We start from the raw sequence: 51,562 nt of genomic DNA on the forward strand, positions 1-51,562 counted from the left end.
GGGTGCCGACCAGGGCGTTGGAGTTGCCCGCGCCGCCGGTCGCGGCGGCCGTCGGGGTCCACAGGGCGCGGTCGTAGCGCTCCCCCGCCTCGGCGATGGCGATCAGCCGCTGCGAGCCGGTGTTTTGCGGCTGGGCGAGTCCGTTGTGGCGCTTGGTGATCGCCTCGCCCCGCTCCTTGCGGGCCTTGATCGCGCCGACCGTGCGGTGGGCCTTCTCCCAGGCCAGTTCCTCGGTCGGGGCGATGATCGGGCGGAAGGCCACCTGGATGCGCGGCAGGTCGGTGCGGCCCGCCGCCTTCGCCGCCGCCTTCACCGTCTCGATCTGCTCCGCGGTCTTGGCCAGGGGCTCGCCCCAGAGGCAGTAGACGTCGGCCTCTGCTCCGCCGGCGGCGTACGCGGCGGGTGACGAGCCGCCGAAGGACACGTTCGGGCGCGGCTGCTGGACCGGGAAGACGTCACTGACAAAGTCGTGGAAGCGGTAGTGCTCGCCCTCGTGGTCGAAGGGCTCGTGCGTGGTCCAGATCTTCTTGACGATCCGGATGTACTCGCGGGTGCGTGCGTAGCGCTCGTCCTTGGTGAGGGTGTCGCCCTCGCGACCCTGTTCGTGGTCGTTGCCGCCCGTGATGAAGTGCACGGTCAGCCGGCCCTCGCTGATCTGGTCGAGGGTGGCGAAGGTCTTCGCGGCGAAGGTCGGGTACGAGACGTTGGGCCGGTGCGCGAGAAGGATCTGGAGCCGGTCCAGCCTGCTCGCGATGTAGGCGGCGGCCGGCGCCGGGTCCGGCGATCCGGAGCCGTAGGCGAACAGCACCCGGTCCCAGTCGTGGTCCTCGTGCGCGCGGGCGAGCCGGAGCGTGTACTCCTTGTCGAAGGCGGCGCCGGAGCGCGGGGTGGTTTCGGAACCGTCGTGGGTGGCGGCGATGCCGAGAAACTCCACGGGCATGGGTATGGCCTTTCTCAAGTCCTCTGATGACACGCCGAGTTCGGACGGAGACACGGCGGGGCACGCCCTCGGGGCGGCCGGGTGTGACGGCGCCTCAGGGCGTGGGGAACCAGGTGGTGATCAGGTGTGATGACGCCGGGGTACAGGCCCCGGGCGGAGCGATGCGACGGCAGCGCGTGTCAGGAGAGAGACTCGGCCCGCGACGGGGGCACCGAGGGAGGGAAGGGCCGGTCAGACGGCCCGCTGCCGTGTCAGGCGCAACACGCCGCGGACCACACTCGACCGAAGTCGATGTGGACCCGGCTGACCAGGCGCTGTCCGGCATTCATGCGACTACTTGAGCAGGACATCTCGCTGTTCGTCAACCACGGCTCGGATGCCGGACGGGAGTTGCGCGGTCCCGGTACGTGGTTGACACCCGCGTGTGTCGGACCCTTACGATCGGGCGCACCGCGTTGAGGGACGCGGCGAGCGTGATGACGCCCGACCGGGACTCCGGTTCCGTACCCATGCCGCGCCTCCCTCCCTGGAGATCCCTCCGATGGTCTCGCCGCCTGATCTCACCGACTCCGCACCCGCCGCGTCCGCGGGGCGTCCGACAGCATCGTCCGGCCGGATTCCGGGCCGAGGACCCGACGACGATCTCCCGCGGATCGTGCCGCGCCGGCGTGTCGGCCGCCTGCTGTCCGCGGCCGTCGCGCTGCTGCTCTTCGCGATGGCGGTCAACTCCGTCGTCCGCAACCGCGCCTTCCAGTGGGAGGTGGTCGGCCAGTACTTCACGAGTACCGCCGTGCTCGACGGGCTGCTCCTCACGCTGTGGCTGACCGGTGTGGTGATGGTGCTCGGCTTCCTGCTGGGCATTCCGCTGGCCGTGATGCGGTTGTCCGACAACCCCGTGCTGGCCACGCTGAGTTGGGGCTTCGTGTGGATCTTCCGGTCCACTCCGCTGCTGGTGCAGCTGCTGTTCTGGTTCAACATCGGCGCCCTCTACCCGACGCTCGGACTCGGTATCCCGTTCGGCCCGCAGTTCGTCACCGTCAAAACGGTGAACCTGCTCGGACCGGCCCTCACCGCCGTCATCGGGCTGACGCTGCACGAGGCCGCCTACGCCGCGGAGGTGGTGCGCGGCGGCATCCTCTCGGTCGACTCCGGCCAGACGGAGGCGGCCCAGGCCCTCGGCATCGGCAGGGCACGCACCCTGCGCCGGATCGTGGTGCCGCAGGCGATGCGCTCCATCGTGCCGACCGCCGGCAACATGCTGATCGGCACCCTGAAGGGCACGAGCATCGTCAGTGTGCTGGCCGTGCACGACCTGCTGTACTCGGCGCAGTTGGTCTACAACCAGACGTACCAGGTCATCCCGCTGCTGATGGTCGCCACGCTCTGGTACATCGCCGTCACCACCGTGCTCAGCGTGGGGCAGTTCTATGTCGAGCGCCACTACGCGCGGGGCGCGGCGCGGGCTCTGCCGCCGACGCCCGTGCAGAGGCTGAGGGCCCGGCTGGCCGCATATCGCCGTCCACGTTCCCTACATTCCCTATAGAATTACTAGGAAAGTGTTGACGGTGCCTCGGGCCGCTGCGCAGGATGACGCATGCCCCACACATGTTGAGGAGATCTCTGCCATGGGCCCAGCCCCTGCGCCGACCGGGCCCGGACGTACGCACTGGCTGCACGTGGCCCGTGAGACGGCGGATGATCTGGCCACGGACGCGGTGGCCAGGGACCAGGCGGGCAAGCCCCCGTTCGACGAGGTGTCCCGGCTGCGCGAGTCGGGCCTGCTGACGCTCCTGATACCGGACGGGCTCGGGGGCGGCGGCGAGGACTGGCCCACGGCGTACACCGTGGTCCGGGAGATCGCAGCGGCCGACGGCGCCATCGGCCAACTGCTCGGCTGCCACTACTTCATGTCGTGGAGCGCCCGGTTCTTCACCGAGCCCGCTCTCGCCGCCCGGCTGGAGCGGCGCTCCGCGGCGGAGCAGTGGTGTTGGGGCGGTGGTCTGGCGCGTCAGGAACCGGTTCTGTCACTCGTCAGGAACGCACGGGGGTATGCGCTGAACGGCCGGCAGAGCTACGCCGCCGGCGTGTTGGTCGCCGACCGGCTCGCCGTGCGGGCGGTACGGGCCGACACCGGCGAGCCGCTCGCCGTCGTGGTCGATCCCGGCCTCCCGGGCGTGGTGATCGACGGCGACGCCGACCCCTTCGGGCAGCGGCTCGCGGCGGGCGGGAGCGTGGAGTTCGACGCCGTACCGGTCTCCGCCGACGATGTGCTGGGCTCCCTGGCCGCGGACGAGGACGTCCTCTCGCCCCTGACCGCTCTGGTGTCACCGGTCGGGCGTCTCCTGTCGGTGCAGCTCCGTCTCGGCATGGCCGAGGGCGTTCTCGCCGAAGCCCGTGAGTACAGCAGGACCGGCCACTCCCACTGGCACCCGGACTGGCCGGTCGGCTCGCCCCAGGACCCGCAGGTGCTGACCGCGTACGGGGAACTCACCGTGCTCACCCGCTCGGCGTCCGCACTCGCCGACCAGGCGCGGGATGCCGTGCACGACGGGCTGGCACGCGGCGAGGACCTCGGCTACGAGGAGTACGCGGAGATCTCCGTCCTCGTGGCCATGGCCGAAGCCGCCGCGTCCAAGGCCGTGCAGGAGTCCACCGCCCGCGCCCTCGACATCATCGGCGTCCGCTCCGCGTCCGCACGGCTGGGCTTCGACCGCTTCTGGCGCAATGCGCGCACGCACACCCTGTACGAGCCCGTCGCCCACCGGCTCCGGGATGTCGGGGACTACTTCCTCAACGGTGCGCACCCTCCCTTCGTCCTCCCTGTCTGACCAGGGCCGGGCCGTCTCGACGGTGATGCCGAACGTTCCCCGGGCGGCCGGCGTCATAGCGGTAGCCGTCTTCGAAGGGACCTCCGATATGACTGCCGCGCCTCTCGCTGCCCGTGCCGTACTGATCGGAGGGGTGGTCTGCGCGGCCGCCGCCTGCGGCACCGGCACACCGGCGAGCACGCAGGCGCCGAGCCACGCCCCCTGGCAGGAGCCCTCCGCATACACCTCCACACTCAAGTCCAGCGAAGGAGAGAGCGCCGCCGAGGCGGAGTACGCCGCCGACGGTCGCCCGGTGCGGATCTCCCTGGACCGGGAGAAGAACGCGATCGACGACGAGGCCCGCTACGTCATCAGTGCCTACGAGCGGACCGACGCCTGACCCGAACCAGGGGCGGCAACGGCGGAGGCCGTCACAGCCTCACCGAAAAGCGGCGACGTGCTGTCGAGCCCACGCCGCGAAGGTGCGGGGCGCGCGGCCGAGGACCCGTTCGACGTCGGGGCTGATCCGCTGCTCGGCGGGCGTGGGCTCGCCGAGGATGGCCAGCGTCGTCTCGATCACGGCCTCGGGCATGAACCGGAGCATCTGAGCCCGGGCCTCGTCACGGGTCTGCTCGATGAAGCGGACCGGTTCGCCGAGCGCGTCCGCGATCGATTCGGCTCGTTGCCTCGGCGTGCCGAGCGCGGGCCCGGTCAGCTCGTAGATCCGGCCGGCGTGTCCGCTCTGGCGCAGCGTCACGGCGGCCGACTCGGCGATGTCGCCCGGGTCGACCGTGGGCAGGCCGACATCGGCGAACGGCGCGGCGACGGTCCTGTCGGTGCACACCGACTCGGCCCAGGCGAACATGTTGGAGTGGAAACCGCCGGGGCGCAGGACGGTCCAGTCCAGGCCCGACTGCCGCACGGCGTCCTCGATGGCGCGTGCCACTCCACCGTGCGAGGCCGACTCCGGCCGCGTGGCGACTCCTTGCGAGGACAGCAGCACGACGCGCTCGACTCCGCCGGCCTTGGCGACGTCCAGGATGTGCCGGGGGTTCAGCAGGTGGGCGCTGGGCCCGCCGTTCTGCAGGAACAGCGCGTCGGCGCCGTCGAGAAGCGGGCGAAGGCTCTCGGCGTCGGTCAGGTCCGCCCTGCGATGCCGGACGCCCTCCGGAACGTCCGCGTCGGTGATGCTCCGGGACGTCGCGGTCACCCGCTCACCGGCCGCCGCGAGCGTCCGTACGAGTGAACTGCCGACGTTGCCGGTCGCTCCCGTCACTACGATCATGAGTAACTCCCCCTGTTTTGCTTGTGGTTGGCGCCGCCCGATGGCCGGGCGAGACAGGGGGACGCTAACACCGGAAGTAAAGTAGGTACCTACAGGAAAGTGACTGTCCGAGAGGGAAGCGCATGGCCGACGACGCCGCACCGACCGCAGCCGACAGCACGACCGAACTGGTGCTCGCCTGCCCGATCTCGCCGGTCGTCGACATCGTCTTCAGCCGGTGGACCACACCCGTCCTGTGGACCCTGCACGCCCACGGCCGGCAGCGCTTCGTGGAACTGCAACGGCGCATCGCCCGCATCACTCCGAAGGTGCTGACCCAGCGACTGCGCCAACTGGAACGCGACGGGCTGGTCGTGCGCACGTACCACCCGGAGGTCCCCCCTCGCGTCGAGTACGAGATCAGCGAACTCGGCCGCAGCCTCGCCCCGCTCTTCGCGCATCTCTCCGAGTGGGCGGCCGGCAACCTGGACAAGGTCGACCGGGCCCGCCGCGAGTACGACGGCGACCCGGCTCGCTAGTACGCGGCGCTACTGCCCCGAGAGCCCCCGGGTGGCCAACCCGAGTGCGTCGGCGAGGCGGTCGCGATGCCCCTCCAGCGCTTCCGGGGTGATGCCTCGGCCGGCTGTCTCACGGGCGAAATCGTCGGCCGCGGCCTTGAGCACGGCGCTCATCACGGCGGCCTGTACCCGGACGTCGAACGTATGGGGTCGCATGCCCATGCGTTCGGCGAGCACCTCGGTGAACGTCTCTTCCGCACGCTCCCGGAGCACCAGATAGGCGGCGCGCAGCGCGGGTTCGTCGTGGGTCAGCCGGACCACCGCGAGCACCGCCTCGACATCCGCGCCGGACGACGAGTCGATGACGGGCTGGTAGGCCGCGCGCAGGTGCTCGATCAGGCCGAGTTCGGGCGGCCAGGCGTGCAGCACCGTCCGGAAGGCGTCGATCATCCGCGTGAGCAGCGGCTCGACGCAGCTCTCCTTGGTGGAGAAGTAGCGCCACAGCGTGCGTTCGGAGACGCCGGCGGCTTTCGCGATCTGCTCGCCGGACGTGGCGGCCACGCCCTGCTCGGCGAACAGCCGGACGGCGTGACGGGAGATGTCGAGACGCTGCCGCCCTCGTTGCTCATCGCTCACCGGCGGCCGCCCCCGGCGGGGCACGCGCCCGCTGTCCGCCACGAAGTCCTCCATCAGGCGATCTAAACATGCCCGCGACATGGGATGACTGTCCGAAACTTTAATGACAGTTACTGCCAACAAACTGCTACGGTCGGGGCGGCTCGAAGATCGAATTCTGAGATCACAGGAGGAGCGCCATGAGCGTGACCGCCGAGCGTCAGCAACTGCCCTTCCCGAGGCCGAACGTGCTCGACCTCGCGCCTCTGTACGACGTGCTGCGCCGGGAGGCGCCCGTCACGCCGGTCACCACACCGGCCGGGGACCCCGCCTGGCTGGTCACCCGCTTCGAGGAGGTCCGCGACCTGCTCAGCGACAAACGGCTGGGCCGCTCCCACCCCGAACCGGAACGTGCCTCACGCCTGACGTCCGCCGCCGTACTGGACGGACCCACCGGCAACTACGACACCGAGGAGGCCGACCACACGCGGATGCGCCGGCTGCTGACCCCGGCGTTCTCGGCCAAGCGGATGCGGATGCTCACCGACCATGTCCAGCAGCTGGTCGACGACTGCGTCGACCAGCTGCTCACCGAGCATGCCGCCGCCGGCGACGGTGTCGTCGATCTGCAGGCCGGGCTGGCCTTCCCGCTGCCGGTCGCGGTCATCTGCCGGCTGCTCGGGGTGCCCGAGAGCGACCGCGAGCGCTTCGCGTCACTGTCGGAGCGCATGTCCAACTACGCCATCGGCGACGCGGCGCACCGGGCGCGGGACGAGTTCAACGAGTACATGACGGGACTCGCCGAGACGAAACGCGCGCGGCCGGGCGAGGACGTGATCTCCGACCTCGTCCACGCGCAGAGCACCGACGCGGACTACGACTACGCCGACATGATCCAGCTCTGCGTCGGGCTGCTGTTCGCCGGGCACGAGACCACGGTCAACCGCATCGGCCTGGGCACGCTCTTCCTGCTCACCCGTCCCGACCAGTGGCAGACCCTGACCGCCGACCCCGACGCCCGGGTCAACGCCACCGTCGAGGAGATCATGCGCCTGGGCGCGCCCGGCGACCTCGGCCTGCTGCGCTACGCCCACACCGATGTCGACGTCGCCGGCGTCACCATCCGGCGCGGCGACGCCGTGGTCCTGTCGATCAACGCCGCCAACCGCGACTCCTCCGTCTATTCCGACGCCGAGACCTTCGATCCCGACCGCTCCGAACGCAACCACCTGGGTTTCGGCCACGGCGTGCACTTCTGCATCGGCGCGAGCCTGGCCCGTGTGGAACTGCGCATCGTGTTCGCCACCCTGGCGCGCAGGCTGCCCGGTCTGCGGCTCGCCAAGGAGCTGGACGAGCTGGAGGTCCGTACCACCCTCACCGGCGGTGTCACCGAGTTGCCCGTGACCTGGTGATGCCCTGAGGTGACCCGGTGTCAGTGCGACTCGCGGGTCACCTCGGAGCCGCTGGAGCCCACGAGGAAGTCGAGGTCGGCGCCGGTGTCGGCCTGGAGGACGTGGTCGACGTAGAGGCGTTCCCAGCCGCGCCGGGGGTTGGCGAAGCCGGTGACGGTGGCCTTGCCCGGGCTTCTGCGGGCGAGTTCGTCGGCGGGGACGTCGACGTCGATCCGGCGGGCCTCGACGTCGAGGGTGATGAAGTCACCGGTCCGTACGAGGGCGAGCGGGCCGCCGGCCGCGGCCTCGGGGGCCACGTGCAGGACGACCGTGCCGTACGCCGTGCCGCTCATCCGGCCGTCGCAGACCCGGACCATGTCACGCACCCCCTGTTCCAGCAGCTTCTTCGGCAGGGGCATGTTCGACACCTCGGGCATGCCCGGGTAGCCCTTGGGCCCGCAGCCGCGCAGAACGAGGACGGAGTCGGCGTCCACGTCGAGTTCAGGGTCGTCGATACGGGCGTGGAAGTCCTCGACGGAGTCGAAGACGACGGCCCGGCCGCGGTGCCGGAGCAGATGCGGGGAGGCGGCGGCCGGTTTGACGAGCGCGCCGTCGGGGGCGAGATTGCCGCGCAGGACGGCGATGCCGCCCTCGGCGAACAGCGGTTCGGCACGGGTACGGATGACCTCGCCGTCCCAGATCCCGGCGTCGTCGAGGAAGTCGGCCAACGGCCTGCCGGTGACGGTCAGCGCGTCGGGATCCAGCAGGTCGCGCACCTCGCGCAGGACGGCGAGCAGCCCGCCGGCACGGTGGAAGTCCTCCATGAGGAAACGCCCGGCCGGCTGGAGGTCCACCAGGACCGGTACCCGGGAGCCGATGCGGTCGAAGTCGTCGAGGGTCAGGTCGATGCCCAACCGGCCCGCGATGGCCAGGAGATGGACGACGGCGTTGGTCGAGCCGCCGATCGCGGCCAGCGCGACGATCGCGTTCCGGAAGGACGCCTCGGTCAGGAACGTCCCCGGTCGCCGGTCGGCGCCCACCATGTCCACCGCCAGTCGACCGGTGTGGTGCGCGGCCTCCAGCAGACGGCTGTCGGGGGCGGGGATGCCCGCGGTACCCGGCACGACGGTGCCCAGCGCCTCCGCCACCAGCGCCATCGTCGAGGCCGTGCCCATGGTGTTGCAGTGGCCGCGGCTGCGGATCATCGCCGACTCGGAGCGGGTGAACTGTTCCTGGGAGAGCGTGCCCGCCCGGACCTCCTCCGACAGCTTCCACACACCGGTGCCGCAGCCCAGCAGGCCGCCGCGGAAAGTGCCGTTGAGCATGGGCCCGCCGGGAACCACGACCGCGGGCAGGTCCACCGAGGCCGCCGCCATGAGCAGCGACGGGATCGTCTTGTCACAGCCGCCGAGCAGGACCACGCCGTCGATGGGGTTGGCCCTGAGCATCTCCTCCGTGGCCATCGCCGCCATGTTCCGCCACAGCATGGCGGTGGGCCGCACCTGCGTCTCCCCCAGCGACACCACGGGCAGGTCGAGCGGAATGCCACCCGCCTCGTACACGCCGTTGCGGACCGAGGCCGCGACCTCGTTCAGGTGCGCGTTGCAAGGAGTCAGATCCGAGGCGGTGTTGGCGATCGCGATCTGGGGCCGGCCGGTGAAGGCGTCGCCCGGTACTCCGCGTCGCATCCAGGCCCGGTGTATGTAGGCGTTTCGGTCCTGTCCCTCGTACCACTGCGCGCTGCGGAGCCTCTCCATGGAGCCCTTCCGGTCGACGGTACGGAGGTCTGAGTTCCGGAACGTCATGAAGCATAGGCAGCCGGCCGACGGATCGACAGACCCCGCCGAGCGCGTCGGAAACCCGTCAATATTCGCCCGCGCGGCGCCAGAACCCCGTAGGCGGTGGTCACAGCGCCCGTACGGCCGCCTACTTTCGGAGACATGGAACGGAGCTCACCGACGGCCCCGGTCGGCGACCGCCACTGGCGTGACGGTGCGCGGCTCGCGGTGGGCTGGGCCCTGGTGTTCTACGCCATGTTCCTTCTGGTCGACTGGGACGGCGGAAGCCTGACGCTCCTCCGCGCCCTGCTCTGGGGCGTCTTATCGGCCACGGTGCTGGCCGTCCTGCTGCCGCCTCAGGTCAGCGCGGGCCCCGGCTGGCTGGCCGTACGCACGCCCCGGCGGCGCCTCGTCGTCCGCACGGACGCACTGACCTCCGTACGCCAGTACGACGGCATCTCCTCCCACCTGGTCCTGCGCGACGTCCACGGCCACCGCCTGGAACTCGACCCCCGCATCCTCACGGCCAACCCCCTGCTCTGGCACGAACTCGACACGGGCGTCCGCCGCTCCCTGGAGCGCGGCACACTTCGCCACGGTACGGAGGTCCTGGAACGGCTCGGCCACCGCATCGACGACGAGACGGTGCACGCGGTGTTCCGGGCATCGGGACTCTCCTGACTGACGCCGTCGGCAGCGTGCTTCGGGCTTGCGGCGGGCGCCGGTGCGCCTCCACGCGCGCGGCAGGTGCGGGTCTCTCATCCCTCGGCGAGGCGGACGGTCGCGCCGTCGGCGACCCCCCGGACACCGCCGCCTGCCGGACGCTGCTCACCGTGGAGGCGTCGCACGGCGGGAGAGGTCGGCTCGGGAGTGGCGTCGCCATTCGCTGGGGCTGGTGCCGTAGGTCTCGCGGAAGCGGCGGGAGAAGTGGGCGGGATGGGCGAAGCCCCAGGAGCGGGCGATGGCTTCCACGGTGCGATGAGCCTGTTCCGCAGCGGCCAGGTCCTCACGGGCGCCTTCGAGCCGACGGCGGATGATCCATTTTTCGAGGCTCAGTCCCCCTTCCTCGCACAGCCGGTAGAGGGTGCGCACGGAGATGCCGTGCACCCGGGCGACACGCTGCGGCGTGAGATCCGGCTCGGTGAGATGGGCGCGGAGGTAGGCCAGGATGCGTGTGAACAGGGTCTCCTGCGCCACGTTCCGGCGTGTGGGGTCGTCTCCGGCGGCCGAGACGATCAGAGCCCGGGTGAGTTGCACGGTCGCGGCGGCGAGGGCTTCCGCCTCGGGGCCGCCGCTGAACCGGTCCGCGTGCCGGCGCAGTCCGCGGATGTGCTGCACCAGCAGCGATTCGACGGGGCTGTGGTGCAGCAGAGGGACGGCGGCCCGCACCGTGTCGACGGGCAGGGCGAGATGGGCGATGTCGACCGAGAAGGCCACCGAGCGGCCGGTGCCCGACCATCCGTACTCGTGTGACGCGACCATGTGGGGCGTCAGGCCGACGCCGTCCGGCCCCAGGCGCCGTTGGAATCCGTCGCAGCCGAAGGCGCCCGTGCCGAACCCTTCGGCCTGCGTCATGACCGAGACGGTGTCCACCAGTTCGCGTCGGGCCTTGCGGTAGGAACGCACGAAGCGCGCGCCCGTGCCCCGGGTGTCGAACAGGGTGAGCGGCCCGATGTGCCAGATCTCGAGCCTCTTCCACATCGTCGCCGCCGGCTCGTTCTCCTCGACCGCGTCGACTCCGCCCTCCCGGGCGACCACGTTGCGCAGAGCCTCGTAGCGGTCGGCGACGGGTAAGCCGTCGGTGTCGAGAACCAGCACGGCGCCTCCCAGGCTGCGGTAGCGGCCTGTCGCCGCTGCTTCCCCGAGGAGCAGTTTGCGGCGTAGGGGCCACGCGCGACAAAGCTGTGTTCATCGGGCACCTGACTCGACGGCTCCGGTACGCGGTCCAACCTCGGGTGCGATGCCCGAGAGCGTCGTGGCACGTCGTGGCACAGAGGGACAAGGCTCCGGCACACAGAGCACAGCCGATGGCCGGCGCCCGTGCCATGCTCCCCTTCACCCAAGCTTCACGTTCCGCAGAGCCACTGATCAATGAGCCGGAAGATCCCCTGCCACCGGGAGTGTTCCCATGCCATTCGTCACCGCAGCCGACGGAGCGCGGATCCACTACAAGGACTGGGGCGAGGGACGCCCGGTCGTGCTCAGCCACGGCTGGCCGCTCAACGCCGACAGCTGGGAGGCCCAGCAACTGCTCCTGGCCACCCATGGATTCCGCGCGATCGCGCACGACCGACGTGGACACGGACGTTCCGAGCAGACCTGGAACGGCAACGAGATGGACACCTACGCCGACGACCTGGCCGCACTCATCGACACCCTCGACCTGCGCGACGTCACCCTGGTCGGGTTCTCGACGGGCGGCGGCGAGGTCGCCCGCTACGTCGGCCGGCACGGCACCGCGCGCGTCGCACAGGTCGTCCTGGTCTCCGCCGTACCGCCGCTGATGCTCAGGACCGACGACAACCCGGGCGGCGTGCCGGTCGAGGTGTTCGACGCCATCCGAGCCGGCTCGCTGGCCGACCGGTCACAGCTGTACCGCGATCTGGCCGACGGGCCGTTCTTCGGCAACAACCGCCCCGGCGCCGACGTCTCCCAGGGCATCCGCGACGCGTTCTGGCGCCAGGGCCTGCAGTCCGGGCACAGGAACGCCCACGAGTGCGTCGCCGCCTTCTCCGCCACCGACTTCCGCCGGGACCTGGACGCCATCGACGTCCCCACCCTCGTCATCCACGGCGACGACGACCAGGTGGTGCCGTTCGAGGTGGGCGGCAAGGCGTCGGCGGCGCGCATCAAGAACGCGACGCTCAAGGTCTACCCGGGCGCTCCGCACGGCATCACGGACACGCACAAGGAGCGGCTCGGCGCCGACCTGCTCGACTTCCTCGACTCCTGACTCCGGAAGGAACCACTCGATGATTCCCGAAGGCCGGTCCCGCCGCAGCATGCTCGGCGGGCTGATCGCGGCGGGCGGCGCCCTGACGCTCGGAGCCGCGGCCACCCCCGCCGCGGCCGGTACCCGTGCCCATGCCGACCGGTTGGGCTCCAAGGCGACCGTCGTCCTCGTCCACGGCGTCTTCGCCGACGCCTCCGGCTGGAACGCCGTCACTCCCCGGCTGCTCAAGGCCGGTCACCAGGTCCTCGCCCCGGCCAACCCCTTGCGCGACCCGGCCGGTGACGCCACCTACCTCTCCGGCATCATCGCCGCCCTCTCCGGTCCGGTGATCCTCGTCGGCCACTCCTACGGCGGCGAGGTCATCACCAACGCCGCCCGGGGCCACGACCACGTCAAGGCGCTCGTCTACGTCGCCGCCTTCGCGCCCGACGAGGGCGAGAGCGCGTTGCAGCTGGCCGGCATGTTCCCCGGCAGCATGCTGGAGGACGCGCTGGTGCTCCGTCCGCTGCCGGACGGCACCGACGCCGAAGGCTCCATCGATCCGGCGAAGTTCCACGACGTCTTCGCCCAGGACCTGCCACGCGCCACCACCAGGGTGATGGCGGTCTCCCAGCGCCCCGGCAGCGTGGGCGGACTGTCCGGTCCCAGCGGCGTACCGGCGTGGAAGAGCCTGCCGTCCTGGTACGTCGTCGCCGGGGCCGATCGTGTCATTCCGCCCGCCCTTCAGCGGTTCATGGCCGGTCGGGCCGGCAGCAGGACCGTAGAAGTGAAGGGTGCCTCGCACGTCGTGATGATGTCCCGGCCGGATGCCGTCGTGCGGCAGATCGAGGCCGCGTACCGCGCCACCCGCTGAGACCTCCGGAAGGAACGACAAGCCATGAGCACCCCGGACACCATCGTCCTCATCCACGGCTTCTGGGTGACCCCCCGCAGCTGGGAGCACTGGATCGACCATTACAAGAAGCGCGGCTACCGGGTCCTCGCGCCCGCCTACCCCGGTTTCGAGGCGGAGGTCGAGTCCCTCAACGCCGACACCACGCCCATCGAGAAGGTCACCGTAGAGGAGATCATCGGGAGCCTGGAGCTGGAGGTCCGGGCTCTGGACAAGCCGCCCGTCCTGATCGGCCACTCCGCCGGCGGCGTGTTCGTCCAGCTGTTGCTCGACCGCGGCCTTGGTGCGGCCGGGGTGGCCATGTGCTCCGCGCCCACGGAGGGCGTCGCCGTCGTGCCGCTGACGCAGATCAAGGCGGCCTTCCCGGTGCTGAAGAACCCGGCCAACCGGCATCGCGCGGTCGGCCTGACCGCCGAGCAGTGGCACTACGCCTTCACCAACACCTTCTCCGAGGAGGAGTCGAAGGCGCTGTACGAGCGGTACGCGATCCCCGCCTCCGGCGCCATCTTCTGGGACAGCGCCCTGGCCACCCTGCGCCCCGGTCACCAGAGCACATACGTCGACTACCACAACGACGCCCGTGCGCCGCTGCTGTTCATCTCGGGCGAGAAGGACCACCTGATGCCGCCCAAGGTGCAGCAGTCCAACGCCCGGCACTACAAGTCGAACACGGTCACCGAGGTGAGGGAGTACCCGGGGATGCCGCACCTGCTGCCCGCGGCGCCCGGCTGGGAGGAGGTCGCCGACCAGGCCCTCGACTGGGCGCTTGCGCACGCCGGGTAGACCGCAGGTCTGGCAGATCACAGCTCCGGTGGACCGTGGGTCCGGTGGACCGTGGGTCCGGTGGACGACACGTCCGGGGCGGCGACCGGCCGCCCGGACTCCTGGTCCCCAGCCCCCGCCGCCTCCGGCCTCCAGAAGCAGGGAAGGACTCCGCCCATGAGCGAGGCCCGCATCACCCACATCGGCGGCCCGACCACGCTGATCGAGGCGGCGGGATGGCGCCTGCCGACGGACCCGACCTTCGACCCTCCCGGCCACCGCTACTCCTTCGGCTGGAGCACCTCCTCGCGCAAGATGTCGGGCCCGGCGGTCGAGCCGTCCGAACTCCCGCCGCTGGACGCGGTACTGCTGACCCACGACCACCACGCCGACAACCTGGACACCGCCGGGCGGGCCCTGCTGCCCGGGGCTCGCGTCGTACTGACCACGCCGTCCGGGGCACGCCGCCTGGGCGGCAACGCCCACGGTCTCGCCCCCTGGCAGACCTGGCGCCTGGAACGCCCCGGCCTCCCCACGATCGAGGTCACCGCCACTCCCGCCCGCCACGGCCCGCCCCTGTCCCGTCCCCTCGTCGGCGACGTGACCGGATTCGCCCTGCGCTGGGAGGGCCAGCGACACGGTGCGCTGTGGATCTCCGGGGACACCGTTCTCCACGCCGGTGTACGCGAGCTGGCGCACCGCCTGACCGTCGGTACGGCAGTGCTCCACCTGGGCGGCGTGCGCTTCCCCGTGACGGGACCCGTCCGCTACACGATGACGGCGTCGCAGGCGAGGGAAGTGTGCCGCCTGCTGCGCCCGCACACCGCACTGCCCGTCCACTACGAGGGGTGGGCACACTTCCACGAAGGCCGGCGCGCCGTCGAGACGGAACTCGCACGGGCCCCCGCCGACCTCCGCGCACGGTTCCGCTGGCTACCTGTCGGCACCGCACTGGAACTGACGGTGTGACGGGCATCGCCGTGCACGGCAGGACGTCGGGGTCGCGGAGCAGCCCGGCTGAAGGCTGAGGCGGCCGGACAGCGCGAACGCCCGCACCGGGTTCGCGGGCGGGCGTTCGGCTGTGAGTCCGACGGGTGGTGCGGCAGGCTTCAGTCCACGATCACCTCGCCACGTGCCGCCGGGGCCGGCCCGACGAGCGCGCCGCCGAAGTTCCCTTCGACCTCTGACTTCTCCGCCGCGTTCGGATAGGGGTTCGTGCACGCGGTGCCCGCGGTGGAGCCGGACATCAGGCTCGAGCACGGCCCGGGCTTGCGATCGGGCAGGCCCAGGATGTGTCCGAGTTCGTGGGCGGAGATACGAATCGTGTTGTAGCCCTGGTCCACGGCCTGCCGCCCGATGTAGACGGTTCCGTTGCCCAAGGTGGTGGGCAGTGCACGCGGCCAGCCGTTGTCCGCGAGGACCCGTATGTTCGCGCGTTGCCCGGCGGTGGCCGGCCGCAGCTCGACGGCGTCGACACTCTCGTTCCAGATCGCCGCGCCCCGGTCGACCGCGCTCCTGAACTCAGCGGAGCCACTGGCGTCGTAGGTGAGAACACGGGCGGCGAGTGAAGAGCTCTCCGCATCGGGGGAAGCGGCCACAGCCTGGCCACCGGCCAGGGCGAAGGACACCACCAGGGCAGCGGCCAGGCCACCGGTCAGCGTACGGACGTGCATGATCGACCTCCTTGTGGGGGAAGGCAGTCGTGCTCATGACATTCTCTGGCCCACTGCCCAGTGGGGGTGGAGATGAATCCGTCAATCCGAGCCGACGCCCGGCGTGGACCACGTCGCGGCCGGCTGCCGACTGGTGGGCGTCATCGCAACCCGGCGGCCCAAGCCCTCAGCACGGCGAAGTCGCCGTCGGCGAGGCCGCGTCGGGGATCGACCCAGTGCAACAGCGCGGGACCGTCGTGGTGCTCCTTCACCCAGACGCGATCCGCCTCCGTGATCTCGTCGTCGACCCAGGCGAACGCCCGGCCTCGCGCCCACGCGACGATCTCCGGTGTCTTCCAGAACACACCGCCACCGGGCCCGCCCCGCGCCGACGACCAGGCGATGAAGGGCAGTTCGGGCAATCCGAGTACCGGTGCGACGAACCCATTCGCTTCTTCCTCCCACGTCGTCGCCCACACCAGGTCGAAGGGAAGCGCGTCCAAGGCCGGACCGTGACTCGGGTTGAGCCACACGCGGAGCGGTTTCACCGGCTTGTCGGGGAGCCCCCACTCAGTCAGTCGACGCCGCTCGGCGGCCTCCCAACGAGGTGTCAGCAGCCGGTGCGTCTCGTATCCCTCAGGCCGTCGGTGCGGCTTCGCGGCATACGGATTCAGCGGTCCGTCCACGTCCAACAACAACACCGGACGCACCAGCTCACCCCCCTCTGCCCTGCCTCCCACGATGCGTCCTGCGCGCGAGGCTTGTCAGTTCCAGCGGGCGGAAAAAAGCAAAGGCAAGGAGAACTCTCTCCTTGCCTCTCTCAACGTATAGCGCACCGGGGGGCTTGCGGCAAGGCCCGGGTGGTGGCACAGAATCGTCCGCCGAGGCCACAACCTGCGGATATGGGGAGCACGGTGCGCGTGAGAAGTCGATGTACGGGGGACGCGGTGATTCGGTCGGCGAGTGCAGCGGAACGGGACACGACCGCCTCGGAGGTATCGCGATGATCGAGCAGTACGTGTGGGACCTTCAGGAGATTGACGAGGCGCAGGTCGCGGTCGTCGGCGGCAAGGGCGCGCACCTGGGCAGGCTGTCGCGGATCGACGGCATCCGCGTTCCGGCCGGCTTCTGCGTGACGACGGACGCCTTCCGCCGGATCATGGCGGACGCGCCGTCCATCGACGATCGGCTCGACCAGTTGTCGCGCCTGAACCCCGACGACCGGGAGGCGATCCGCACACTCAGCGCGGAGATTCGCCGGACCATCGAAGGGATCGCCATCCCGGACGAGCTCACGGCGGCGATCACCGGCGCACTCGCCCAGCTCGGCGAGCAGTCCGCCTGCGCCGTCCGATCCAGCGCGACGGCGGAGGATCTGCCGACGGCCTCGTTCGCCGGCCAGCAGGACACGTACCTCAACGTCGTCGGGCCGACGGCGATCCTCCAGCACATCAGCCGGTGCTGGGCCTCGCTGTTCACCGAGCGAGCCGTGACCTACCGGCAGCGGAACGGCATCGACCACCGCACGGTCCACATGGCCGTGGTCGTGCAGCGGATGGTCTTCCCGCATGCGTCCGGCATCCTGTTCACGGCCGACCCCGTCACGGGCAACCGGAAGGTCGCCACCGTGGACGCCGGTTTCGGCCTCGGTGAGGCCCTGGTCTCCGGCCTGGTGAACCCGGACGTCTTCAAGGTGCGGGACGGCGAAGTCGTCGGCAAGACCATCGCCGCCAAGGAGCGTGCCATTCAGGCCCTGGCGGCCGGCGGTACGCAGGAAGTGGCGGTCGACGCGCGGCGGCAGGAGCAGCCGGCGCTGACGGATGCGCAGGTCGTGCGGCTCGTGCGGCTCGGGCGGTCGATCGAAGCGCACTTCGGGCGCCCGCAGGACATCGAATGGTGCCTGGTCGACGATGACTTCCAGATCGTGCAGAGCCGGCCGATCACGACGCTGTTCCCCGTCCCCGAGACCGGCGACGAGGAGAATCACGTCTATGTCTCCGTCGGTCATCAGCAGATGATGACCGACCCCATGAAGCCCCTGGGGCTCTCCATGTGGCAGCTGATGGCGATGGTGCCGATGCAGGAGGCCGCCGGGAGGCTGTTCGTCGACGTCACGCGGCGCCTGGCCTCGCCCGCGAGCCGTACCGGCCTTCTGGACGTCATCGGGAAAGGCGATCCGCTCACCAGGGACGCTCTGGAGACCGTACTCGACCGCGACGGCTTCGTCCCGTCGCTCCCGGACGCGGGTCCCGGCGGGCCGCCGGCCGGCGGCACGTCCGCCCCGATCGAGACCGATCCGGCCGTCGTCACCGAGCTGATCGAGCGCAGCCGGGCGTCCGTCGCCGCGCTGGAGCGGGACATCCGGACGCAGAGCGGACCGGCGCTGTTCGACTTCCTGCTGGAGGCCTTCGAGGAACACAGGCGAGTCCTCAGTGATCCGCTGAGCATGCAGGTGATCATGGCGGGGATGGAGGCCACCTGGTGGCTCAACGACAAGCTGCAGGAGTGGCTGGGCGAGAAGAACGTGGCCGACACGCTCACGCTGTCCGCCCCCGACAACGTCACGTCGGAGATGGGACTGGCGCTGCTCGACGTCGCGGACGTGATCCGCCCGTATCCGGAACTGGTGGCGTTTCTGCAGGGCGTCGAGGACGAGGGCTTCCTGGACGAACTGCCGAAGCTCGCGGGCGGGACCGAGGCGCGCGACGCCATCGAGGCCTACCTCGACCGGTACGGCATGCGCTGCGTCGGCGAGATCGACATCACGAGGCCGCGCTGGCGCGAGCGTCCCACCACGATCGTGCCCGTGATCCTGGACAACGTCAGGAACTTCGAGCCGGGCGCCGCCGAGCGGCGTTTCGAGGAAGGCCGGCAGAAGGCGTCGAGGAAGGAACAGGACGTGCTGTCGCGCTTGCGGGCCCTGCCGGACGGGGAGCGGAAGGCCGAAGAGGCGAAGCGGATGATCGACCGGGTCAGAACCTTCATCGGGTACCGGGAGTACCCGAAGTACGGCATCGTCAGCCGCTCCTTCGTCTACAAGCGGGCCCTGCTGGCGGAGGCCGAGCGCCTCGTGCGGGCCGACGTACTTCCTGAGCAGGAGGACGTCTTCTACCTCACGTTCCAGGAGTTCCACGACGCGGTGCGCTCGAACCGGGTGGACGGCAGGCTCATCGAGCAGCGCAAGGAGGCGTTCCGGTCGTACCAGGCGCTCACCCCGCCCCGGGTGCTCACCTCGGACGGTGAGGCCCTCACCGGGGCGTACCGGCGCGACGACGTGCCGGACGGCGCCCTGATCGGCCTGCCGGTCTCCGCCGGGACCATCGAAGGAAGGGCCCGCGTCATCCTCGACATGGCGGACGCCGACCTCGAGGCGGGCGACATCCTGGTCACGGCCTTCACGGACCCCAGCTGGTCGCCGCTGTTCGTCGGAATCGCGGGCCTGGTGACGGAGGTGGGCGGCTTGATGACCCATGGCGCGGTGATCGCCCGAGAGTACGGATTGCCGGCCGTCGTGGGCGTGGAGCAGGCCACCCGGCTGCTCCGGGACGGACAGCGGATCCGTGTGCACGGAACCGACGGTTACATCGAGATCCTGTCCTGACCCGCCGGGCTTGCACGCCGGGCAACTCCCCTGCGGATGGATCGATTTGACGCCGTAGGGGATCAATTTCGAGCAACCCCACGACCCTTCTTTCTCATCTTCTCCCAAGGAACGAAAGAGGCGCCCGGGACACCTGGGACATCTGTGGTGTCCGGGCGCAGGAGCCGATCCGGAGGAGAAGCACGTTGATCCATGCTCGGCGCACATTGGTCGCCACTGCGGCCTTGTTCGCGGTGGTGGTGGGGTCGCCAGGAGTGGCGCACGCCCAGCCGGCCGCCGATCCCACCCCGTCCGCCCCATCCGCCGGCCCGGGCCCCGGACCCGACCGTGGCCTGCCGGCCGGCTGGCAGATCACCGGCAAGAGATCCGGTCAGCAGCTGACCTGGCGCTCGAACAGACCCGTGCCCATGGGCGACGCCGCCGTCGAGTTCTACTCCGGAGACCGGCTCCTGGGCCGGCCCGTGGCCGGCAGGGACGGGCACACCTTCCGCCTCGGTCTCGAAGGCGTGACGCTCGGGGCGGCGAAGGACCTGCAGGTGCGGGCCGCGGGGCGACGCCTCGACGAGGCGGGCGTCAAGGCCGACTCGAAGCGCCGGTCCGCCGAGAAGCAGGTGCGGCCGGCGAAGCCGTCGGAGCCGTCGGCCCTGCCGCCGGCCAACCTCGTGGACCCCGGTGTCCCCGGCCGGTACCGCACGGTCAGCGGCGAGTACGCGCTGAAGTCGGTGCGACTGCCCGACTTCCCCGCCCCGGTGGAGATGCGCGCGACCGTCACCGCACCCGTCGGCGCCCTCGGCAAGCGGCCGCTGGCCCTCTTCCTGCACGGCCGCCACTCCACCTGCTTCACCGGAGGGGCGAACGGTGAGGCACTCGGCGAGTGGCCCTGCCCCACCGGCTCGAAGCCGATACCGAGCCACCGCGGCTATCTGCACGACCAGAAACTCCTGGCGTCCCAGGGGTATGTGACGGTGTCCATATCCGCCAACGGCATCAACGGGCAGGACTACGCGGCACAGGACGCCGGAACCCAGGCCCGCTCCTCCCTGGTACGTCAGCACCTCGCCCGCTGGGCCGACTGGTCGGGCGCCGGACGGACCAAGGCACCCGCGATCGTACGGAAGGCCGCGCGGGCCGACCTGTCGCGTGTGCTCCCTGGTCGGTCACTCGCGCGGCGGCGAGGGCGTGAACCGGGCCGCGATGGACAGCCTCACCAAGCCGCCCGCGGACAAGGACGGCTACCGGGGTCCGGTGCGCTGGAAGATCCGTGGGAACGTCCTCATCGGCCCCACCGTCTTCGGGCAGAACCCGGCTCCCGATGTGCCGTCCATGACGATCCTGCCGGGCTGCGACGGTGACGTGTCCGACCTGCAGGGTGAGATCTACGTGGACGGGACACGCGGCGTGAGCCGTGGTGCCGCCCTGCACAGCGCGGTCTACATGGTCGGGGCCAACCACAACTACTTCAACACCGAGTGGACGCCGGGGCAGGCCGAGGCGCCGGCCGAGGACGACTTCCGGAACGACGAGGAGGAGGCGCCGGACCCGGTGTGCGCGCCGGGGACCGCGACCCGGCTGACGGCGGGGCGGCAGCAGGCCGCCGGTTCGACGTACATCGCCGCCGCTGCCCGGCTGTTCGTCGCGGGCGACGACCGGGTCCGGCCGCTGCTGGACGGCTCGGGCGTCCGCGCGGCGTCCGCGGGTCCCGCACGCGTCCTGACCCACGCCGTCGGTGCCCGTCGCACCGCCGCGTTCCTGCCGGACGCCCCGGTCACCGTGGACGGCGGCCGGTTGTGCGCGCAGGTGGACCCCGACCCCGCAACCGCCTGTCTGAACCCCGAGACCCCCGGCAGGTCACCGCACTTCGCCACGTGGGAGACGGAGCGGGAACCGGGCCGCGACGCCGTGGCGTTCGACTGGTCGGCGCCGGGTTCCGCGGTCCGGGTGCGGCCCGGGCGGCCGGTCTCCCTGAGCGGGGCCAAGTCGCTGGCCCTGCGGGTCATCGTGCCGCCGAACACCACCGGCACGCGCATGGACGTGTCCCTCACGGACACCATGGGCCGGCAGGCGAAGCTCGGCGCCGTCCGCCTCGACGGACTGCCCGGCTCGGGCCAGACGTCGTCGTTCTGGGGTCAGGAAGTACGCGTCCCGCTGACCGCGGCGACGGCGGCCGGGCTGGACCTGAAGCGGGTGAAGTCCCTGGCACTGACCCCGCGCAGCGGATCGGGACGGGCATGGCTGATGGACGCCTGGGGCTGGCGTCCGGGCATGGCGGCGGTACGGCCGGTCGCGCTGCCCCGCGTCGACATCGGCCGGTTGGCGGTCGACGAGGGGAACTCCGGAGTCCGTACCTACAAGGTGCCGGTGCGGCTCTCCGGGAAGGGCAGTGGCCGGATCAGGCTCTTCGTCGCGGACCCCGAGACGCGTGAGGTCACGTCCCGGTCGGTGACGGTGCGGCCCGGCGGCGGCAGCGTCGACGTGCCTGTCGAAGTGCGCGGCAACACCCGCTTCAGCTACGGCACGGAGCACCAGGTGTTCGCGAAGACCGTCCGGGGCGCTGTGGTCGGCAACCACTTCGGTGGCCTGACCGTGAAGGACGAGGATCCGATGCCCACGTTCAGGGCGACGCCGGTCGCGGGCCGGGTCGTCGAGGGCCAGAGTCTGAAGTGGCGGATCGAGCAGTCCGCGGTCGCCGACACGGATCTCTGGCTCGGGGCCGCGTTCGCGCCGGTCGAGGGCGGCGCGGAGCTGTCCAGCACCGACGTCGACCCGCAATGGTTCGAGGAGAACACCGGCGGGTCACCGAGCCCGGCCCGGCCGCTGTCCGAGGTGGAGGTGTTCTTCCCGGACATCACCGTACCCGCGGGGAAGCTGAGCACGGAGGTGACCGTACCCGCCGTCGTGGACGGGGTGAGCGAGCCGGAGGAGTCCCTGCGGATGCGGATCTCCGTCTGGGAGGAAGACCGCGGCGCAGTGGAGGGCCCGGTGCTCGACGGCACGGTGGTGGACGCGCCGTAGGCGAGATGGCTCGGACTCCCTGAGCGGCTGCCGAGCAGAAGGGGACGCGGGTGCCGGAGTTCACGGCACCCGCGTCCCTCGTCTCCCGGTGTCGTCAGGGCCTGCTCGGCTTCACCTTCCTGTCGATGCCGTTCACCCGCACGGTCACCTTCCGCTGGTTCCGCGCCCGGTCGGCGGTGATCGCGTACGACGTCACCTTCCCGTCGCGCCACTCGCAGCCGACCTCGTAGCCGCCCCGGGCACGGAGTCCGCTGAAGGAGCCCTTGGCCTTCCAGTCGTCCGGCAGGGCGGGCAGCAGGTGGATGACGCCGTCGTGGCTCTGCAGGAGCATCTCCGCGACGGCGCCCGAGATACCGAAGTTGCCGTCCATCTGGAAGGGCGGGTGGTCGCAGAACAGGTTGGGCAGCGTGTTGTAGGTGAGCAGTCCGCGCAGCATGATCTGGGCGCGATGCCCGTCACCCAGCCGCGCGAAGAGGGCCGCCCGCCAGGGCCAGGTCCATGATCGGCGGCTGTCGCCCGACACCGTCGCGGCCGTGAAGGGCACGCCTTCCTTCTCGCCGCATCGCGCCTTGAGGGAGACGAGGGCGGCGGCCGCGAACTCGGGCGTTCTCGGGGTGATTTGGCGGCCCGGGTAGACCGCGAAGAGGTGCGAGGTGTGACGGTGGATGTCGGTGGGGCTGTCGATGTCCTCCTGCCATTCCTGCAACTGGCCCCACTTGCCTGTCTTGTTCGGTGCGAGACGCGTCTGCAGGTCCGCGACCTTGGCACGGTAGGCGGGGTCCGCCTTGAGCACCGCCTCGCAGTCGAGGTAGTTCTGGAACAGGTCCCAGATGATCTGCTGGTCGTACATCACGCCGTCCTCGCGCGGCCCGTGCTCGGGGGACCAGCCGTTGGGTGCGACGAGGAGTCCGTCCTCGCGCTCCTTGAGATGGTCCTCCCAGAACTCGCAGATCTCCTTGATCATCGGGTAGGCGAGGGTGCGGAGGTACCCCAGGTCCTGGGTGAACGCCCAGTGCTCGTAGAGGTGTTGCGCGTACCAGGCGCTCGCGACGGTGTTCCACTCCCACGCGTTGCCGCCGAAGACGCTCTGGCTGGTGCGGGCGGTCCAGCCGCGCGTGTCCTTGCCGAAGGCGTTGCGGGTCGCCACACGGCTGGGCACCGCCACCTGCTCGATGAACCGGACGAGTGCCTCGTGGCACTCCGGCAGGTTGGTCGTCTCGGCTCCCCAGTAGTTCATCTGGACGTTGATGTTGGTGTGGTAGTCGGAGGCCCACGCCGGCTGGTTGCTGTCGTTCCACAGGCCTTGGAGGTTGGCGGGCAGGCCGTTCGGGCGCGAGGAACCGACCAGCAGGTAGCGGCCGTAGTCGAACATCGTCTGCTCGAGTGTCGGGTCCGCCCCGCCCGCCGCGTAGCGCGCCAGCCGGGCGTCGGTCGGCAGAGCGACGACGGCTGGGTCGGAGGTGCCCCAGTCGACCGAGACGCGGTTCATGAGGGCGCGCGTCTCGGCGATGTGCTTCTCGCGCAGCTTGTCGTAGGACCGGGAGGCCGCCTTGCCGAGCGCTCTGGCGATGCCCGGTTCCGGATCGGGTCCGCGCCACCCGGCGGCGGCGTCGAGCCTGTAGTCGGTACGGGCGTCCAGGAGCAGGGTCAGGGTGGTGCAGCCGCTGAAGCGGAGCGTCGATCCGTCGGCGCGGATGTCGCCGTCGGTGTGCACGGCCTGGACGGTGCACGCGTGCTTGAGGCCGTTGCCCATGACACCGCTGAAGGCGATCCGGCGGGCGCCTGCGTCGACGGTCGTCGGCGTGTCGTCCTGTGCGGACGTCAGCGATATCGCTCCGGAGAGTCCACGGGCGCGGTCCGACGTGTAGCGGAAGACCATCACCTCCGCTGAACGGCTCGCGAAGGCCTCCCGCAGGACGCGTCGTCCCGGCGCCCCGAAGCGGGTGACGTGCAGTCCCCTGACGAAGTCGAGGGTGCGCCGGTAGTCGACGACCGTGCGCTGTGTGCGCGTGTCGAAGCCCTTGCCTTCCAGCGCGATACCCGCGATCTGGAAGCCGGTGGACGACGCGCCGGGGGTCAGGGAGAGCCGGTAGACGCGGTAGGCCGTGTTGTTGGTGATCCGGAACGTCCGGGTCTCGCCGCGCCCGGCGAAGGGCGCACCGGGGTTCTGCGTGTCGAGGGTCGTCCAGGCGGTCCCGTCCTTCGACGCCTCGAGCCGCCATCGCCGGGGGTCGTCCTTCGGACGGTCCGGGGCCGCTGTCAGCGTGTACGAGGTGACGACGACCGCGCGGGGCAGCTCGGCCTGCCATACGACCGTTGGCGCGGGGGCGTCGACCCGCCAGACCGTGGCCGGATCGCCGTCCGCCGAACATGAGAGGTCCGCGGCACGGGACCCGGTCCCGGAGCCGGAGCCCTTGGAATGCCCGCTCGGCGACGACAGGTACAGCACACCGCCCGCGCCGAGGTCGACACCGGACAGTCCGATCTCGCTCACCTGAAAGTGGCTGACGCCTGCCTTGGGGACGAAGTCGAACCGGTAGAAGCGGTAGGCCGCGGGGTCGGCAGCACAGGTGAATTCCTTCGTCTGGAAGCGGCTTTCGAAGGGCGCTTCCAGCGTGCGTCCGTCGAGCGTGGTCCAGGTGGCGCCGTCGGCGGAACCGGAGAACGTCCACTCCTGCGGGTCGCGCTGCGGCACGTCGTTGGCACTCGTCAGACGGTAGGACGCGACCGTGACGGGTTCGGGAAGCTCGACCTGCCACCGCACCTGCGAACCGGGCCCCTCGATGCACCACTTGGTGCTGGAGTCGCCGTCGTACGTCTTGTCGACGCCCTCCGATGAGGAGCTGCTGTACGGTCCCCCCGGGGCCGTGACCTTCGGACTCGCTCGGGGCGCGAAGGTGACGACGACGTCGCCGAAGTTCCGGTACGAGCCGAAGCCGGTCATGCCGGTGTCGAATTCGCTGTCCGGCTTGCCCGCGAGGGCGTTGTCATAGTTGTTGACCCCGCCCCACAGGCTCTGTTCGTTGAACTGGATGCGCTCCTCGTAGGGATCGGCGAAGAGCATGGCACCGAGCCTGCCGTTGCCGATCGGCAGGGCCTGCGACTGCCAGTCCGTGGCGGGTACGGAGTAGGTCAATGCCTCGCGCGACAGGGTCGGCCACTGGACGGCCGCCGGCGCGTCGGCCCCTGCGGCAACGGCCTGCGCCAGGGGAGTTCCGCCGGTCAACTGAGCGAGCAGAGGCGCGAAGGCGAGGCCACCACCGGCCTTGAGAATGCTGCGTCGCTGCGGTTGGGATTCATTGATCACGGTGAGATCTCCCGGCCCAGTCATCGGCTCTTTCACAGGGGAAGTGACAGCCACATCGACACTCGCCGAGGGCGCGAACATCGTCGCCGGGGAATAGATCGGATGTCTATAGGCGTGCGCCACTGACCCAACTGGCGCGCGTTGCGCCTGGCCGTTCCGCGCCAGGGGAACAAAGCCGCCGTATGCCGAATCCAAGGGATGTCAGTGGTCGTCTCGGACGACCGCGGGTGTCGCGAGGCGGAGGACGGCATGGAACGACTCGATACGGGCGAACTGGCGGCCCGGACTGCGCACGTGGTGGAGCACCTCGCCGCGGCAGCGGGCAAGAGGGCGCTGGCGGAGACCGAGTCCCGTCTGCGCGAAGCGGCACGCAGACTCGCCGACGGCCGAATCGTCGTCGTGGTCTGCGGCGAGTTCAACCGCGGCAAGTCCAGTCTCGTCAATGCCCTGGTGGAGCGGAAGGGTCTCCTCCCCGTCGATGTGCTGCAGACCACCAGCGTGGTCACCACGGTCGGCTGGGGCCCGCAGGCGCAGGCGACGGCCCGGTTGCGCGACGCGGGCGGTGAGACCGAGGCACGGGCGATCCCCCTCGACGAGATAGCGCACTACGTGACGGAGAGCTCGAACCCGGGCAACCGGCACCGGGCCGAGCTCATCGAAGTGCTGCTGCCCCACCCGAAGCTGGCCGACGGCGTCACCCTGGTCGACACACCGGGCGTGGGGGGCGTGTTCCCCGAGCACACCGCGATGACCACGGGGTTCCTCGCCTCGGCCGACGCGGTGGTGTTCGTCGCCGACATGACCTCGCCGCTGACGGCGAGCGAACTGCGGTTCCTGGGGCACGCCGTCACCGCGACGGACTCCGGCCCGGACGAGGACGGGCTGCTCGTCGTCCTCACCCGGGCGGACCAGGCCGCCCTCGCCGACCGGCGCGAGATGCTGGCCAACACCCGCGCGAAGCTCGCCGAGCTGACCGGCCGACCCACGGGTGACACCTCCGTCCTGCCGGTCTCGACCCGCCTCAGGCTCCGGTACCTGGACTCCGGTTCCGAGGCGCCGGACGAGGACAGCGGCTACCCGTTGTTCGAGGCCGTCCTCTGGAGGGGTTTGCGGCGGCGCCGCGCCCGGTTGCTGCTGGCGCGCCCCCTGGAGGAGGCCGGTGCCGCGGTGGAGGCGCTGCTGCGCCCGCTGGCGGCGGAACAGGAGGCACTCGCCCGGGAGACGGACGAGACACTCTCCCGGATGCGGGCGGAGGCCGAGGCCGGGCAGCAGCGCATCACCGAGTTGCGGAGCACCGGGGCACAGTGGCGCACGGCACTGCGGTCGCAGCTCAGGGACCTGCGCAGGGACCTGGTCATGGCCCTGCACGACGAACTCGACACCGTGTGGCAGCGCGTGTGCACGGAGTACCTCTACGACGAGGCGCTCCAGGACGACATGGACGAGCTGGCCGCGCAGGTGTCCGCGGCGTACGCGGCGGTGGCCGGTGCCACGGCACGCCGCGCGGAGTCCGAACTGAACGCGCTGGTCAGCGGATTCGCACAGCGCCACGGCATCGGTCTCAGCCCCACCGCGAACAGCCGGATCGACGCCGTCGGCCCGCTGCGGCTGGAACCGGACCTCGGTGCCGAGGAGCAGCCCGGCAAGGCGATGCCCATCGGTCGTGACGGTGCGTTCGGTGCCTCGATGGGGGCGGCGATCGGCGGCACCGTGTTCGGCCCGTTGGGCGCGGCGATCGGGGCCGCGGCCGGGCTGCTGGCGGGTCTGCTGCGTGGAGTCAAGGCCGCCCGCCACCAGGAGCTGCAGACGCGTCGCCGGAACCTGCGGGACCAACTCGGCATGGCCCGCGGACGCCAGCAACGGGTCATCGTCCATGGGCTCGGCAACCTGCTGGACACCGCGGCCGACAGGGCGGAGCAGGAACTCGACAGTCTGCTGCGGCAGCAGACCGAGACCGTGGGCGACACCCTTGAACGGTTGAAGGCGACCGCCGAGGCCACGCGCGAGCAGGCCCGCGCCCGTCACGAGACGCTGGCGCGGGAGCACACGGAGCTGCTCACCACCGGGCAGGAGGTGGCCACGCTCGCGGCCCTGGTCACCGAACTCGTCACGGAAGCGGACACGGACCTGCCGCCCGCACCGCGGCTGGAGGAGGACGGCGCGGACGCGGAAGCCGCAGCCGAGGGAGCAGCCGGACATGAGGCACCCGGAGCAGAGGCCGGTACCACGGGGCCGGAGCCAGGAACGGGACTAGACACAGGGCCGGGCTCGCGGCCCGAGACCGAGCCGGAAGCGAAGCCGGAAGCGTGAGCGGCTCCGCGGCTCTCCGCCAAGCCGCACTGGACGTGCTCCGGGACAGAGCGACCTCGGACGGTCTGCCGGAGACCTTTCGCCGCACCCTCGCCGACCAGGCCGACCGGCTGTCCGCACCGTTCTCCGTGGCCCTGGTCGGCAGGGTCAGCGCGGGCAAGTCCACCCTGGTCAACGCGCTGCTCGGCGAGCGGATCGCACCGACCGGGGTCACTGAACTGACGATGACTGTCAACCGATTCCGCCACGGCACCGAGCCCTCGCTGACCGTGCGCTGCCTGGACGGCACCGTGACCCGGCACCAGCACCTGTCCGAACTGGAGTCGCTCACCGTACGGTCGGCGGACGATCCTGACCGGCAGGCGACGCTACGGCGGATCGACTACCTGGAGACCTGTCACCCGCACGGACAGCTCGCCGAACTGGAGATCATCGACACCCCGGGCCTCGACTCCTTCACCGGCCCGGAGTCGGCGTCCACACTGCGTCTCCTCGGCCGGACCGGACAGGACCTCACCGACTCGACGCTCGCGGAGAGCGCGCGGGCCGACGCCATGGTCCTGACGTTCACCGCGCGCGGCGCCCACCGGGACGACATACGGCTCACCGCCGAGTTCATGACCCAGGTGCCCGGCCTCGGTCCGCTCAACACCGTCGGTGTCCTCAACAAGGTCGAACTGCTGTGGGACCCGGACGACGCGCCGGATCCGATGCGGCCCGCCGGGCGGCTCGCCGACCAGCTCATGCGTACGGCGGGGACCTCCCGGCTGCTGTACTCGGTGGTCCCGGTGGCGGGACTGCTCGGCTCCGGGGCTTCCTGCATGGACGCCACCGACCTCGCCGGCCTGTCGCGACTGGCCACGACGACCGCTCCGCGACGGCTGGCCGAACGTGCGGCCCACAGCGACGCGTTCACCGGCCCGGACACCGGTCTCCCGCTCTCCCCCGGGGAGCGTGCCCGGCTGTTCGGGCGGTTCGGCGGCTGGGGTGTGGTGGAGGCGTGCCGGTTGCTGCGCGAGGGAGCCGACACCGTCGGCACGCTGCGGGGCGAACTCCTCCGGGTGTCCGGCATCGACGCACTGCGCGCCCTGCTGCGCGACCACTTCGGTGGCCGCGCCGATCTCATCAAGGCCGCGCAGGCATTCCGCACCGTGCCGCGTCTCGCCGAGCTGACCGCCCGGTCACTGCGTGGTGAACCGGCGCGGGCCGTGGAGTCGGTGGCCGGCGCGCTGACCGCCGTGGAACTGCGGCACTCCCAGGCGTACGCGGAACTGCGCGCGCTGCGCGACCACTTCGAAGGACGGCTCGACCTCCCCGCCGAGCAGACCGCGGAACTCCTCCGGGTGACCGGCGAGCACGGCACCGGCGCGGCCGCCCGGCTCGGACTGCCCGCCGACGCGGAGCACGCACTGCTGCTCCGCACGGCGCGCGCCCGGCTGGACCACTGGCACGCGGAGTTGTCGGCGCCCACGGCGTACGGGGCCGCGCGTCAGGCTCAGTTGACGGTGCGCCAGGCATACGAGGTCCTCCACCACCGCATCGCCTCCGGGCAGGAAGGAATGGCCGAATGAGCCCGACCGAAGCTCCCGCGGAAGCGGTCCTGGTCGTCGACTTCGGGACGACCACCACCCAGGCGGCTCTGGTGGAGGGGGACTCGATACGCATCCTGCACGAGCCGGCCACCGGGGCGGTGTTCTGGCCTTCCTCGGTGCTCGCCGACGGGGCGGGCGGACTCCTGGTCGGTTCCCCCGCCGAGCGCGGCAAGCGGCTGCGCCCGTCCCGCTACCGCTCGGAGATCAAGCGGGACCTCGGCAGTACCGTGCCCCTCCTGGTCGACGGAACGCCCTACCCGGCGACGGAGCTCGTGAGCGCCGTACTGCGGGCGGTCGCCGCGGAGGCACACCGCATGCTGGGCCGGCCACCACGCCATGTGCTCCTCACCGTCCCCGCCGCGTACGGCCCCGCCGATCCGCGCCGCGACGCGATGATCCGGGCAGCGGCCGACGCCGGGCTCGACCGGGCGGAACTGCTCGTGGAGCCGGTGGCGGCGGCGTACGCCCATCCCGTGGGAGCCCGGTTCGCCGCCGGGGACGTGATCCTCGTCCACGACTTCGGAGGCGGCACCTTCGACGCGGCGGTGGTGCGGATCGGGGCTGCGCAGCACGAGGTGCTCGGTCACGCCTCGTTGGAGGACTGCGGGGGGAGGGATGTGGACGCGGCGCTGCTGCAATACCTGACGGAACATCACTCGGTGCACTCGGAAGCGCCGGGAGATGCCGACAACGTAAAGGCGCTGCGGGGCGGGATCGCGACGGCCGACTTCGTGCGGGACCTGAAGCACGGCCTCAGTACAACCCTTCAGGTGGAGGATCTCTCCCCCAGCGGCGACGTGGTCCTCCTTGAGCGCGCCGTGCTGGACACCCTGGCGGGGAAGCTGCTCGACCGGACCGTCGAATGCTGCCGCGACCTGCTGGCCAAGGCGGACGTCCGTTCGGAGGGGCTGACGGCCGTGCTCATGGTCGGCGGCAGCAGCCGCAGCCCGGTGGTGCGGGAGCATCTCGAACCGCTCCTCGGCGTCCCCGTACGCCACCCGGAGGATCCGCAGCTCGCCGTGGTCAAGGGCGCTGCGACCTGGGCGTCGCAGGCACCGTCCCGTGATCTGCGGCCCAGGCTCAGGCTGCCGGGGACGGAGCCGCTGGCCTGGACGGTTCCGGGCGGCTCCGCGGTCTTCCTCGGCCCGGTGGTCCCGGAGGGGGAGTCGTACGAAGCGGGTGACGTGCTCGCGGAGGCACGGTCGACCGAGGGCACGCTGCACCGGCTGCGGGCTGCCCACGCGGGCGAGGTCCGGAGCTGGCACAGGGAGGCGGGCGGGCGGTTCCTCTCCGGGGACTGGCTGGTCACGGCGGTGGAGCCCACGCCTGATGTGATCGTGCCGCTGTGGCGGGCGACGATGAGCGATGTCAGGGCGATCGGCTGGACCCGCGCGGGAACCCTTCGGATGGCGAAGCAGAAGTCCGTGGAGGAATGGGCCGAGGGACAGCAGGTGCGGAGGTTGGCGGAACTCCGCCTGGCCGACGGGACGACGCGGTTCGACCCAGGGGGCGAGGCGGTCGTGCTGACCGATCTGGATGCCCGGACCGCGGCGGTGCAGACGCCGGGCGGCCACGAACGCCTGGTCGGGCTCGTTCCGCACAACCATCCCCGCTCTACCCGAGTCCTGGAAGCCCTGCCCGTGAGTCCGGACCGGCTGGCTGTGACGATCATGACGAATCCGGACTCGTCCAAGCGAAAGGTCACCCTTTGGGTCGTCGATGTCCTGGGCGGCGGCAGTCGGCATGTGCTGGATCTGCCGTTCGACAACGACAGGGACAAGGAATCCGAGCCCCATCCACGACGACTCGGGCTGTGTTCAGGATCCCGAGGCGTCGTCTGGGCAGCGAAGCAGGGCGCCGTCGCACTCATCTCCTGCGGCGTGGGCCCAGGGAGGGTCCTCAAGGAGATTCCCTCACCGCCCACAGGAGGCCGAAGGATCGCGGCTGTGCACCCCGACGGCCGAGTAGCGGCCGTGCAGCCCAGAGGCCGATTCTGGAGCCGGTTCACCGCCATCGCGGGCATGTCCAGTTCCGAGACCGTCAGTGTGGGCAAGTCGGAGCTGACCACACCCACCACGGCGGCTCTGGAGTTCTCGCCGGACGGCCGGGTGCTGGCGATCGCGCTGCAGACCGGCTGGTGCCGGATCGTGGACAGCAAGACCTGCGTGCCCCTCGCCGAACTCGCCCACTCCCCCGCCCCGATCACCCATCTCGCCTGGTCCCACGACGGAACCCGACTGGCCCTGGCCGGTGGCGGAAAAGTATCCGTGTGGAGCGGGGAACTTTTCCGCCCTTAGGCCGATCTATGGGCCATCGGGCGTCGGTTCTCCGCCATGCGGTCGGCGGACGCGACCGACGAGGGCACACCTGTGGGGGGTCGGTGTTGGGGAACGTGATGTCGCAGGACCTGACGGGTCTGAGCGACGAGGAACTCGTACCGCGCGCGGTGAAGGGCGACCGGCACGCGCTCGAACAACTACTGCGTCGGCATCGCACCACGGTACTGACCGTGTGCGCGGGCATCACGGGCAACCGGGAGGACGCCCTGGACGCCTGCCAGAACGCGCTGATCCGCGTGACCGGCGCCATCGGAGGATTCCGCTCCGAGGCCCGCTTCACGACATGGCTGCGCGCCATCGCCGTCAACGCCGCGAAGGCCGAGATCGCGCAACGGGGCCGTCGTCCCTGCCCCGTCGGCGACGACTTACTGCCCACGGAGCCCGTCCGGGCGGTGGACGGACGCGTCACCGACGGTCTACGCGTGCAACAGGCCCTGGCCGCGCTGGACGTCGACTTCCGCGCGGTCGTCGTCCTACGGCATCTGTGCGGGTGCAGCTACGACGAGATCGCGCATGTGCTCCGGATACCGATGGGCACGGTCAAGAGCCGTCTGTCCCGGGCGCGGCTGGATCTGCTGGAGCTGCTCCGGCTCGAGTGAACCACGACCACGAGGAGACCGAGATGAACGAGGAACGGCGGGACCACCTGCCGAACCCCCCGGAACCACCTGACACGGACCCGGACACGGTGGCCACGCCGGAGATCCTGGCCCGGCTGCACGCCCTGCTCACCGTCCTGCCCCTGCCGGAGATCGACGACGTGTCCTGGGACGCGCTGGTCACCGACGCGCTGGACCACATGCCTGCCCGTCAGCTCTGAAGCGAATTCCGTACCGGCCCGAACGAAAGGCGGCTCCCGCCCCATGGCGCAAGAACCCGTCCTCGCCATCGACTTCGGCACCTCCACCTCGGCCGTGGCGCTGCTCGCCGACGGCCGGGTCCGTATGGTCAAGGAGCCCTCCGGCGACTCCTGGGCGTGGCCCTCGGCCGTGTCCTGGGACGGCTCACGGCTGCTGGTCGGCACACCTGCCGAGCACCGCAAGTCCATGTACCCGTCCTCCTTCCGCGGCGAGTTCAAACGGAACCTCGGCGAGAGCACCCCACTGGTGCTCGGCGACGCCTCGTATCAGGCGCAGGAGTTGGTGACCGCGCTGCTCTCCGCCATGCGGGGCGAGGCGGAACGGCTCTACGGCCGGCCCATCACCCGGGCCGTGCTGACCTGCCCCGCCTCCTACGGCCCCGGTGACCCGCGCCGCGCCCTGCTCATCGGCGCCGGCGAGGCGGCCGGTCTCACCGCCGTCGATCTGCTGCCCGAGCCGGTGGCCGCGGCGTTCGCCCCGCTGGCCGGAGCCGCCTTCGAACCGGGACGCCTTGTTCTGGTGTACGACTTCGGTGGCGGCACCTTCGACGCGGCACTGATCAGGACGGCGGCGCAAGGCGACCCGGACGGGACCGTGGAGGTGCTGGGACACGCGGCACTGGACGACTGCGGCGGCCACGACATCGACGTCCTGCTCGCGGAGGAACTCGTACGGCGCGGTGGTGCCACGCTCTCGTCCTGGCTGCACCCGGGGCAGGAGCAGGACGACGAGAAGGGCGGCGCCAAGGCGTCCGGGAGGTCCTCCGCGAAGTCCTCCGGCCCGACGGCGAACGCGGAGGACGGGCTGCGGCGCACTCTCGACCTCGGCGATTTCGCACACCGGTTCAAGCACCGGCTGAGCGTGGAGGCGGAGATCGAGGACTACTTCCGCTCCGCTGGCCTGCCCGTGGGCCTCGACCGCGCCCGGCTGGCCGAGCTCACCGCCCCCCTCGTCACCCGTACCGTCGCCTGCTGCCGGGACCTGCTCGACCGCTGCGGACAGAGCGCCGACCGGCTGGCGGCCGTACTGCTGGTCGGCGGCACCACCCGGATGCCGGCGGTGCGGGACGCGCTGGAGCAGGCGTTCCCCGGGCTGCTGCGCGGCGTGGAGGACCCGGAGCTGGCGGTGGCGCAGGGCGCGGCCGCGTGGGCGGGGACGGCCACCGAAAGGTACTCGGTCGCCGGGCGGCCCGCCGGACTCAGCATCCCGCTCTCCTGGGAGTTGCCGGGAGGAGGAACCGGGAGGTTGCTGCAGTGGTATGTCGGCCCCGGTGACGACTACCCCGCCGACGCGGTGTTCGCCCTGGTCCGGCTGACCGACGGGGGGCTGTGGGAACTACGCGCGGACGGGCGCCCCGGTACGGTGGCGCAACTTCACTCGGAGGCCGGCTCCGAGGTCTCCTCCGGCGACTGGCTGGTCACGACCGGACGGGACGAGCCGACCGGGCGGGGGCGGCGGCGCGGTACCCGCGTGGGCGCCATGCCGTCGTGGGAGGACCTGGCACCCCCGCCGAGCACCGCTCTGCCCATCGGTGACGGCGCCACGGCCTACGGACGCGTCCTGTTGGTACCCGGCGGCCGCCATGTCGTGACCCAGCACGGTCAGGGGACGGTGGGCTGGGAACGGAACCCGGACGGGCTCAAGCCGCTGTGGGAGCTGCCCTCGGTCTTCCGGGTGGTGTCCGCCGGGTGCTCGGGTGCGCTCCTTGCCGTCGTACCGGTGGAGGGCACCGGCCACGCGCAGAGGGTCGACGTGGTCGACGTCGTCTCCGGTGAGGTACAGGGGTCCGTCCCCTTCGACGGTGCCTGCCTTACGGCCGCTTTCTCCTCCGACGACGGCCGCCTCGCCGTACTCGACAATCAGCGACGCCTTCGGATCTCCGCTCTCCCCGGCGGGAAAGTGCTCACCGAGACTGATCTGTCGCGCTACAGCATGACCGGTGAGCAGTTGGTCCTCGATCCGGCGCTCGAGTTCGCCGCGTTCCCCGTCGGCAACAGTGTGATCATCTGCCATGTACAGGGGCGTCAGCTCGCCCAGCCCCCGCAGCTCACCGTCAACGACCCGCGCAAACTGCTCGCCCTGCCGTCCACGGCCGGCTTCGCCTCGGGGTCGAGTGTCCCTCAGGCGGTGGACGTGTGGAGCCTCGACGGGCATGCCTTCCGCTTGCACGACCTGGCTCTGGTCAAGCCGCACCTCCTGGCCGTCAGCGCGGACGAGCGTCTGCTCGCGGCCGCCGACCCCGGTGGCCTCGTCGCGGTCTGGGAACTTCCGCATCCCGCGACAGCCGATGAGGTGCAGGAGGTTCCCCGCTCCGCACAGCGCATGCTCCTCCCCATGCCGGTCCGCGACCTGGCCTTCGGCGCCGACACCGCCACCCTGATCGCCGCCACCGACCGCGAGATCCACGTCTGGGATCTCTGACCTGTGACCAGAGGGGATCTCCGACCTGGGATCTCCACCTGGAGGAGAGGACGGATATGGCCGACTACGAGTCCATCCGCGACGAGATCCTGGCCGTCTTCGACACCATCGTCGAGGTGGCCCGGGGTCGGGCCGCCGAGCAGACGGCGGACCGGCTGTACGGGGCGCAGGAACGGCTGCGCACCGGCGAGCTCACCGTGGTGGTGTGCGGCGAGTTCAAACGCGGCAAGTCCAGCCTGCTCAACGCCCTGCTGGACCGCCCCAACATCCTCCCCGTCGACCACTACTTCGCGACCTGCATCGCCGCCACGATCCGCCGCGGGGAGACCGAGGCCGCCGATGTCACCCTGAAGGCGCCGGACGGCTCGCTCGTCGTACAGCCCATCAGGATCGACCAGATCGGCGAGTACGCGGCCGAGAGCGGCAGCCGGAAGGACGAGGCCGTCCTCCTCGACCTGAGGCTGGACTCGCACCGCCTCAAGTCCGGTCTGGTACTGGTGGACACCCCCGGGGTCGGGGGCGTCTACCACGAGCACACGCTGGTGACGCAGCAGCAACTGCCCACCGCCGACGCGATCCTCTTCGTCGTCTCGGCCGAGGAACCGCTCACCGAGAGCGAGACGGTCTTCCTGCGCGAGGCGGCGCACGCCGTGAAGGCGGCCGACCACCCGGACGCGATGTTCTACGTGCTCACGAAGTCGGACCGGAGGCCGGACATCGAAACCGATCTGGCCGCCAACCGCAAGAAGATCGCCGCGATCACGGGCAGGTCCCCGGACGACGTGCTGATCGTGCCGGTCTCCAGCACACTCAAGCAGCAGTATCTGGCCGGGATCGGCGGCGACGACCCCGAGCTGCGCGCGGAGCTGCTCCACAACTCCGGTTTCCCCCAGCTCGAGGAGGTCCTCTGGGCGCGGCTGGCCCGCCACCGCGCCCGGGTCCTGCTCGGCGGCGCGCTGGGCGAGGCCGACGCGGCCGTCCGTACGCTGCTGGATCCGCTGCTGGCGGAGGAGAGCGCGCTGCGCGACACCAGCAGGGTCCGGCTGGACGAACTCAACCGGGAGACGGAGCGGGAGTCGGCGCGGCTGGCGGAGCTGTCCTCCGGAGCGGCTCCCTGGCGCAAGCGCCTGGAGGACGAACTGGACGTGCTGCGCGCCAAGGTGAGCGAGCGCACGGCGCGCGAGTTCGACCGGGTGTGGAGCCGGGCGGAGACGGAGTACCTGTCGGTGCGCATGCATCTGGAGCAGCCCGACCTGCTGGCCCTGCGGGTCAACGGCGACCTGGGCATGGCCCGTACGACGGTCTCCGAGTGGGCGGCGCGGCGGGCCGCGGAGCTTCAGCGGGGGCTGGCCCGGGACATCGGTCTGGAGCTGGGCGGCAGTGAACTCGGTGAGATGCCGGCGCCGCCCGTGGTGGACCTCGCCGCGTTCGGGCGGCTGCACCGGCCCACCGAGCGTGTGGAGCACGTGATCCCGGCCACCTACCGCAAGGAGACCAGGACCCGGGAGAAGAAGCGGGCCTCCGGCCCTCCGCCGTCCGGCTTCTGGAACAAGGTCAAGCACGGCTGGAACCGGACCAAGGACTTCTTCTCCCCGGTGTACGAGACCTACGAGAAGAAGGTGCTCGACACCCCGGAAGAGCGTTGGTACGAGACGGTCGAACGGGAGATCCCGGAGCACGTCATCGAGCAGCGGCGCCGTGAGCTCGCCGACTCCGTCCAGCGGGCCCGGCGCGACCAGGCGCCCCGGATCGAGCAGGCCGCGCAGGAGGCGATCGGCGAGTTCTCCAGGGACATCACAGCCGAGTTGGACAGCCGGATCGCCCGCGAACAGGAACGCACCGCCGACACCCTGAAGCGGCTGAAGCAGAGCGCCCGGCGCACCGCGGAGGAGGCGACCCGACGGCTGGGCGAACTCGGCACCGAACAGCGGCCGCTCAAGGACGGGCGCGAGCGGATCGCCGTCCTGGTGCGCGCGGTCAACCGGCTCGCCGACGGGCGGCCCGGCTCCGGACCCGACGCGGAGGGCGAAGCGGCATGAGCGACGGCCTGGCCGACCGGGTGAAGGCGGCCTTCGACTCCGCACTCCGGCTGATGGCCCGTGGCGGCGGCTCGGCGGAGGTGCTGCGGGCCGCGTTCGAGGCGGAACGGGAGCGCGCCGGGAAGAAGATGAGTGTCGCCGTGGTCGGCCGTATCAGCACCGGCAAGTCCACGCTGGTCAACGCGCTGATCGGCGAGGAACGGGTGGCCACCGGTTCGCAGGAGCTGACCTTCAACGTCAACCGGCTGCGGTACTCCGATACGCCCCGGCTGCTGGTCCGCTACAAGGACGGCCGCCCCTCGGTCCCGTACACGCCCGACCGGCTGGAGGAGCTGACGGCGCGCCGGGAGGACCATCTGGAGGAGCTGCGGGGCATAGCGGAGGTCGTGGTCGAGATCCCGGCCCCCTATCTGGAGGACTTCGAGCTCATCGACACCCCTGGGCTGGACTGCGTCTTCGGTGAGGACTCGCTCAACACCCTGGAGTTCCTGCGGCTGCGGCCGGAGGACGTGATGGACGCCAGCCTCCGCCACGCCTCGGCCGCGGACGCCCTGATCCTGGTCCTCCCGGTGCGTGGTCCCTCCCGGACCGACGCCGATGTCGTCGCGCAGTTCCTCGGCCCCGACTTCGCCACCTCGACGCCCCTGACGACCCTGGGAGTGCTCACCAAGTGTGAGTACCTGTGGGAGGAGGGCGGCCCGCATCCGCTGGTGCTGGGCCGCCGCCAGGCGGACCGCATCATGAAGGACGCACCCGGCATGCGGAGGCGGCTCTTCGATCTGACGCCGGTGTGCGGGCTGCTCGGCCAGGCGGCCGCCACTCTCGACGAGGAGACCGTCGCCGCCTTCGACACACTCGCGCAGGCCCCCGCGGCGACCCTGTCGTTCCGGCTGGCGGACGCCAAGATGTTCGTGAACGCCGGGGACGGTTTCCCGCTCGACGCGGCGCGGCGCCGGGTCCTGTGGAACCGCTTCGGGCCGTACGGCATCCACACCGTCTGCGGGCTGCTGCGGGACGGCGTACGGGATCCCGCGAAGCTGCGCACGACCCTGCTGGACGACAGCGGGCTCACCGGCCTGCGGAGCAGACTGACCGACCACTTCGGCCACCGCTCCACGCTGCTGAAACTCGACGGATCGCTGGAACGCATCCGGCGGATGCCCAAGGACCTTGCGGCCGGCGCCGGGCCCCGTGAGCGGTCGCTGCTGGATTCGGCCATCGGCGGCTTCGAGGCTCTGGCCCTGAACGAGCCGGGCTTCGCGGAGCTGCGGACCCTGCGTGAGCTGTACACCGGGCGGCTGCGGCTGGGCCCCGAGGAGAGCGAGGAACTACGGCGTGCCCTGGGCGAGTTCGGCCGCGGCCCGGCCGCCCGGCTGGGACTGCCCGAGAACGCCGGCGTCGACGCGCTGCGTGCGGAAGCGCGGCGTCGGCACTCCGTCTGGCTGGTGCGCTGGCAGTCCGGAACGCTGTACGGCGCGACCCGTGAGGCGGCGCGGACGGTGGTACGCGGCTACGAGCATCTGCTGCACGAGTTGGACGGGCCGGACGCACACGGGCGGTCCCAGCCGGGCGGCCGGGCAGTCTGACGCGGGAGGCCGTTCCCGTACTCGCCGTCCGCTCAGCCGTCGTCGCCGCGGACCACGGTCAACAGCCACTCCCCGTCCCGCACACGGTCGCCGGGGCGGGCATGGTGGTCCCGTACCCGCCCCGCCGACGGAGCCGACAGATGGAGGAGCGAGCCGTCCTCGGCCCGCACCCGGCCGAGCACGGCGCCCGCTTCGTACCGGGCGCCCGGCGCCACGTACCAGTCGACGAGGGTCGAGGCGCCCGGGGGCAGGGGCCAGCACAGCGGGGTGCGTCCGGGAACAGGGCCGGTCGCCGTGACAGTGCGCACCGTCCTGGCCCTTCCCCAGGCGGCGGCCCCTTCCGCGACGGCGGTGCGCGGGTCCTCGGCCCGGTACACGGGCAGTCCGAGCGCTTCCTCCACATGGGCCGTCAGCCCGGGCAGCCGACTCGATCCGCCCACGACGACCACGGCGTCGGCCTTCGGCGGGCGCCCGGAGGAGTCCAGGAGCGCGGTCTCGGCGAGCAGCCGTGCGCAGCACCGGGTCGTGAGTTCGTAGAGCGGCCTGGCGAGTTCGAGGACGCGGTCCCGGTGCAGGGTGAAGGTGCGCTCGGCCGGCGTGAACACATCGGACGGGGTGCTCTCGGCGGCGAGCCGGTGCTTGAGCTGCCGGGCGAGGTCGAGCAGTTCGATGCGGTGACGCAGAGCGCGGACGGTCGGCTCGCCGTCGGGCGGCGGGAGGAGTTCGTCCAGCTCCGGACCGCCCTGCGCCCGCAGTTCGGCGAGGACGATGCCGTCGACGTCCCGTCCCCCGCATTCCACACCTCCGTGGGCGAGGACCGTGTGCTCCCCGTCGTCGCCGTCCTCGCCCTTTCCGGCCGCCAGGCGCACCAGCGCCGTGTCGAAGGTGCCTCCCCCGAAGTCGTGCACCAGGACGGTGGTGCCCGGTGGCAGGGGGCCGCCTGCGAGAGGGGCGAGGGCCGCGGCGACCGGTTCGGGGCACAGCTCCACACCGGGCAGACCGGCCGACCGGGCGGCGCCGAGCAGTTCGTCGCGCCGCGGGTCGGCGGGGCCGTACGCGGCGGGAACGGTGAGCACGGTTCGGCTGACGGGACCGCCGCCCACCCGTTCGGCCTCGGCCCGTACGGCCTGGAGGAGGAGGGAGACGAGGAGTTCGGGCCGGTGTTCGCGTCCCGCCAGGTCCACGGGCGTGCCCCGGCCCAGGGTGCACTTGATCTCGTCCCGGTACGCGGCGGGAGCGAGCCTGCGGCGCCGCTCGGCCGCGGTACCGATGTACGGCATGTTGCCGTCGAACAGCACGGCGGACGGCCAGCACCATCCGTCGCCGACGGGCTCGCGCAGCCGGTGCACGGTGCCGCCCCTGACGAGCGCGGCGCAGGTGCTGGTGGTGCCGAAGTCGACGGCGAGGACGGATTCCGTGGTCGTACCGCTCATGGGGCTGTCTCCTGCCGCTCGTCGCTGCGGAAGACGCTGTCGGCCACGGGCGGGGCGGCGGTCCGGGTCAGCGTCCAGATGACGGTCGTGCCGTCCGTGAGTCCGGCGGCCAGTCGGCTGCCGTCGGGAGCGAAGGCGAGGCAGAGCGCGTCGCCCCGCACCGGGAGGGTGCGCAGGAGCCGGCCGTCCTCGAGGCTCCACATCGCCACCCCCGCTCCCGGAGTGCAGGTGGCGAGCAGGCCCGCGGTGGACGAGCAGGTGAAGAAGGTGACGCCGCGTGCCGGAATCTTCAGGACGCTGTCCGGGCGGTGCCCCGCGACGAACAGGGCGGCCGGCGTGGCGACGACGGTGGGACGGGCGTGCTCGCCGAAGAGGTCGTCGTACGCGTCCGCCAGTTTGGCGAAGTCGTCCTGATCGTCGAACTCCTCGAACTTCCGCCAGAAGGAGGGACTGCTCAGTGCGGCGATCTCGTCGTCCAGCAAGGCCAGCACGGGGGGTATGCCGTCCGGCAGGCTGCCGGACTCCTCCGGCTCGGCCTCCTCCCAGGTGTCCGTGAACCACACCGCGTCGAAGTCGATGTCGTCCGGCTCCACCGCGACCAGCAGTCCGCCGTCATCGGTGAAGACGAGGTCGCCGCCCTCGCTGAGTGACTCCTCCACGAACACGGGCGTCTCCCGCTCGTGGTCGAGCACCACCAGCCCACCGGCCAGGTCCCTGGCGGCGGCCAGCGGTCGTGTGGGAGAGAAGGTGACGGCGGTGACGTCGTCGTCGAGTTCCGCGGACGCACGCTCGCCGCCGGTCCCCAGGTCCCAGACGCTCACCGAGCGGTCCGCGCCGCCCGTGCCGAGGAAACGACCGTCCGGGCTGAAGGCGACGGCGGTCACGGCGTCCGCGTGTGTCCGCCAGACCGCCCGTCCCCTCGGAGCGGGCATACCCGTCCCGGCCGCCGACCGGTCCGCGCTCACGGTGAGCAGCCAGTCTCCGGTGAACACCTCGTCGTCCACGGCGGCATGCCAGGCGGTGATCCGTCCGCCGGCATCCGCCACCAGCTGGTGCAGGGAACCGTCCGGCACCCGGACGCGGGCCAGCAGATCACCCTCCGCGAACGCGGTCCCCGCCTCGATCCGCCGTTCGACGAGAACGCCGCGGCCTCCGGGCAGATCCCAGGTGAGCGGCACCGCTCCCGCGGCGGGTCGGCGAGGGCGGGCGGTGCGGCGCGCGCTGTACACGGCCCGGACACAGGCTCCCCGCACGACCGCGTGCGTGGGCCGCTCCACGGCCCGTATCGGGATGCCGAGCCGGTGGGTGAGATGGCCCGGCACCACCGGGCCGGCCCCGCCGCCGCCCACCGGGAGCACCGCGGCGACCCCGCCCGGCGCCACGCGTGCGATGGCCATGACCTCCTCGCAGCAGGCCACGGCCCGGTCGAGGAACGGTGCCGCGATCTCGGCGAAGCGGGCGGCGCCCGCCGCTTTCAGCAGACGGTCCCCGTGCTCCCGTCCCCCGTCCGCGTTGCCGTTCCGCGGATGGCCCCACGGTCCCGCGGTCGCAGCGCCCGCGAAGCCCGGGGCGCCGTCGGCGCGGAGCGTGGCCGAGACCGCGCCCTCGATGTCCCGCATCCCGCAGCCGTCCAGCGTGAGATGACCGAGCACCTCGTGATCGGCCCGGCCGGGGCCGTGCACCCGGACGAGTGCCGCCGTGAAAGTCGAGCCGCCCAGGTCGTGGACGAGCACCAGATCGCCGTTCCGCAGCCCTCCCCCGTCCCCGAGGGCGAGGACCGCGGCGACCGGTTCGGCCAGCAACTCGACCGTCGTGAGCCCCGCCCGCCGGGCTGCGGAGAGCATCCCCGCGCGACGCGGATCCACCGCGCCGATTCCCGCCGGGACGGTCAGCAGGGCCGTGGTCACGGGCCGGTCCGCGATGGCTTCCGCCTGGTCCCGCAAGACCCGCAGGAGCGCCCCCACCAGCTCGTCCGGCAACCAGGACCGGTCCCCCGCCCGGATCCGGGCCCGGCGGCCGAGGTCACCGGGCAGCTCCCCGCGGAGCGCTTCCGGCCGCTCGCGCCCCCGTTCCACGGCGGCCCGTCCGACGAGGAGGCCGGTCCCGTCCGCGAACACCGCGGTGGGCCAGTCCGCCGCGCTGCCGACGGGGTCGCGGAGCATCCGTATCCGGGTGCCGATGAGGAGTGCGGCCCGAGTGGCGGTCGCCCCCATGTCCACGCACAGCACCGGTTCCTCCACCGCCGCACCCCCACCCGTGTCAGCCGGCCCAGTGGCCGCACCCCGGTCCTCGGTCTTCATGGATCCGGGCCGGACGCCTTTTGTTCCCGCCGGAAGGGTCAGTTGTGCTCACGGTCTTGCACGAATCCCGCCCGACGGGCTGAACTTGGGCATATGAGTCAGCCCGAGTGGCCCGCCGGTCGGCGAGGTGCGGGTGCCCTGCTGCCCCGGCTGCCCGCCGCCGCCGTCGCGGAACTGCGGGGCATCGGACGCCGGGTGACGTATCGTCCGGGCGCCGTCCTGCTCACCGAGGGGGAACGGTCGCGGCACGCGCTGCTGCTGTGGGCGGGCTGGGTCAAGGTCGTGGCCGCCCGGGGCCGCCCGCAGCCGACGCTGCTCGCCCTGCGGGGTCCGGGAGACATGGTGGGAGAGCTGGGGGCGCTGGACGGCCGTCCGCGCACCGCGTCGGTGCTGGCCGTGTCGCCGGTGACCGCCCTGCTGGTGGCGGAGAGCGATCTGCACGGCTGGCTCCGCCGGGCCCCGGAAGCCGGCTTGGTGCTGCACCAGTACATGAGCTCCAAACTGCGCGAGGCGACGCATTTCCGGTTGCGGGCGACGGACCCCGTGGAGATGCGGACGGCCGGGCTGCTGCGTTCGCTGTCCGGCTCGTACGGCAGCGAGGAGGCGGGCGGCACACTCATCACCGCGCCGCTCACCCAGCAGGAGATCGCCGCCCTGGTCGGCGCGTCCCGTGCCCAGGTGCAGCGCGCGCTCGCCGCCCTGCGCGGCGCGGGGGCCATCAGCACCGGGTACCGGAGCATCGTGATCCTGGACGGGGACGGTTTGGCCCGTCTTGCGGGGGAGGCCGGATGAACGCGGGGACGGCACGGCCGGGAGGCGTCAGACGGCTGGCATTCGTGGTGGACACCGCTGACTCCGGGGCCCGCACGGTGCCCCGTCAGGCAGCCGCCCAGGAGCGGCTGTTGCTCGCCTTGGAGGAAGCATGCGCGGCGGCCGGGATCGACCGGGGCACCTGTGACCGGCAGGACCGTGGAGACGGCGAGTTGCTGATCCTGCCGCCCGGGGTCGTGGAGACGACGGTCGTGCCGGAACTCCTGCGGGTCCTGACGGTGTCGCTGCGGCGCGACAACCTGGGCCGTACGGAACCCGAGCGGCTGCGGGTACGGACCGCGGCCGCGGTCGGCATCGTGCACCGTTCGGCGTTGGGCTTCGCGGGCGACGGCGTCGTCGAGGCGTGTCGGCTGGTCGATGCGGGCGCGCTGAAGGAAGCCTTCCGCGCGGCACCTTGGGCGGAGGTGAGTTTCGCGGTCGGCGAGGAGCTCTACCGGGATCTGGTACGGCACGGCTACGACGGCCTGCCGCCGGACAGCTTTCGGCCGCTGACGCCGGTCGTGGACGGTCGCCCCTTCCGCGCCTGGCTGAGTCTGTTCGGGCCCGGCGGGGAGCTGTCCCCCGGTCCCGACCGGCCCGCCGCCCACAACCGGCAGCCCGGCAGCACCTCGGTGGAGGTCTCCGCGTCGCGGACCGCGGGCAGCTGGATCGAACCACGGTTCGATCTCGGGGCGCCGTTCACCACCGCGGCCCTCTGGGGGCTGGAGCACCGTGGCGGTCAAGGCGGGGGCACCGAGGGACACCAGCACCACGAGGACGACGGCCGGACGCCGGGCGGGCCGACGGCCTCCGGCTCGTCCGGACACCGAGCCGCCCAGCAGTCGCGTCACGGGCACATGGTCGATCCGGAGGATCTGTCCGAGCAGCAGGACGCGTTCCACGGCTCCGACCTCGACACGGGCGAGGACAACGGGTCCACCACAGCGGACAGTTGGGAAGGCGGAGATTCCTCCCTCCCCGATGACGAGGGCTGGCCCTGAGCCGTCAGCTGTCCCAGCAGCGCGGATCCGCCGAGAAGCAGTTCGCAGCGCACCGCGGACTCGGGAATGCTCAGCGCCGTGGCCGTCTCCTGGCACGTGAGCCCGATCCGGTATCGCAGCACGATCACGGCGCGCGTCTCGGCGTGCAGGACGATCAGCGGAGGACCGCCCGGCAGGCTTGAACCCAGCTCTGGAGTCCGCACCGGGCCGGCCGGGCGAGCCCGTCGCATGGCAGCCGACGCGACCGCTCCGAACAACCGGATCCGGTCGGCCGTCACATCACCCGCGCAAGCGGCCCTCAGCCCGTCCCACAGCGCGTCTCGTACGTCGCCCGCACCGCCGCACGTGATGAGCGCGGCCAAAGCGACAAGCTCCCCGCGCTCGCAGTCGATCAGTCGTGCGGCTTCCCTCTCGTCGATGCGCATGGCTCTCCTGTCTGTCCCACGGGCGGAACCGGCTCTGCCCAGGACGGTAGGGCGAGGCCGTTCGCCCCCGCACGGGCAAATGCCTCGCATGAGCCTGTGGCGCGCGGAGAGCCGATGCGGAGCCTCAGCCCTCGTCGAGGGGCTGAGGGCAGGGGTCCGGTGCGAGGGCGTTGTGGTCGTGGAGGTAGTCGTCCATGGACAGATAGCCCTGGTGATCGGCGGCCTCGATCACATCGTCGGAGGTGTACTCCCCGTCGTCCCAGGTATCGATCGTCGGTTCCGTCATGTCGTCACGCCTCTCATGGCTGGTGAGATCGCCGGCGGTGCACCGATGTCCGTGCGGCAATTCGTTGGACTCCGGGAGGCGGGCCGATGTTCCCGGGAACCACAAGCCGGGGCCCGGCAGCATTGACAGCGGGGAGGAGAAGATCACAGACTCCTCCCATGACCACCTCCTGGTTCGACTCGACACCGGCGCATCTCTGTTGCCCGGATCGAACCGGGTGTGAGCGCTCCGGCCGATGACCGGCCGCCGCTGAGCCCTCTGCTCGCCGCACACCCCGAGCGCGTCGGCGCTCTTCGCCGCGAACGGCACTGAGCGTCTTTCGACCCCGAGTTGCAGGACGCGTACCGCCGCCTGCCGACAGCCCACGCATCCCCTGATCAGGTCCGTGTCCACGCCTTTCCTGATCGGGACCGGCCTGAAGGAGACATCTCCATGACCGCCACGGCCGCCGGACCGGCAGCCATTCTTCGCGAAGCACGCATCCCGGGCGACGGGATCTACGAGGGCACGCGCATCCTGCGCCGGCTGCCCGACGGGTGGGAGGAGCGGCCCTACGAACTGTTCGATGTCGCCCCGCAGGCCAGCACGATCGGCGCCGAGATCAGTGGCGTCGACCTCTCGCGCCCGCTCACACCCCCCGTGCGCGACGAGCTGAACCGCGCGCTGCTGGAGTGGAAGGTCCTCTTCTTCCGCTCCCAGCACCTCACCAGCGACCAGCAGCGGTCCTTCGCCCTCAACTGGGGCGAGCTGGAGACCAATCCGCTGCTGGCCGTCGGTGCGAGCGAGGACGTGGTCCGGTTCGACAGGAGCGGCGCCACCACCCCGACCTTCGAGAACGTCTGGCACACCGACGTCACCTTCCGTGAGCGCCCCGCACTCGGTGCCGTGCTGCAACTGCGCGAGGTGCCGCCGTTCGGCGGCGACACGATGTGGGCGGACATGGCCGCCGCCTACGACAACCTCCCCCAGGAGGTGAAGGACCGCGTCGACGACGCCCGTGCCGTGCACGACTTCATCCCCGGCTTCGCCCGCTTCTACGCCCCCGACCGGCTCGCCCCCTTCCAGGACCTGTTCCCGCCCGTGGAGCACCCCGTCGTGCGCACGCATCCCGAGACCGGGCGGCGCATGCTGTTCGTCAACACCTCGTTCACCACTCGCATCACCGGCATGGACCGCGACGAGAGCGACCGGCTGCTGCGACTGCTGTTCCAGCAGGCGCACGTCCCGGAGTACCAGGTGCGGTTCCGCTGGCAGCCCGGCGACATCGCGTTCTGGGACAACCGCGCCACCCAGCACTACGCCGTCAACGACTACGGCTCCCGGCGCCGCGTCGCGGAACGCGTCGCCATCGCCGGCGACCGTCCCCACTGACCTGACCGCCGGACGGCCGGGATCCGCATCCATCCGGGCGAAGAAGTACCCGCGAGAGAGGGCGTCTTCGGCCTCGTCGGCCAAGCCGATCGGTACCCGCACCACATGTTGGCGCCGACGTGGCTCCGGAAGATCCACACATTGGTCGCGAAAGCGATGTTTGTGGCGGCCCATGAAGGTCACCTGGCCTGAACGGGACCGGCGGGCTCCGGGCGCGGGCAGCGTGCCCGGTACACCGCTGCTCCGTACGACGAAAGGCAGACTGATGACGGAGACCCCACCTGTCACCACGACCGATTCCGGCGCCCCGGTCGAGAGCGACGAGCATTCGCTCACCGTGGGACCGGCCGGTCCGATCCTGCTGCAGGACGCCTATCTGATCGAGCAGATGGCGCAGTTCAACCGGGAGCGGATCCCCGAGCGGCAGCCGCACGCCAAGGGAAGCGGCGCCTTCGGTCACTTCGAGGTGACCCACGACGTGAGCGCCTACACGAAGGCGGCCGTCTTCCAGCCGGGAACACGCACCGACCTGGTCACCCGCTTCTCGACCGTCGCGGGTGAGCGCGGCAGCCCGGACACCTGGCGCGACCCGCGCGGCTTCGCGGTGAAGTTCTACACCAGCGAAGGCAACTACGACATGGTCGGCAACAACACGCCGGTGTTCTTCGTGAAGGACCCGATGAAGTTCCAGCACTTCATCCGCTCCCAGAAGCGCCGCGCCGACAACAACCTGCGCGACCACGACATGCAGTGGGACTTCTGGACGCTCTCCCCCGAGTCCGCCCACCAGGTCACCTGGCTGATGGGCGACCGCGGCATCCCGCGGACCTGGCGCCACATGAACGGCTACACCTCCCACACCTACATGTGGATCAACGCCGCCGGCGAGCGGTTCTGGGTGAAGTACCACTTCAAGACCGACCAGGGCATCGAGTTCTTCACCCAGCACGAGGCCGACCAGATGGCGGCGGCCGACACGGACTACCACACGCGCGACCTCTTCGAACACATCCGCGACGGCGACTTCCCGAGCTGGACCCTGCACGTGCAGGTGATGCCGTACGAGGAGGCCGCGAGCTACCGCTTCAACCCCTTCGACCTCACCAAGGTGTGGCCGCACGGCGACTATCCGCTGATCCCGGTCGGCCGTATGACGCTCGACCGCAACCCGACCGACAACCACGCCGAGATCGAGCAGGCGGCCTTCCAGCCCAACAATCTCGTCCCCGGCATCGGCCCCAGCCCGGACCGGATGCTGCTGGCGCGGCTGTTCTCCTACGCGGACGCGCACCGCCACCGGATCGGCGGCAACTACCAGCAGCTCCCGGTGAACGCCCCCGTCGCGGACGTCCACACCTACTCCAAAGACGGCGCGATGGCGTACCGGAAGACCACCGACCCGGTGTACGCCCCCAACTCGAAGGGCGGTCCCGCGGCCGACCCCGCACGCCACTCCCCGCCCAGTTGGGAGGCGGACGGCGCCATCACCCGCGCGGCCTACGTCAGCCACCCCGAGGACGACGACTGGTGCCAGCCCCGCACCATGGTGCGCGAGGTCCTGGACGACGCGGCGCGCGACCGTCTCGTCGACAACGTGGTCGGCCATCTCCTCAACGGCGTCTCGGAACCCGTCCTCCAACGGGCCTTCGAGTACTGGTCGAACATCGAGAAGACGATCGGCGACCGCATCGCCCAGGGCGTGCGCGCCATGGCGGACGAGAAGGACCCGAAGGCCTCCGAGCAGGGCAATCCCGCACGGCGCGACATGCAGCGCAAGGCCTGACACATCGGGTCCCCCTGGTGGGCTTCCGTCTCCCGGCGCCGCCGACGCGGAAGCCCACTAGCAGTGCCCGCTTCCCGCTGTGGAAGCGGTGGGTGTGGCCTGGGCTTCGTCGGCGCCGTGCTTGAGGACGTCGCAGGTGTGCTGGAACTCGTCCGTCAGCCGGGTGGCCTCGGCCATGAGGATGCCGTACGGCTGGGCGGGGTCGCTGAGCGGGAGGGAGCCGGCGCGTGCTTCCTCCTCCAGCCGGTCGCGGCACTGCTGAGCCCGCGCGGCGGCTTCACACAGCTGGTCGGCCTGGTCCTGCAGACGGTCTTCGTCGACCTCGCTGAGCAACTCGGCGATATGGGCGAGGGAGGCCAGGAAGTCGCCGTAGGAGCGGGCGAAGTCGCCGTCCCCCTGCCTGTCGTCGGCGGCGTGCCACTGGTCGAGGCTGCGGGTCATGGAGGCCAGCTGGTGGGAGACGCGCTCCAAGGCGTCGACGACGGCCTGGTAGCCGTCGAAGGACGTGCGGTGGCGATGACGGTGCCGCAGGCGTCGGGGGTTGTAGAGGGTGCTCTCCCAGGCGGTGTGGACCGAGGACTGGGCCTGTTGCACGATCGGTGCCAGGTGGGAGGCGCGCCGGCGCCAGTGCCGGGTGCGTTCTTCGTCCAGCTTCCCTTCGCGCAGCGCCGGGTACATGTCGCCGACCAGGTCGCTCAGCGAGTGGGCGAGGGTGTGGATGCCGTACTCGGCGCTGCGGTAGCGCAGGGGGGGCAGCAGCAGCGTGTTCACCACGACGCCGATGCCGCAGCCGATCAGCACGAGCACGATGATCTGCCCGAGCTGGGACCAGCGCTGTGCGTCGCTGGTGGCCGAGACGTAGGTGGAGAAGGCGAAGAACGCCGCGGTGGCGACCTGGGAGCCCTGGGAGCCCAGGGGCCGCCACCGTCCGATGGCCAGGGCCGCCAGTGTCACCAGCACGAACGTGAGCAGGTGAGGGCCGGCCAGCAGGCCCAGCACACCCTGCAGTCCCACGCCCACGGCGACCGCACCGACGTAGCGCAGGGCCTGCACCAGCGACTGGTAGACGGTGACCTGCATGATCAGCACCGCGGAGAACGGCGCGAACGCCGGCGACTGCGCGGCCATGACATCGCGCGCGATCACCCATGCGACGGCGGCCGCGAGGGTGCTCTTGCCGATGAGGGCCAGGGTGTGCCGCTCGTGCCCGTCCGAACCCGCCCGTCGGAACCACTGCCTCACCCGGGCCGGCCGGCCCTGGGCTGCCGCCCGTATGTGCTGCGCTCCTGCAGCGGCTTCGGCCATCTTCTCTCCCGTTCTCGTTCCGCCACGACTGCCGGGCCACGGGGTACCCCGCGCAGATCACCGCGAACGTGGCAGAGGGCATTCCCGCGCGAGCCGATCACGCTCTCCACGGGAAGCGCACGAGGTCAGGGCCTCAGCGGCGGGTGCCGCGCGGTCTCTGCCAGTCGGCGGACCTCGGTGGCGATCTCGTCCCACACGGGCTGAGGGAGATCGTGGCCCACACCGGGCAGGGCGACCAGGCGAGCGCCGGAAACGCGGGCCGCTGTCGCTCGGGCCGCGTTCATCTTGATCAGGGGGTCGCCGTCGCCGTGCAGTACCAGGGTGGGCTTGGTGATGGTGCTGATCGCGGGACCGTGCCACTGGGCGCCGATCTGGCGGCTTTGCGCCTGTGCGTCCTGGATGCCGGTGTCGGCGATCCGCTCGGCGGTCGCCCGTGCGGCCCGCTCGTCGAAGGGGTAGCCGGGCGAGGCGATCAGCCGGGCCAAGGCGACCCCGGCCTCGACCGCACCCTCCGGTGTGGCCGGAAACCTCATCCGGGACAGCTTCGCCAGCGTCCGCAAGCGCAGATACCGCAGGGCGGCCAGCCCCTTGACGTCACCCGGGACGGCCGACATCGAGGTGAGGCTGCGGACGCGTTCGGGGTGGCGGATCGCGATGCGCTGCACGATGGCGCCACCCAAGGACATTCCGAATAAATGGGCCGACTCCCATCCGAGGTCGTCCATCACAGCGATGGCGTCGTCGGTCATGTCCTCGGCGGTGTAGGCGTCACCGCGCTTACCGAACAGCGCGGCGAAGGGATTACGGGTGGAGGCGGGCGGCAGGTGGGTGGACTGGCCGGCGTCGCGCTGGTCGTAACGGGCCACTGCGAAACCCCGCTCGGCGAGCATGTGGGCCAGTCCGTCCGGAATCCACTGGCGCGCGGCGCCCAGTCCGACGACCAGCAGCAGGGGTTCCCCGTCGACGCTTGTGGCCAGTTGATCGTAGGCCAGCCGCACCTTGCCGTTCTCGGCCCAGCGGACGGGGGTCCAGGCCGGTGACGACGACGGATTCATGACGCCTCCTCATACTGCGATCAGTGTTCGCATTATTAGGATAGGGGGCGAGACAAGGCGAGGAACGGGAGGCCCCGTGGCCGAGGAGCCGGTGACCGTGTGGGAGCGGCCCGAACGTGGAGCCCGTGGCCCTGCACCCGAGCGCAGCCGCGCCCAGATCACCGCAGCCGCGGTCGAACTCGCCGACGCCGAGGGCCTGGCGGCGGTGTCCATGCGGCAGGTGGCCGCCAAGCTGGACACCGGACCGGCCTCCTTGTATCGCTACCTCGCCGACCGCAACGAGTTGTTGGACCTCATGACCGACGCCGTGGCCGGAGAAATCGACCTCACCACCCCGCTCACCGGCGACCCCGTCGAGGACCTGCTGGCCCTCGCCGTCCAGTCCAAAGAGGCCCACCTGCGCCACCCGTGGCTTCTCGACGTCCCCACCGAACCACTCCGGCTCGGCCCCAACGGCCTCGACCACCTCGAGCACGCCCTGCGCGCGCTGGCGCCCGCACCACTGTCCGAGCAGTCGAAGATGGAGACCATCGGCCTGCTGAACGCACTCGTGACCCAGTTCGCCCGAGCCGAACTGCATGTGCGCATTTCGCCCACGGACCGGCAAAAGGCCCAGGCCGCCTACCTGATCAAGGCCACCGCAACGGGACACCACCCACTCGCAGCGCGGGCATTGACCGGCCGAGCGGCCTCCGACTCCGCCTCCCGGCCCCGGTCCCAGTTCGCGCAGCTGCTCCACCGCGTGCTCGTCGGCCTGACCGGCTGAACCAGGCCAGCGCTGACCGGCCCGGATGCCCCCCGGCACCGGCCCCCTGCGCGTGCCACCAGAGGGCAACGGGCGGTTCGGTGTCTGCCGAGACCGTATCGCCCCGTACTCTTCGTGGTGACTATGGCGCCACATAGCGGGCGCGAAACCACTGGAGGCAACACCCCGTGCTGATTGCTCAGCGTCCATCCCTGGCCGAAGAGGTCGTCGACGAGTTCCGCTCCCGGTTCGTGATCGAGCCGCTGGAGCCGGGCTTCGGTTACACCCTCGGCAACTCCCTGCGTCGGACCCTTCTGTCGTCGATCCCGGGTGCGGCGGTCACGTCCATCCGTATCGACGGTGTCCTGCACGAGTTCACCACCGTGCCGGGCGTCAAGGAGGACGTCAC

The 51,562-nt window shown here is 71.2% G+C and carries 37 protein-coding genes and 2 pseudogenes (1 of these 39 only partly in view); 26 read left to right on the top strand and 13 right to left on the bottom strand.

Going from position 1 to position 51,562, the window contains the following annotated elements; all coding sequences use genetic code 11:
• A protein-coding gene (locus tag ACFT4A_RS26665) for an LLM class flavin-dependent oxidoreductase (protein ID WP_382834400.1) crosses the window boundary here: on the bottom strand, positions 1-940 show its 5' portion. 197 nt of this gene lie to the left of the window's left edge; only the first 940 of its 1,137 coding nucleotides appear in the window; its start codon is at positions 938-940; its stop codon lies off the left edge, out of view.
• A gap of 541 nt (positions 941-1,481) precedes the next feature.
• On the opposite strand from ACFT4A_RS26665, the gene ACFT4A_RS26670 reads away from it, so the two are divergent.
• The 3 genes from ACFT4A_RS26670 to ACFT4A_RS26680 all read left to right on the top strand — a co-directional run bounded on the left by ACFT4A_RS26670 (position 1,482) and on the right by ACFT4A_RS26680 (position 4,147).
• Complete coding sequence (locus ACFT4A_RS26670) at positions 1,482-2,483, top strand: amino acid ABC transporter permease (RefSeq protein WP_382834403.1); 1,002 nt, start codon at positions 1,482-1,484, stop codon at positions 2,481-2,483.
• 82 nt (positions 2,484-2,565) lie between these two features.
• Positions 2,566-3,768, top strand: coding sequence for an acyl-CoA dehydrogenase family protein (locus ACFT4A_RS26675; RefSeq protein WP_382834406.1), 1,203 nt, complete (start codon positions 2,566-2,568; stop codon positions 3,766-3,768).
• An 88-nt stretch (positions 3,769-3,856) separates the two neighbouring features.
• Positions 3,857-4,147, top strand: a complete 291-nt coding sequence (locus ACFT4A_RS26680; RefSeq protein ID WP_382834409.1) for a hypothetical protein — start codon at positions 3,857-3,859, stop codon at positions 4,145-4,147.
• A gap of 39 nt (positions 4,148-4,186) precedes the next feature.
• Here the strand turns inward: ACFT4A_RS26680 and ACFT4A_RS26685 are convergent, their stop codons facing one another.
• Positions 4,187-5,032 carry an NAD(P)H-binding protein gene (locus ACFT4A_RS26685; protein ID WP_382834412.1) on the bottom strand — a complete coding sequence of 282 codons (846 nt, stop codon included), beginning with the start codon at positions 5,030-5,032 and terminating at the stop codon, positions 4,187-4,189.
• 122 nt (positions 5,033-5,154) lie between these two features.
• Between ACFT4A_RS26685 and ACFT4A_RS26690 the strand changes: the two genes are divergently transcribed.
• Entirely contained in the window at positions 5,155-5,550 is a 396-nt protein-coding gene (locus tag ACFT4A_RS26690; protein ID WP_382834415.1) for a winged helix-turn-helix transcriptional regulator, read from the top strand.
• Positions 5,551-5,559: 9 nt separating this feature from the next.
• Here the strand turns inward: ACFT4A_RS26690 and ACFT4A_RS26695 are convergent, their stop codons facing one another.
• The gene (locus ACFT4A_RS26695) at positions 5,560-6,219 is read right to left on the bottom strand and encodes a TetR/AcrR family transcriptional regulator (protein ID WP_382834418.1); all 660 of its coding nucleotides are present in this window, start codon (positions 6,217-6,219) and stop codon (positions 5,560-5,562) included.
• Positions 6,220-6,344: 125 nt separating this feature from the next.
• Here ACFT4A_RS26695 and ACFT4A_RS26700 point away from each other — a divergent pair, with 125 nt between their 5' ends.
• The gene (locus ACFT4A_RS26700; RefSeq protein WP_382834421.1) at positions 6,345-7,556 is read left to right on the top strand and encodes a cytochrome P450; all 1,212 of its coding nucleotides are present in this window, start codon (positions 6,345-6,347) and stop codon (positions 7,554-7,556) included.
• Between the two features lie 20 nt (positions 7,557-7,576).
• On the opposite strand, the gene ACFT4A_RS26705 is transcribed toward ACFT4A_RS26700, so the two are convergent.
• Positions 7,577-9,292: an IlvD/Edd family dehydratase gene (locus ACFT4A_RS26705; protein WP_382834424.1), complete on the bottom strand. Its 1,716-nt coding sequence runs from the start codon at positions 9,290-9,292 to the stop codon at positions 7,577-7,579.
• A gap of 183 nt (positions 9,293-9,475) precedes the next feature.
• Between ACFT4A_RS26705 and ACFT4A_RS26710 the strand changes: the two genes are divergently transcribed.
• Positions 9,476-9,994: a hypothetical protein gene (locus ACFT4A_RS26710; protein WP_382834427.1), complete on the top strand. Its 519-nt coding sequence runs from the start codon at positions 9,476-9,478 to the stop codon at positions 9,992-9,994.
• Positions 9,995-10,141: 147 nt separating this feature from the next.
• Here the strand turns inward: ACFT4A_RS26710 and ACFT4A_RS26715 are convergent, their stop codons facing one another.
• Complete coding sequence (locus ACFT4A_RS26715; RefSeq protein ID WP_382834431.1) at positions 10,142-11,131, bottom strand: helix-turn-helix domain-containing protein; 990 nt, start codon at positions 11,129-11,131, stop codon at positions 10,142-10,144.
• 310 nt (positions 11,132-11,441) lie between these two features.
• Here ACFT4A_RS26715 and ACFT4A_RS26720 point away from each other — a divergent pair, with 310 nt between their 5' ends.
• From ACFT4A_RS26720 to ACFT4A_RS26735, 4 genes are all read left to right on the top strand, one after another.
• Positions 11,442-12,266: an alpha/beta fold hydrolase gene (locus ACFT4A_RS26720; RefSeq protein WP_382834434.1), complete on the top strand. Its 825-nt coding sequence runs from the start codon at positions 11,442-11,444 to the stop codon at positions 12,264-12,266.
• 19 nt (positions 12,267-12,285) lie between these two features.
• Positions 12,286-13,119 carry an alpha/beta fold hydrolase gene (locus tag ACFT4A_RS26725; protein WP_382834437.1) on the top strand — a complete coding sequence of 278 codons (834 nt, stop codon included), beginning with the start codon at positions 12,286-12,288 and terminating at the stop codon, positions 13,117-13,119.
• Positions 13,120-13,143: 24 nt separating this feature from the next.
• Positions 13,144-13,941: an alpha/beta hydrolase gene (locus tag ACFT4A_RS26730; RefSeq protein ID WP_382834440.1), complete on the top strand. Its 798-nt coding sequence runs from the start codon at positions 13,144-13,146 to the stop codon at positions 13,939-13,941.
• 156 nt (positions 13,942-14,097) lie between these two features.
• Positions 14,098-14,889 (top strand): MBL fold metallo-hydrolase, encoded by a 792-nt coding sequence (locus ACFT4A_RS26735; protein ID WP_382834443.1) that lies wholly within the window; start codon positions 14,098-14,100, stop codon positions 14,887-14,889.
• Positions 14,890-15,029: 140 nt separating this feature from the next.
• Here the strand turns inward: ACFT4A_RS26735 and ACFT4A_RS26740 are convergent, their stop codons facing one another.
• A complete protein-coding gene (locus tag ACFT4A_RS26740) occupies positions 15,030-15,593 on the bottom strand; it encodes a snapalysin family zinc-dependent metalloprotease (protein ID WP_382834446.1) in 564 nt (187 codons plus the stop codon).
• A gap of 140 nt (positions 15,594-15,733) precedes the next feature.
• Positions 15,734-16,285, bottom strand: a complete 552-nt coding sequence (locus ACFT4A_RS26745) for a hypothetical protein (protein WP_382834511.1) — start codon at positions 16,283-16,285, stop codon at positions 15,734-15,736.
• Positions 16,286-16,575: 290 nt separating this feature from the next.
• Here ACFT4A_RS26745 and rph point away from each other — a divergent pair, with 290 nt between their 5' ends.
• Entirely contained in the window at positions 16,576-19,173 is a 2,598-nt protein-coding gene (rph, locus tag ACFT4A_RS26750; RefSeq protein ID WP_382834449.1) for a rifamycin-inactivating phosphotransferase, read from the top strand.
• Between the two features lie 185 nt (positions 19,174-19,358).
• Positions 19,359-22,185 (top strand): annotated as a pseudogene (locus ACFT4A_RS26755) (alpha/beta hydrolase family protein).
• 94 nt (positions 22,186-22,279) lie between these two features.
• On the opposite strand, the gene ACFT4A_RS26760 reads toward ACFT4A_RS26755, so the two are convergent.
• Complete coding sequence (locus ACFT4A_RS26760) at positions 22,280-25,492, bottom strand: glycoside hydrolase N-terminal domain-containing protein (RefSeq protein WP_382834452.1); 3,213 nt, start codon at positions 25,490-25,492, stop codon at positions 22,280-22,282.
• Between the two features lie 249 nt (positions 25,493-25,741).
• Between ACFT4A_RS26760 and ACFT4A_RS26765 the strand changes: the two genes are divergently transcribed.
• The 8 genes from ACFT4A_RS26765 (at position 25,742) to ACFT4A_RS26800 (ending at position 38,639) form a co-directional block, all read left to right on the top strand.
• Entirely contained in the window at positions 25,742-27,802 is a 2,061-nt protein-coding gene (locus ACFT4A_RS26765) for a dynamin family protein (RefSeq protein ID WP_382834454.1), read from the top strand.
• The gene (locus ACFT4A_RS26770; protein ID WP_382834457.1) at positions 27,799-29,373 is read left to right on the top strand and encodes a dynamin family protein; all 1,575 of its coding nucleotides are present in this window, start codon (positions 27,799-27,801) and stop codon (positions 29,371-29,373) included. The genes ACFT4A_RS26765 and ACFT4A_RS26770 overlap by 4 nt, the downstream gene beginning before the upstream one ends.
• Positions 29,370-31,691, top strand: a complete 2,322-nt coding sequence (locus ACFT4A_RS26775) for an Hsp70 family protein (RefSeq protein ID WP_382834460.1) — start codon at positions 29,370-29,372, stop codon at positions 31,689-31,691. Before ACFT4A_RS26770 ends, ACFT4A_RS26775 begins: the two co-directional genes overlap by 4 nt.
• 98 nt (positions 31,692-31,789) lie before the next feature.
• The gene (locus ACFT4A_RS26780) at positions 31,790-32,332 is read left to right on the top strand and encodes an RNA polymerase sigma factor (protein ID WP_382834463.1); all 543 of its coding nucleotides are present in this window, start codon (positions 31,790-31,792) and stop codon (positions 32,330-32,332) included.
• A 23-nt stretch (positions 32,333-32,355) separates the two neighbouring features.
• Positions 32,356-32,553, top strand: coding sequence for a hypothetical protein (locus ACFT4A_RS26785; protein ID WP_382834466.1), 198 nt, complete (start codon positions 32,356-32,358; stop codon positions 32,551-32,553).
• Between the two features lie 43 nt (positions 32,554-32,596).
• Positions 32,597-35,014: an Hsp70 family protein gene (locus ACFT4A_RS26790; RefSeq protein ID WP_382834469.1), complete on the top strand. Its 2,418-nt coding sequence runs from the start codon at positions 32,597-32,599 to the stop codon at positions 35,012-35,014.
• Positions 35,015-35,070: 56 nt separating this feature from the next.
• Positions 35,071-37,053: a dynamin family protein gene (locus ACFT4A_RS26795; protein WP_382834472.1), complete on the top strand. Its 1,983-nt coding sequence runs from the start codon at positions 35,071-35,073 to the stop codon at positions 37,051-37,053.
• Positions 37,050-38,639, top strand: a complete 1,590-nt coding sequence (locus ACFT4A_RS26800; protein WP_382834475.1) for a dynamin family protein — start codon at positions 37,050-37,052, stop codon at positions 38,637-38,639. Before ACFT4A_RS26795 ends, ACFT4A_RS26800 begins: the two co-directional genes overlap by 4 nt.
• 32 nt (positions 38,640-38,671) lie before the next feature.
• On the opposite strand, the gene ACFT4A_RS26805 is transcribed toward ACFT4A_RS26800, so the two are convergent.
• Positions 38,672-40,072, bottom strand: a complete 1,401-nt coding sequence (locus ACFT4A_RS26805) for an Hsp70 family protein (protein ID WP_382834478.1) — start codon at positions 40,070-40,072, stop codon at positions 38,672-38,674.
• Entirely contained in the window at positions 40,069-42,312 is a 2,244-nt protein-coding gene (locus ACFT4A_RS26810) for an Hsp70 family protein (RefSeq protein ID WP_382834481.1), read from the bottom strand. Before ACFT4A_RS26810 ends, ACFT4A_RS26805 begins: the two co-directional genes overlap by 4 nt.
• Before the next feature lie 153 nt (positions 42,313-42,465).
• Between ACFT4A_RS26810 and ACFT4A_RS26815 the strand changes: the two genes are divergently transcribed.
• Together ACFT4A_RS26815 and ACFT4A_RS26820 are read left to right on the top strand one after the other, a co-directional pair.
• Positions 42,466-43,164 carry a Crp/Fnr family transcriptional regulator gene (locus ACFT4A_RS26815; RefSeq protein WP_382834484.1) on the top strand — a complete coding sequence of 233 codons (699 nt, stop codon included), beginning with the start codon at positions 42,466-42,468 and terminating at the stop codon, positions 43,162-43,164.
• Between the two features lie 44 nt (positions 43,165-43,208).
• On the top strand, positions 43,209-44,183 hold the full coding sequence (locus tag ACFT4A_RS26820) for a hypothetical protein (protein ID WP_382834486.1): 975 nt from the start codon (positions 43,209-43,211) through the stop codon (positions 44,181-44,183).
• A 549-nt stretch (positions 44,184-44,732) separates the two neighbouring features.
• Here the strand turns inward: ACFT4A_RS26820 and ACFT4A_RS26825 are convergent.
• Positions 44,733-44,894: a hypothetical protein gene (locus ACFT4A_RS26825; RefSeq protein ID WP_382834489.1), complete on the bottom strand. Its 162-nt coding sequence runs from the start codon at positions 44,892-44,894 to the stop codon at positions 44,733-44,735.
• Between the two features lie 432 nt (positions 44,895-45,326).
• On the opposite strand from ACFT4A_RS26825, the gene ACFT4A_RS26830 reads away from it, so the two are divergent.
• On the top strand, positions 45,327-46,265 hold the full coding sequence (locus ACFT4A_RS26830; protein WP_382834491.1) for a TauD/TfdA dioxygenase family protein: 939 nt from the start codon (positions 45,327-45,329) through the stop codon (positions 46,263-46,265).
• A gap of 265 nt (positions 46,266-46,530) precedes the next feature.
• Positions 46,531-48,048: a catalase gene (locus ACFT4A_RS26835; protein WP_382834493.1), complete on the top strand. Its 1,518-nt coding sequence runs from the start codon at positions 46,531-46,533 to the stop codon at positions 48,046-48,048.
• A gap of 57 nt (positions 48,049-48,105) precedes the next feature.
• Here ACFT4A_RS26835 and ACFT4A_RS26840 read toward each other — a convergent pair whose 3' ends face one another.
• Positions 48,106-49,353, bottom strand: a complete 1,248-nt coding sequence (locus ACFT4A_RS26840; protein WP_382834496.1) for an aromatic acid exporter family protein — start codon at positions 49,351-49,353, stop codon at positions 48,106-48,108.
• Positions 49,354-49,478: 125 nt separating this feature from the next.
• On the bottom strand, positions 49,479-50,408 hold the full coding sequence (locus tag ACFT4A_RS26845; RefSeq protein WP_382834499.1) for an alpha/beta fold hydrolase: 930 nt from the start codon (positions 50,406-50,408) through the stop codon (positions 49,479-49,481).
• Between the two features lie 76 nt (positions 50,409-50,484).
• Here ACFT4A_RS26845 and ACFT4A_RS26850 point away from each other — a divergent pair, with 76 nt between their 5' ends.
• Positions 50,485-51,174, top strand: coding sequence for a TetR/AcrR family transcriptional regulator (locus tag ACFT4A_RS26850; RefSeq protein WP_382834502.1), 690 nt, complete (start codon positions 50,485-50,487; stop codon positions 51,172-51,174).
• Positions 51,175-51,341: 167 nt separating this feature from the next.
• Positions 51,342-51,562 (top strand): annotated as a pseudogene (locus tag ACFT4A_RS26855) (DNA-directed RNA polymerase subunit alpha); the annotation flags it as partial.

The organism is Streptomyces sp. NPDC057099 (genome assembly GCF_042671245.1).
GTDB lineage: Bacteria > Actinomycetota > Actinomycetes > Streptomycetales > Streptomycetaceae > Streptomyces > Streptomyces purpurascens.

Bases quoted from the DNA above. Each gene is read 5' to 3' on its own strand.
- ACFT4A_RS26670 (WP_382834403.1), top strand. From the start codon at position 1,482: ATGGTCTCGCCGCCTGATCTCACCGACTCCGCACCCGCCGCGTCCGCG.
- ACFT4A_RS26675 (WP_382834406.1), top strand. From the start codon at position 2,566: ATGGGCCCAGCCCCTGCGCCGACCGGGCCCGGACGTACGCACTGGCTG.
- ACFT4A_RS26680 (WP_382834409.1), top strand. From the start codon at position 3,857: ATGACTGCCGCGCCTCTCGCTGCCCGTGCCGTACTGATCGGAGGGGTG.
- ACFT4A_RS26685 (WP_382834412.1), bottom strand. From the start codon at position 5,032: ATGATCGTAGTGACGGGAGCGACCGGCAACGTCGGCAGTTCACTCGTA.
- ACFT4A_RS26690 (WP_382834415.1), top strand. From the start codon at position 5,155: ATGGCCGACGACGCCGCACCGACCGCAGCCGACAGCACGACCGAACTG.
- ACFT4A_RS26695 (WP_382834418.1), bottom strand. From the start codon at position 6,219: ATGGAGGACTTCGTGGCGGACAGCGGGCGCGTGCCCCGCCGGGGGCGG.
- ACFT4A_RS26700 (WP_382834421.1), top strand. From the start codon at position 6,345: ATGAGCGTGACCGCCGAGCGTCAGCAACTGCCCTTCCCGAGGCCGAAC.
- ACFT4A_RS26705 (WP_382834424.1), bottom strand. From the start codon at position 9,292: ATGGAGAGGCTCCGCAGCGCGCAGTGGTACGAGGGACAGGACCGAAAC.
- ACFT4A_RS26710 (WP_382834427.1), top strand. From the start codon at position 9,476: ATGGAACGGAGCTCACCGACGGCCCCGGTCGGCGACCGCCACTGGCGT.
- ACFT4A_RS26720 (WP_382834434.1), top strand. From the start codon at position 11,442: ATGCCATTCGTCACCGCAGCCGACGGAGCGCGGATCCACTACAAGGAC.
- ACFT4A_RS26725 (WP_382834437.1), top strand. From the start codon at position 12,286: ATGATTCCCGAAGGCCGGTCCCGCCGCAGCATGCTCGGCGGGCTGATC.
- ACFT4A_RS26730 (WP_382834440.1), top strand. From the start codon at position 13,144: ATGAGCACCCCGGACACCATCGTCCTCATCCACGGCTTCTGGGTGACC.
- ACFT4A_RS26735 (WP_382834443.1), top strand. From the start codon at position 14,098: ATGAGCGAGGCCCGCATCACCCACATCGGCGGCCCGACCACGCTGATC.
- ACFT4A_RS26740 (WP_382834446.1), bottom strand. From the start codon at position 15,593: ATGCACGTCCGTACGCTGACCGGTGGCCTGGCCGCTGCCCTGGTGGTG.
- rph (WP_382834449.1), top strand. From the start codon at position 16,576: ATGATCGAGCAGTACGTGTGGGACCTTCAGGAGATTGACGAGGCGCAG.
- ACFT4A_RS26765 (WP_382834454.1), top strand. From the start codon at position 25,742: ATGGAACGACTCGATACGGGCGAACTGGCGGCCCGGACTGCGCACGTG.
- ACFT4A_RS26775 (WP_382834460.1), top strand. From the start codon at position 29,370: ATGAGCCCGACCGAAGCTCCCGCGGAAGCGGTCCTGGTCGTCGACTTC.
- ACFT4A_RS26780 (WP_382834463.1), top strand. From the start codon at position 31,790: ATGTCGCAGGACCTGACGGGTCTGAGCGACGAGGAACTCGTACCGCGC.
- ACFT4A_RS26785 (WP_382834466.1), top strand. From the start codon at position 32,356: ATGAACGAGGAACGGCGGGACCACCTGCCGAACCCCCCGGAACCACCT.
- ACFT4A_RS26790 (WP_382834469.1), top strand. From the start codon at position 32,597: ATGGCGCAAGAACCCGTCCTCGCCATCGACTTCGGCACCTCCACCTCG.
- ACFT4A_RS26795 (WP_382834472.1), top strand. From the start codon at position 35,071: ATGGCCGACTACGAGTCCATCCGCGACGAGATCCTGGCCGTCTTCGAC.
- ACFT4A_RS26800 (WP_382834475.1), top strand. From the start codon at position 37,050: ATGAGCGACGGCCTGGCCGACCGGGTGAAGGCGGCCTTCGACTCCGCA.
- ACFT4A_RS26805 (WP_382834478.1), bottom strand. From the start codon at position 40,072: ATGAGCGGTACGACCACGGAATCCGTCCTCGCCGTCGACTTCGGCACC.
- ACFT4A_RS26815 (WP_382834484.1), top strand. From the start codon at position 42,466: ATGAGTCAGCCCGAGTGGCCCGCCGGTCGGCGAGGTGCGGGTGCCCTG.
- ACFT4A_RS26825 (WP_382834489.1), bottom strand. From the start codon at position 44,894: ATGACGGAACCGACGATCGATACCTGGGACGACGGGGAGTACACCTCC.
- ACFT4A_RS26830 (WP_382834491.1), top strand. From the start codon at position 45,327: ATGACCGCCACGGCCGCCGGACCGGCAGCCATTCTTCGCGAAGCACGC.
- ACFT4A_RS26835 (WP_382834493.1), top strand. From the start codon at position 46,531: ATGACGGAGACCCCACCTGTCACCACGACCGATTCCGGCGCCCCGGTC.
- ACFT4A_RS26840 (WP_382834496.1), bottom strand. From the start codon at position 49,353: ATGGCCGAAGCCGCTGCAGGAGCGCAGCACATACGGGCGGCAGCCCAG.
- ACFT4A_RS26845 (WP_382834499.1), bottom strand. From the start codon at position 50,408: ATGAATCCGTCGTCGTCACCGGCCTGGACCCCCGTCCGCTGGGCCGAG.